The sequence below is a fragment of the Pseudomonas mangrovi genome (assembly GCF_003052585.1).
GTDB lineage: Bacteria > Pseudomonadota > Gammaproteobacteria > Pseudomonadales > Pseudomonadaceae > Aquipseudomonas > Aquipseudomonas mangrovi.
Window position 1 is genome coordinate 55406 of record NZ_QASN01000020.1, and the last position, 56475, is coordinate 111880.

General features: G+C 60.8%; 58 protein-coding genes and 1 tRNA gene (2 of these 59 only partly in view). 53 read left to right on the forward strand and 6 right to left on the reverse strand.

The annotated features are described in order from the left end of the window. Positions 1-638, forward strand: the 3' portion of a protein-coding gene (locus DBO85_RS12880) for a sodium ion-translocating decarboxylase subunit beta (protein ID WP_108107686.1). 499 nt of this gene lie to the left of the window's left edge; 638 of the gene's 1137 nt are visible here — the last part of the coding sequence; the start codon falls outside the window, past its left edge; it ends in the stop codon at positions 636-638. 104 nt (positions 639-742) lie between these two features. Here DBO85_RS12880 and DBO85_RS12885 read toward each other — a convergent pair whose 3' ends face one another. Continuing rightward, positions 743-1066, reverse strand: a complete 324-nt coding sequence (locus DBO85_RS12885) for an Arc family DNA-binding protein (RefSeq protein WP_108107687.1) — start codon at positions 1064-1066, stop codon at positions 743-745. 242 nt (positions 1067-1308) lie between these two features. Beyond that, positions 1309-1491, reverse strand: a complete 183-nt coding sequence (locus DBO85_RS19730; protein WP_407681471.1) for a PA3371 family protein — start codon at positions 1489-1491, stop codon at positions 1309-1311. A 493-nt stretch (positions 1492-1984) separates the two neighbouring features. Here DBO85_RS19730 and DBO85_RS12890 point away from each other — a divergent pair. Next, positions 1985-2061, forward strand: a tRNA-Arg gene (locus DBO85_RS12890). 27 nt (positions 2062-2088) lie between these two features. Here the strand turns inward: DBO85_RS12890 and DBO85_RS12895 are convergent. The 4 genes from DBO85_RS12895 to flgA form a co-directional block, all read right to left on the reverse strand. Beyond that, positions 2089-2823, reverse strand: coding sequence for a flagellar brake protein (locus tag DBO85_RS12895; RefSeq protein ID WP_108107688.1), 735 nt, complete (start codon positions 2821-2823; stop codon positions 2089-2091). 66 nt (positions 2824-2889) lie between these two features. Beyond that, positions 2890-3357, reverse strand: a complete 468-nt coding sequence (locus tag DBO85_RS12900) for a flagella synthesis protein FlgN (protein ID WP_108107689.1) — start codon at positions 3355-3357, stop codon at positions 2890-2892. A 49-nt stretch (positions 3358-3406) separates the two neighbouring features. Next, a complete protein-coding gene (gene flgM / locus DBO85_RS12905) occupies positions 3407-3736 on the reverse strand; it encodes a flagellar biosynthesis anti-sigma factor FlgM (protein WP_108107690.1) in 330 nt (109 codons plus the stop codon). Between the two features lie 131 nt (positions 3737-3867). Next, positions 3868-4635, reverse strand: coding sequence for a flagellar basal body P-ring formation chaperone FlgA (flgA, locus tag DBO85_RS12910; protein WP_108107691.1), 768 nt, complete (start codon positions 4633-4635; stop codon positions 3868-3870). A 74-nt stretch (positions 4636-4709) separates the two neighbouring features. Between flgA and DBO85_RS12915 the strand changes: the two genes are divergently transcribed. From DBO85_RS12915 to flhB, 51 genes are all read left to right on the forward strand, one after another. After that, a complete protein-coding gene (locus DBO85_RS12915) occupies positions 4710-5642 on the forward strand; it encodes a chemotaxis protein CheV (RefSeq protein WP_108107692.1) in 933 nt (310 codons plus the stop codon). A gap of 43 nt (positions 5643-5685) precedes the next feature. Further along, positions 5686-6513: a protein-glutamate O-methyltransferase CheR gene (gene cheR / locus DBO85_RS12920; protein ID WP_108108316.1), complete on the forward strand. Its 828-nt coding sequence runs from the start codon at positions 5686-5688 to the stop codon at positions 6511-6513. 239 nt (positions 6514-6752) lie between these two features. Continuing rightward, positions 6753-7163, forward strand: coding sequence for a flagellar basal body rod protein FlgB (gene flgB, locus DBO85_RS12925; RefSeq protein WP_108107693.1), 411 nt, complete (start codon positions 6753-6755; stop codon positions 7161-7163). Between the two features lie 14 nt (positions 7164-7177). Beyond that, complete coding sequence (flgC, locus tag DBO85_RS12930) at positions 7178-7621, forward strand: flagellar basal body rod protein FlgC (protein WP_108107694.1); 444 nt, start codon at positions 7178-7180, stop codon at positions 7619-7621. Between the two features lie 21 nt (positions 7622-7642). Continuing rightward, positions 7643-8314 (forward strand): flagellar hook assembly protein FlgD, encoded by a 672-nt coding sequence (gene flgD / locus DBO85_RS12935; protein ID WP_108107695.1) that lies wholly within the window; start codon positions 7643-7645, stop codon positions 8312-8314. Between the two features lie 41 nt (positions 8315-8355). Next, positions 8356-9705: a flagellar hook protein FlgE gene (gene flgE, locus DBO85_RS12940; protein WP_108107696.1), complete on the forward strand. Its 1350-nt coding sequence runs from the start codon at positions 8356-8358 to the stop codon at positions 9703-9705. Between the two features lie 183 nt (positions 9706-9888). Further along, positions 9889-10632, forward strand: a complete 744-nt coding sequence (locus tag DBO85_RS12945; RefSeq protein ID WP_108107697.1) for a flagellar basal body rod protein FlgF — start codon at positions 9889-9891, stop codon at positions 10630-10632. A 45-nt stretch (positions 10633-10677) separates the two neighbouring features. After that, on the forward strand, positions 10678-11463 hold the full coding sequence (flgG, locus tag DBO85_RS12950; RefSeq protein WP_108107698.1) for a flagellar basal-body rod protein FlgG: 786 nt from the start codon (positions 10678-10680) through the stop codon (positions 11461-11463). A gap of 38 nt (positions 11464-11501) precedes the next feature. Then, positions 11502-12218: a flagellar basal body L-ring protein FlgH gene (gene flgH / locus DBO85_RS12955; protein ID WP_407681472.1), complete on the forward strand. Its 717-nt coding sequence runs from the start codon at positions 11502-11504 to the stop codon at positions 12216-12218. An 11-nt stretch (positions 12219-12229) separates the two neighbouring features. Next, complete coding sequence (locus tag DBO85_RS12960) at positions 12230-13333, forward strand: flagellar basal body P-ring protein FlgI (RefSeq protein WP_177429774.1); 1104 nt, start codon at positions 12230-12232, stop codon at positions 13331-13333. Between the two features lie 13 nt (positions 13334-13346). Further along, positions 13347-14504 (forward strand): flagellar assembly peptidoglycan hydrolase FlgJ, encoded by a 1158-nt coding sequence (gene flgJ / locus DBO85_RS12965; RefSeq protein ID WP_108108320.1) that lies wholly within the window; start codon positions 13347-13349, stop codon positions 14502-14504. Between the two features lie 9 nt (positions 14505-14513). Beyond that, positions 14514-16556 carry a flagellar hook-associated protein FlgK gene (flgK, locus tag DBO85_RS12970; RefSeq protein WP_108107700.1) on the forward strand — a complete coding sequence of 681 codons (2043 nt, stop codon included), beginning with the start codon at positions 14514-14516 and terminating at the stop codon, positions 16554-16556. A gap of 14 nt (positions 16557-16570) precedes the next feature. Further along, positions 16571-18247 (forward strand): flagellar hook-associated protein 3, encoded by a 1677-nt coding sequence (locus DBO85_RS12975; protein ID WP_108107701.1) that lies wholly within the window; start codon positions 16571-16573, stop codon positions 18245-18247. A 135-nt stretch (positions 18248-18382) separates the two neighbouring features. Continuing rightward, complete coding sequence (locus DBO85_RS12980; protein ID WP_158268898.1) at positions 18383-19198, forward strand: NTP transferase domain-containing protein; 816 nt, start codon at positions 18383-18385, stop codon at positions 19196-19198. Continuing rightward, on the forward strand, positions 19195-19593 hold the full coding sequence (locus DBO85_RS12985; RefSeq protein ID WP_108107703.1) for a ParB N-terminal domain-containing protein: 399 nt from the start codon (positions 19195-19197) through the stop codon (positions 19591-19593). Before DBO85_RS12980 ends, DBO85_RS12985 begins: the two co-directional genes overlap by 4 nt. Next, complete coding sequence (locus tag DBO85_RS12990) at positions 19590-20258, forward strand: phosphocholine cytidylyltransferase family protein (RefSeq protein ID WP_108107704.1); 669 nt, start codon at positions 19590-19592, stop codon at positions 20256-20258. The genes DBO85_RS12985 and DBO85_RS12990 overlap by 4 nt, the downstream gene beginning before the upstream one ends. Then, entirely contained in the window at positions 20255-21508 is a 1254-nt protein-coding gene (locus tag DBO85_RS12995) for a DUF711 family protein (RefSeq protein WP_108107705.1), read from the forward strand. The genes DBO85_RS12990 and DBO85_RS12995 overlap by 4 nt, the downstream gene beginning before the upstream one ends. After that, entirely contained in the window at positions 21505-22206 is a 702-nt protein-coding gene (locus DBO85_RS13000; protein WP_158268899.1) for a class I SAM-dependent methyltransferase, read from the forward strand. Before DBO85_RS12995 ends, DBO85_RS13000 begins: the two co-directional genes overlap by 4 nt. Then, positions 22206-22958, forward strand: coding sequence for an aspartate/glutamate racemase family protein (locus DBO85_RS13005; protein ID WP_108107707.1), 753 nt, complete (start codon positions 22206-22208; stop codon positions 22956-22958). Before DBO85_RS13000 ends, DBO85_RS13005 begins: the two co-directional genes overlap by 1 nt. Positions 22959-23090: 132 nt before the next feature. Next, a complete protein-coding gene (locus tag DBO85_RS13010; protein WP_108107708.1) occupies positions 23091-24887 on the forward strand; it encodes a methyltransferase domain-containing protein in 1797 nt (598 codons plus the stop codon). After that, positions 24884-25348, forward strand: coding sequence for an acyltransferase (locus DBO85_RS13015; protein ID WP_108107709.1), 465 nt, complete (start codon positions 24884-24886; stop codon positions 25346-25348). The genes DBO85_RS13010 and DBO85_RS13015 overlap by 4 nt, the downstream gene beginning before the upstream one ends. A 1-nt stretch (position 25349) precedes the next feature. Then, on the forward strand, positions 25350-26459 hold the full coding sequence (locus tag DBO85_RS13020) for a DegT/DnrJ/EryC1/StrS family aminotransferase (RefSeq protein ID WP_108107710.1): 1110 nt from the start codon (positions 25350-25352) through the stop codon (positions 26457-26459). A 143-nt stretch (positions 26460-26602) separates the two neighbouring features. Continuing rightward, positions 26603-27013, forward strand: coding sequence for a sugar 3,4-ketoisomerase (locus DBO85_RS13025; RefSeq protein ID WP_108107711.1), 411 nt, complete (start codon positions 26603-26605; stop codon positions 27011-27013). A 67-nt stretch (positions 27014-27080) separates the two neighbouring features. Further along, positions 27081-32102: a glycosyltransferase gene (locus DBO85_RS19465; RefSeq protein WP_233356606.1), complete on the forward strand. Its 5022-nt coding sequence runs from the start codon at positions 27081-27083 to the stop codon at positions 32100-32102. Positions 32103-32369: 267 nt separating this feature from the next. Continuing rightward, a complete protein-coding gene (locus DBO85_RS19735) occupies positions 32370-33848 on the forward strand; it encodes a flagellin (RefSeq protein ID WP_108107712.1) in 1479 nt (492 codons plus the stop codon). Between the two features lie 72 nt (positions 33849-33920). Continuing rightward, on the forward strand, positions 33921-34310 hold the full coding sequence (locus tag DBO85_RS13045; RefSeq protein ID WP_108107713.1) for a flagellar protein FlaG: 390 nt from the start codon (positions 33921-33923) through the stop codon (positions 34308-34310). Positions 34311-34380: 70 nt separating this feature from the next. Next, positions 34381-35886: a flagellar filament capping protein FliD gene (gene fliD, locus DBO85_RS13050; RefSeq protein ID WP_108107714.1), complete on the forward strand. Its 1506-nt coding sequence runs from the start codon at positions 34381-34383 to the stop codon at positions 35884-35886. Further along, complete coding sequence (fliS, locus tag DBO85_RS13055; RefSeq protein ID WP_108107715.1) at positions 35883-36263, forward strand: flagellar export chaperone FliS; 381 nt, start codon at positions 35883-35885, stop codon at positions 36261-36263. The genes fliD and fliS (DBO85_RS13055) overlap by 4 nt, the downstream gene beginning before the upstream one ends. Positions 36264-36341: 78 nt before the next feature. Further along, a complete protein-coding gene (gene fliS / locus DBO85_RS13060) occupies positions 36342-36722 on the forward strand; it encodes a flagellar export chaperone FliS (protein WP_108107716.1) in 381 nt (126 codons plus the stop codon). A gap of 26 nt (positions 36723-36748) precedes the next feature. Further along, positions 36749-37045, forward strand: a complete 297-nt coding sequence (locus DBO85_RS13065; RefSeq protein WP_108107717.1) for a flagellar protein FliT — start codon at positions 36749-36751, stop codon at positions 37043-37045. Positions 37046-37248: 203 nt separating this feature from the next. After that, positions 37249-38730, forward strand: a complete 1482-nt coding sequence (locus tag DBO85_RS13070; protein ID WP_108107718.1) for a sigma-54 dependent transcriptional regulator — start codon at positions 37249-37251, stop codon at positions 38728-38730. 121 nt (positions 38731-38851) lie between these two features. Next, positions 38852-40030, forward strand: a complete 1179-nt coding sequence (locus DBO85_RS13075; RefSeq protein WP_108107719.1) for a sensor histidine kinase — start codon at positions 38852-38854, stop codon at positions 40028-40030. Between the two features lie 2 nt (positions 40031-40032). Next, positions 40033-41424, forward strand: coding sequence for a sigma-54-dependent transcriptional regulator (locus DBO85_RS13080; RefSeq protein ID WP_108107720.1), 1392 nt, complete (start codon positions 40033-40035; stop codon positions 41422-41424). A gap of 251 nt (positions 41425-41675) precedes the next feature. Then, the gene (gene fliE / locus DBO85_RS13085; RefSeq protein WP_108107721.1) at positions 41676-42011 is read left to right on the forward strand and encodes a flagellar hook-basal body complex protein FliE; all 336 of its coding nucleotides are present in this window, start codon (positions 41676-41678) and stop codon (positions 42009-42011) included. Between the two features lie 14 nt (positions 42012-42025). Further along, positions 42026-43819 carry a flagellar basal-body MS-ring/collar protein FliF gene (gene fliF, locus DBO85_RS13090; protein WP_108107722.1) on the forward strand — a complete coding sequence of 598 codons (1794 nt, stop codon included), beginning with the start codon at positions 42026-42028 and terminating at the stop codon, positions 43817-43819. Continuing rightward, complete coding sequence (fliG, locus tag DBO85_RS13095; RefSeq protein WP_108107723.1) at positions 43812-44828, forward strand: flagellar motor switch protein FliG; 1017 nt, start codon at positions 43812-43814, stop codon at positions 44826-44828. Before fliF ends, fliG begins: the two co-directional genes overlap by 8 nt. Before the next feature lie 13 nt (positions 44829-44841). After that, complete coding sequence (gene fliH / locus DBO85_RS13100; protein ID WP_108107724.1) at positions 44842-45624, forward strand: flagellar assembly protein FliH; 783 nt, start codon at positions 44842-44844, stop codon at positions 45622-45624. Further along, positions 45614-46969, forward strand: a complete 1356-nt coding sequence (gene fliI, locus DBO85_RS13105) for a flagellar protein export ATPase FliI (protein ID WP_108107725.1) — start codon at positions 45614-45616, stop codon at positions 46967-46969. Before fliH ends, fliI begins: the two co-directional genes overlap by 11 nt. Positions 46970-46972: 3 nt before the next feature. Beyond that, entirely contained in the window at positions 46973-47419 is a 447-nt protein-coding gene (fliJ, locus tag DBO85_RS13110; RefSeq protein WP_108107726.1) for a flagellar export protein FliJ, read from the forward strand. A 106-nt stretch (positions 47420-47525) separates the two neighbouring features. Next, positions 47526-47831 (forward strand): STAS domain-containing protein, encoded by a 306-nt coding sequence (locus DBO85_RS13115; protein ID WP_108107727.1) that lies wholly within the window; start codon positions 47526-47528, stop codon positions 47829-47831. Next, positions 47824-49539: an ATP-binding SpoIIE family protein phosphatase gene (locus DBO85_RS13120; protein WP_267895615.1), complete on the forward strand. Its 1716-nt coding sequence runs from the start codon at positions 47824-47826 to the stop codon at positions 49537-49539. The genes DBO85_RS13115 and DBO85_RS13120 overlap by 8 nt, the downstream gene beginning before the upstream one ends. 75 nt (positions 49540-49614) lie before the next feature. Then, a complete protein-coding gene (locus DBO85_RS13125; protein WP_108108324.1) occupies positions 49615-49926 on the forward strand; it encodes an Hpt domain-containing protein in 312 nt (103 codons plus the stop codon). A gap of 57 nt (positions 49927-49983) precedes the next feature. Beyond that, on the forward strand, positions 49984-51243 hold the full coding sequence (locus tag DBO85_RS13130; protein WP_108107729.1) for a flagellar hook-length control protein FliK: 1260 nt from the start codon (positions 49984-49986) through the stop codon (positions 51241-51243). A gap of 179 nt (positions 51244-51422) precedes the next feature. Then, positions 51423-51950 carry a flagellar basal body-associated protein FliL gene (gene fliL, locus DBO85_RS13135; RefSeq protein ID WP_108107730.1) on the forward strand — a complete coding sequence of 176 codons (528 nt, stop codon included), beginning with the start codon at positions 51423-51425 and terminating at the stop codon, positions 51948-51950. A gap of 15 nt (positions 51951-51965) precedes the next feature. Beyond that, a complete protein-coding gene (gene fliM / locus DBO85_RS13140; protein ID WP_108107731.1) occupies positions 51966-52937 on the forward strand; it encodes a flagellar motor switch protein FliM in 972 nt (323 codons plus the stop codon). 42 nt (positions 52938-52979) lie between these two features. Next, positions 52980-53447 carry a flagellar motor switch protein FliN gene (gene fliN, locus DBO85_RS13145; protein ID WP_108107732.1) on the forward strand — a complete coding sequence of 156 codons (468 nt, stop codon included), beginning with the start codon at positions 52980-52982 and terminating at the stop codon, positions 53445-53447. A 66-nt stretch (positions 53448-53513) separates the two neighbouring features. Continuing rightward, positions 53514-53945, forward strand: a complete 432-nt coding sequence (gene fliO, locus DBO85_RS13150; protein WP_108107733.1) for a flagellar biosynthetic protein FliO — start codon at positions 53514-53516, stop codon at positions 53943-53945. A gap of 1 nt (position 53946) precedes the next feature. Continuing rightward, positions 53947-54702: a flagellar type III secretion system pore protein FliP gene (gene fliP, locus DBO85_RS13155; RefSeq protein ID WP_108107734.1), complete on the forward strand. Its 756-nt coding sequence runs from the start codon at positions 53947-53949 to the stop codon at positions 54700-54702. A 10-nt stretch (positions 54703-54712) separates the two neighbouring features. Beyond that, a complete protein-coding gene (gene fliQ, locus DBO85_RS13160; protein WP_108107735.1) occupies positions 54713-54982 on the forward strand; it encodes a flagellar biosynthesis protein FliQ in 270 nt (89 codons plus the stop codon). Between the two features lie 4 nt (positions 54983-54986). Then, positions 54987-55763 carry a flagellar biosynthetic protein FliR gene (gene fliR / locus DBO85_RS13165; RefSeq protein ID WP_108107736.1) on the forward strand — a complete coding sequence of 259 codons (777 nt, stop codon included), beginning with the start codon at positions 54987-54989 and terminating at the stop codon, positions 55761-55763. Between the two features lie 23 nt (positions 55764-55786). Then, positions 55787-56475, forward strand: partial view of a flagellar biosynthesis protein FlhB gene (gene flhB / locus DBO85_RS13170; protein WP_108107737.1) — the 5' portion only. Its footprint extends 448 nt past the window's final position; 689 of the gene's 1137 nt are visible here — the first part of the coding sequence; it begins with the start codon at positions 55787-55789; its stop codon lies beyond the right edge, outside the window.

Sequence of the window (56475 nt, forward strand, 5' to 3'; positions counted from 1 at the left end):
GTCCAATCGCCGTAGCGGCTTATGCCTATATGGCACTGGTTCCGTTGTTGCAGCCGCCGATCATGCGAGCTCTGACCACCAAGGCAGAGCGCGGCATAGTCATGCAGCAGCTGCGTCCCGTAGGGCAGACCGAAAAAATCATCTTCCCGATAGTGCTATGCGTCCTGATCGGCATGCTGTTGCCTGATGCAGCGCCGCTGATAGGCATGTTCGCGCTTGGCAATCTGCTGCGCGAAAGCGGCGTGGTAGAGCGACTGGCGGATACCTCGCGCAACGCGTTGATCAATATCGTGACCATCTTCCTGGGGCTGACTGTGGGCTCCAAGCTTTCCGCGGACGCGTTCTTGCAGCTTAAGACGCTGGGTATCCTGGCGCTGGGGATGGTTGCCTTCTGTGTCGGTACAGCAGCGGGTGTGCTGATGGCCAAGCTGATGAATGTCTTCAGCAGCAACAAGGTCAACCCGCTCATCGGTTCGGCTGGTGTGTCGGCAGTGCCGATGGCTGCGCGAGTCTCTAACAAGGTCGGGCTGGAGGCCAATCCGCAGAACTTCCTGCTCATGCATGCCATGGGGCCGAACGTGGCCGGGGTCATAGGTTCGGCGGTTGCGGCGGGGGTGCTGCTCAGTTTTGTGGGTTGAAGTTCTGCCCCGTCGATGAAGAAGCTACATCATCGACGGGGAATCAAAACAAGAAAGCCCGGTCGCGTTCTGCGAGCCGGGCTTTCTTGTTTCTGGACTTGGGTTTATTGCGCTTCTGCAAGCTCAGCATCGTGTGCAATTAAAGCCACGAGGGCATTTTGCTGGCGTCTGGTCAACTGGCGAAAGCGTTGAAGAAGCTCTCTCTCGTGTGCGGAGAGGTCCGGGCTATCCATGCGCAGCGAAAGTTCATCACCCAGAGCGCCTTCCTGAATCAGGCTTTGCTCGAGGCGGGCGATGATCTCGGAATTCATACTGCGATGATGGTTTCTGGCGACGTCGGCAATACGCTCGCGCATGCCATCGGGCAGACGAACAACGAACTTGTCAGCCGTTCGGCTGGAGTAGAGTGCCTGTTTCATAGGACGCATATCTTAAACCGGTTGATTCGGGAAGCGAAGCGCACGAGTGCGAAGCGATTCAAGTTGGACAGCGCACAGCTTACGGCGTTCGGTCGTAAAGACAAATTGGCAAGAGTGATGTCAATTTGACGCCAAATATGCGGCGTATTGTGGCCCTAATTTTTCGCCTTTTCCAGTCGAAATTGGCGAAAACTAGATGCGGTGCGCTTTTTGGTGCTGGAACAGGAGTCGTAAGGCCTGTTTGGGTGGGATCAGTCGGGAAGGAGGGGGTCAAACTTTATTCTTCGTCCTACTGCAAGGCTGGCTAGCAGGGATATTCCAGAGACTCCAAGAGCTATCTTGGAGGCGAGCTCAAAAACGCCGCCCGGCGAAAGAACGCACGTCACGCTGCTGGCAACTAGAAGAACGAGGCTGTACCACGCTGCTCTGCTCATCGATGGCTACTCATTCGTGCTTAAAAGATCCAGCGCTGGGTTGCGCCCTGGTGAATTTGACCAGTCTCTCTCGCCGGGGCGCTCAAAAGTCTTAAGTCGTGCTGCTGATATCTTCCTTCGAAGCTGTTTGGCAGGTGAGGTGGGGAGGACTCGCTTTTGTCAGCAGGTTCGATTGCCCCGGCCAGGCCAAGGCTGATGCAGCCCGCAAAAATCGAAGCGCTTATGCCTAGCGTTGCAAGTCTCATCCTGATAATCCTCCCCTGTATAACCGCTGCTCAGTCGTACTTGAGGCGATCTACTGCATCTTGCATGCCAGCAGGATGGATGTGAAAAAATCCTTTTATATCAATTGCTTGGAATTTATCGGGGTGGCGGGCTTGATGCAATATGCAATGTGTTCATGCAGGCGTGTTGCATTTTGCAAGGTGCGCTTTGGTGCTCTAGGGGGGAATGACAAGGCGGCTGGAGATGGATAGTATGCGTGCCCTGCGAGGACTCTGTAGCTCAATTGGATAGAGCATCCCCCTCCTAAGGGGAAGGTTGCCAGTTCGAACCTGGCCAGGGTCGCCAGTTTTTTTGGAGTGCTGGTTGAGTGAGCTAGTCCGTGCGCCGGGCTTCTCTTTGCAACTGGTAGACGAAGCGCTCTATCTGTCGCTGATCCAGGCCGCTTAAGCGATGGAACCGTATTCCTACGTAGGTTATGTCCAGCTTTTCGTCATACTGGATATGACGTGCTTCGATTGCTGTCGTGATCGTCCCGAAGGGAAGGCTCAGCCGGAACAGCTCGTATACCTCCCCACTATGCAGGCGCTCGCTGATGTTTCCTTGGAACCGTAGCCTGCAACCTGTTGCCGATATATCTAACAATTGACCTTTCAGGGAGCTGTTGAGCTTTTTCCCTGCGAGTTCGACCGGTATCAGCTCGCCCTGTTTCAGCGGCACGCGAAACGCATTGCGCCGCTGATGATAAATCATCTCCGCTGGTAGCCAGCTCCAGTAGCAGCGAGCTCCTTCCAGTTCGCTGGCGGTTACTTTCTCCGAGCAGTCCCAGGCCATTCGTACGCCATCGTGAAATGCTTCGATATGGAAGGGTTCTCCGTTGAGGAGGATGCGCTCTCCTTCGGCCGGAATGAGCTCATCAAGAGCGACAAGGTTGCGTTCGCGGTCAATGGCTACGATGTAGCTCTGAAATCGATGCGATCGTTCGGGGAATCGGATGGTAAGGGGGGTGTGCCCCTGCTGGAGCAGCTTGAGGTTGGCAGCGATTTCTATGGGTGTTCGAAGCACCTGTGGAGGCTGGGGGCCTTCGTCCTCTAGAAAAGGGTTGGACACGGTCCTTGAATCTCCAGTCGATCTTGTCGGGGCCTTGCGGTTGCCGCGCGCCTTTGCTCAGGTGCGTCAGGCTTGGCTAAGTGGCTTCTGCTGGGCGATTCTAGCGGTACTGCCTTTGCTGTCATAGAGATCGGGGACATCTGTGCCACGCAAAATCCCCAAGGCACCCGCAAGGCCCGCCTGGTTGGCGCGAATCACGCGACCGTTGCGCTGGTTTTTTCCCTGAAGTTGCTCAAGGATTTGTCCTAGCTGATCGGCTTTTTCCAGCAGAGAAGCGCCGCTTTCAGAGTTTCCGGCCAGGGCGTTCAAGCCTTCGCGGTTCGCAGGTAGGCCCAGCCTGCTTAGTAGAAGGCTGCGCTCGGAGGCGTGCTGAGCAAGGAGGGTAAGGCTTGGCTGCTTTTCTCCGAGGATCTCCTGGAGTTTGGCGATATCGCGCTCACGAAGCGCATCGAATTCGGCGTCAAGCAGCTCAAGTAGCTGCAAGGTGATGCCGATATCGGTTTCAAACAGTGCGGTCAGCGTTTTTTCGTGCATGGCGGGCTCGGGAAATCAGGCGTCCACTTTCCCCAGCGCGACCAGGTGATCAGCGCTGGGCTTCGAATTCGAGAAGCTTGCTTGCTACACGGGCGCTGTCGATCTTGTAGCTGCCCTCAGCAACCGCTTGCTTCAGTCGGGCGACGCGTTCGCTATCGACTGCCGGCATGTCGCGCATCTTGTCTGAGGCGGCTTTCAATTGCTGCGCTTCAGGGCTAAGGCGAACCGAGCTCTCATCAACGTCCGTCTTTTGCGCCGGGGTTTGCTGCGTCGTACCGCTGGCCTTGCTCTGCTCGCCAGCAGGGGCCTGCGGCCCGCTCGTGCGGCCGTTTCCAGCGGTGGATGCGGAGCCGTTGAGGCGGTTAAAGTCGATGACCATGGTGGGTAAAACCTCTGACAGTTGTGGACGCTTGCCAGGCTTATCGGCTTCTGTGGGACAAACTTTAATCGTGTTTTGTTGCGTCTGGTCACGGTTTGCAACCTTAACTCAAGGCGCTTCATTCGTCATTCCTACATCTGCACCTCTACCGCGCCGGGTCCGATAACTCTGCCTCGAACGATTCTCTGGGAGCGCGTATTTCGTACCCTTATCTGTTCGCCCGCGCCGCCGTCACTCAGTGCCTCGCCGGGCATTTTGACGGAGATGCCTCCGCTGCGCGCGCTGATGACTACTTGATCGCCCTTGCGGATGACCTCGGCCATGACCATGTGCGTAGTAGCAAGGACCTGATCGGTCTGCACGCTGCGGGTGAGCTTTTTGCCGGCTACCTGTGACAGGTTGGTCATATAGCCCTGGGTGAGCTGTCCGACATCCCGCTCAGCGAGAATCACATCACCTGGCTGGATAGGTGCATTTCTACTCAGTGGACGAGTCGCCACAAGTACCTGTCGGTAGAGGCGGACCTGTGCGGGTACGAAGACGGTCCAAGGCGAGCTGCCCTCGCAGCGCACTCGACAGGTTACTCGACCAACTGGCTGAGCCGGGCTCTCGAGCGATACGTTCAGTGGTGTATCGCAGCCAGCCAAGCGTAAGCGTGGATCAAGAGAATTGACTTGAATCTCGTGACGTCCGTGGATTTCGCTACGCTGCAAGTATTCAGTCACGCTCTGCTCAAGAAAGTGTTCAGTGGCGCCGATAAGGTCGGAGGGCAGGGTGGCGGCAAATGCGCTGCTCAAGCAGACTTCCAGTGCGCATAACAGTGGCAGATACTGCAGGCGAACAGGCTTCCTTTTCGGGAACGAGGGGAGAAGCCAGGAAAATGTCGTTTTGAGGTTCATGCAGACCTCAAAGCAAATGCTGTGCCGTCTGCGGGGCGTAGAGGGCTGGCTGCTCTTCAGCGAGGAGGAAACATATGGCTGGCTTGATGGATTCGGTCAACCAGAGAACGCAACTGGTCGGGCAGAACAGGCTTGAGCTGCTGCTATTTCGCCTGGAAGGTCCGCAGCTCTACGGCATCAACGTGTTCAAGGTCAAAGAAGTCCTGCAGTGTCCAAAGCTGACGATCATGCCCAAGGCCAGTCGTGTTGTTCGGGGCGTTGCCAATATTCGTGGCGGAACTATCCCCATTCTGGATCTCTCTCTGGCGACCGGGCGTGCCGCGCTAAGCGACCTGCAGAACAGCTTCGTCATCATCACCGAATACAACACCAAGATTCAGGGATTCCTGGTCCGCTCAGTCGAACGCATTGTCAACATGAACTGGGAGGGCATTCATCCGCCTCCCAAGGGTACCGGTCGTGATCATTACCTGACGGCAGTGACTCGTCTGGATGAACAGCTGGTTGAAATCATCGATGTGGAAAAGATCCTGGCCGAGGTGGCGCCAACCTCGGAGGTCATCTCTGCCGGTGTAATCGATGAGCAGACCCAGAGCAAGGCGGTTTCGCTCAGGGTGTTGATCTGTGATGACTCCTCGGTCGCTCGCAAGCAGGTCATTCGTTGCCTGCAGGCCGTGGGCGTTGAGGTTATTGCGCTCAATGATGGCAGGCAGACACTCGATTATCTGAAGGCGATGGTGGCGGAGGGGCGGCGTCCGGAAGACGAGCTGCTGATGCTGATTTCGGATATTGAGATGCCGGAAATGGACGGCTACACGCTGACGGCGGAAATTCGTTCGGATCCACGTCTGCAGAAATTGCATATCCTTCTGCATACGTCTCTTTCCGGCGTCTTCAACAACGCAATGATCAAGAAAGTCGGGGCTGACGATTTCCTGGCCAAGTTTCGTCCGGATGACCTAGCCGCTCGTGTAGTGGAGCGGGTCAAGGCGATGGATGTGAGCTGAGGAGTCGCTCTTGTCATTTCTCTCAACAGGCGAGGCCGCGCGAGTGTCTTCAGGTAACGTGGATTTTGAGCAGTTCCGGATTTTTCTGGAAAAGGCCTGTGGCATCTTGCTGGGGAGCAACAAGCAGTACCTGGTTTCCAGTCGCTTGAGCAAGTTGATGGAGCAGAACGGCATCAAGACGCTGGGCGAGCTTGTCCAGCGCATGCAGTCCCAGCCTCGCAGTGGCCTGCGTGAACAGGTGGTCGATGCCATGACGACCAACGAAACGCTCTGGTTTCGCGATGCCTATCCTTTTGAAGTGCTCAAGAATCGAGTGCTTCCGGAACTGATTAAGGCCTATCCGGCGCAGCGCCTGAGAATCTGGTCGGCCGCATGTTCGTCCGGGCAGGAGCCCTACTCGCTATCGATGACGATTGATGAGTTCGAGCGCAGCAACCTGGGCCAGCTGAAGGCGGGCGTACAGATAGTTGCGACCGATCTTTCGCCTTCGATGCTGAGCAATTGCAAATCTGGAGAATATGACAGTCTGGCTATGGGTAGGGGACTGTCACAGGAGCGTCTGCAGCGGTTCTTTGACGCGAAGGGAGGAGGCCGGTTTGCGGTCAAGCTGCCGATTCGCAGTCGCGTAGAGTTCCGTCCCCTCAATCTGCTCGACAGCTACGCCAGTCTGGGCAAGTTCGATATTGTTTTCTGCCGCAACGTACTCATCTACTTCTCTGCCGAGGTCAAGCGGGAGATCCTTTTGCGCATTCATGCGACTCTGAAACCGGGGGGCTATCTGTTCCTGGGGGCCTCAGAGGCCTTGAATGGGTTGCCGGATCACTATCAGATGGTTCAGTGCAGCCCTGGCATCATTTACAAAGCCAAATAAGCGCCTGAATTCTGACGGGGGGCCGGACGGCCTCCCGTTCTGTTGTCAATCTTCTTCTCCTCCGCATGTTCCTTCATACGAATCCTTGCCACCCGGCGCAGCCGCTGGCGGTAAGGTTTTGCCGCTTCTCCCGCTCCATCCTGTGAAAGCCCCCAGATTTACGGCCTCAGTTCTTTGGCACGCCCCTTGCTATCCGGCTTGTAAGTCAAGCGATGCGCCATCGGCGAAGGTTTGGGGATATGACTATCAATTTCGACAAGGCCTTGGGCATTCACGAGAAGGCTCTGAATTTCCGTGCTCAGCGCGCCGAGGTGCTGGCGAACAATATCGCCAATGCCGATACGCCGAACTTCAAGGCGCGCGATCTCGATTTCGCTTCGGTACTGGCTGCGCAAGGCAACAAGGGCGGTGCAAGCACGCCGGTCGCGTTGGCGCGTACCGACAGCCTGCATATCAGTGCCGAGGGCCTTTCCCTGGCTGATCCCGGCCTGCTGTATCGCACGCCCAGCCATCCCTCGATAGATCAGAACACCGTCGACATGCAGGTTGAGCAGGCCAAGTACGCGGAGAACGCGGTGAACTTCCAGGCCAGCTTTACCTTCCTCAACAGCAAATTCAAAGGCCTTGTCAGCGCTTTGCGCGGCGAGTGATCGGGAGAACCGTCATGTCCCTTGCCAACGTTTTCAATATTGCCGGTACTGGCATGAGCGCCCAGAGCACTCGACTCAATACCATCTCCAGCAACATCGCCAATGCCGAGACAGTGTCTTCGAGCATCGATCAGACCTACCGCGCGCGGCACCCGGTGTTCGCAACGGTGTTTCAGCAGTCAGTCCAGGGCGATCGTGGCTCGCTGTTTGCCGATCAGGATCGTGCCGGCGCAGGTGTCGAGGTGCTTGGCATCATCGAGAGCCAAAGCGAGCTGACGCCGCGCTACGAGCCGGATCACCCCGCGGCCAACGCCGACGGATACGTCTTCTACCCCAACGTCAACGTGGTTGAGGAGATGGCTGACATGATCTCCGCCAGCCGCGCCTTTCAGACCAACGTCGAGATGATGAACACCGCCAAGCAGATGCTGCAGCGTGTGCTCACGCTCGGTCAGTAAGCCGTTACGAAGGAGTAGGGCATGAGTAGCGTTGATGGCGTCGGTTCCGCGCTGGATCAATATCAGATCAAGCAGGAGAACACCCAGAACAAGGACCTCGGCAAAAACGAGTTTCTTAACCTGCTGGTCGCGCAGTTGAACAACCAGAACCCTCTGGAGCCGCAGGGCAATGGTGAGTTCATTGCGCAGCTGGCGCAGTTCAGCACGGTCGAGGGGGTGGAAAAGCTCAACACCAGCATGGAGTCGCTGCTGTCCGGCTACCAGTCTTCGCAAGCGCTGCAAGCTTCGTCGCTGGTGGGCCGCAAGGTGATCGTTCCGAGTGAGAAAGCGGTGGTCGATACCAGTGAGACCTTCAAGGCTAGTGCGGTGCTGCCGGTCAGTAGCAGCAACGTCTACGTGAATGTGTATGACAGCTCAGGGGCCAGTGTTAACCGGATCAACCTCGGCCAACAGAGTGCTGGAAGCGTCAGCTTCATGTGGGACGGAAAGGATGCGAGCGGCAACCTCATGCCGCCGGGAACCTATCGCTTCGAGGCGCAGGCGACCTACGAGGGTGAAACCAAGGGGCTCTACACACTTCTGCCGGCCAACGTCGATAGCGTGACGCTGGGTCAGAACGGTAGCGGCCTCATGCTCAATCTTGCAGGTCTGGGCAGCGTACCGCTTTCCCAGGTTCAGATGATCGGTCAATAACCAGATTCGCATTGCCGTTTGTAGCGGCAGAGGAGTAGTCCATGTCTTTCAATATCGGTCTTAGCGGTCTGCGTGCGGCAACCAGTGATTTGAACATCACCGGCAACAACATCGCCAACGCCGGCACCGCCGGCTTCAAGCAGTCGCGCGCCGAGTTCGCCGACGTCTATGCAGCGTCGGTTCTGGGCACCGGGTCCAATCCCCAGGGCAGTGGTGTGCTGCTGGCGGGAGTGTCCCAGCTATTCAATCAGGGCAACATCAACTACACCCAGAACGCGCTGGACCTGGCCATCAACGGCAATGGTTTCTTCGTTACCAGCAACAATGGCGAGGTCAGCTATACCCGTGCCGGCTACTTCGGTACCGACCGCGAAGGCAACATGGTCAACAACTTCGGTTATCGTCTGCAGGGCTATGCGGTCGATGCGAACGGCAACCTGCAGAACGGTGTCGTCAGTGATATCCGTATCCAGACCGCCAGCCAGGCGCCGCGGGCAACCTCGACCATGAGTCAGGTGTTCAACCTGAACTCTACCAATCTGGTTCCCACGACGACGCCTTTCGATCCGGCCGATCCGACCACCTACAATTCCTCGACCTCGACCAATATCTATGACACCCAGGGCAACTCCCATGTCTTGACGCAGTACTTCGTCAAGACCGGACCAAACTCCTGGGACATGAATGTACTGATCGACGGCCGCAACCCCGCCACCCCTGAGTCGGTGCTGGTTGCGCCGGGGCCGCCCCCGGTCTACGACAACACCGCCGGCACGACGCCGTTCACGGCAGCGCTGACCTTCAGCGAAGCGGGGCAACTGATCTCCAGTACGTCCACGGATTTCACCGTCAATCCTGATGGAACCATTGCTTTGACCAACTGGAATCCGGCTGCACCGGATAGCTCGGTTCCTCCGGTCTGGGGTGACAACGGTGCCGACGCAAGTCCGGAAAACCTCACCATCGACCTGCGTCGTTCGACCCAGTTTGCCAGTGCCTTTGCCGTGAGCAGTGTCAGCCAGAACGGCTACACGACAGGTCAGCTGTCGGGTCTCGAGATCGATGACACCGGCGTGATCTTCGCGCGCTATACCAATGGTCAGTCGCTGATTCAGGGCCAGGTGATCCTGGCCAACTTCGCCAACGTGCAGGGGCTGACTCCGGTCGGCAAGACAGCCTGGGTGCAGTCGTTCCAGTCTGGCGAGCCCGTTATCGGCACCCCTCGTACGGGCACCCTTGGGGCTCTGCAGGCCGGCGCTCTGGAGGACTCCAACGTCGAGCTGTCTGATCAGTTGGTCAATCTGATCGTCGCTCAGCGCAACTATCAGGCCAACGCCAAGACCATCGAAACCGAGAGCGCCATCACTCAGACCATCATCAATCTGCGTTGATTTCGCCGCTCGATGGAGTGGCGCGCCGGCAATCCGTCGCCGCCTCTTGAAAAGCCCCTCTTTCGAGGGGCTTTTTCATTTATATCAATGGCTTGAGGTGATTTTTTGACAGTGGCACGGGTTTTGCTGAGTTGGTGTTGACTAACTGCTGGGCGTCAATCGCCCAACTTCGGAGTGACCGCTATGGACAAACTGCTCTACGTCTCCATGACCGGAGCCAGCCAGAACACCCTGGCCCAGCGCGCCCATGCCAACAATCTGGCGAATATTTCCACCAGCGGTTTTCGCCGCGATTTCGAGCAGGCCCGCTCCATGCCGGTATTTGGCGAGACGCTGCCGGCACGGGTCTTCGCCCTGAGCGAACGGCCCGGCACAGATTTCCGCCCGGGAACCCTACAGGAAACCGGGCGTGACCTGGATCTTGCCGTCGGTGGCCAGGGCTGGATCGCGGTCCAGGCAGCCGATGGCAGTGAGGCGTATGTACGCACCGCCAGCCTCAACGTCGATGCGCTCGGCATCCTGCGCACCGGCAATGGTCTGCCGGTAATGGGCAATGCCGGGCCGATCGCCGTGCCGCCGGAGCAGAAGATCGAGATCGGTCAGGACGGCACCATCAGTATCCGCGCGCTGGGCGAGGCTCCCAACGTGCTCGCCGAGGTTGACCGTATCAAGCTGGTCAATCCGGACCAGAAGCTGCTGGAAAAGGGGCCTGACGGTTTGGTCCGCCAGCGCGACGGCATCCCGTTGGAGCCTGATGCCAATGTGCGAGTGACGTCCGGCTTCCTTGAGTCGAGCAACGTGAATGCCGTCGAGGAAATGACCGCGATGCTGTCGCTGTCCCGTCAGTTCGAGCTGCAAGTAAAGATGATGCGTACCGCCGAAGAGAATTCGGCAGCCGTGGCGCGTGTCTTGCAAATGAGCTCATAACCAACACATTCGGCGTCGTGAAACCGGCGCGAGAGGAGAGCCAAGATGCTTCCATCACTCTGGGTCAGCAAGACCGGTCTGGCCGCTCAGGACATGAACCTGACGACCATCTCCAACAACCTGGCCAACGTCTCCACCACCGGCTTCAAGCGCGATCGTGCCGAGTTCGAGGATTTGCTGTATCAGATCCGTCGTCAACCGGGTGGTCAGTCGAGCCAGGACAGTCAACTGCCCTCCGGCCTGCAGTTGGGCACCGGTGTGCGGGTGGTCGGCACCCAGAAGATCTTTACCGCCGGCAGCCTGCAGACCACCGAACAGCCGCTGGACATGGCCATCAATGGTCGTGGCTTCTTTCAGGTGCTGTTGCCTGACGGCACCGTGTCCTACAGCCGCGATGGCAGCTTTCACCTCAACTCCGACGGCCAGGTGGTGACCTCCCAGGGCTTCGCACTGGAACCGGCCATCGTGCTGCCGAACGAGGTGAAGACCTTCACCGTGGGCGAGGACGGTACCGTTTCGGTTACCACCACCGGCAACCCGCAGCCGCAGATTCTTGGCAACCTGCAGATCGCCGACTTCATCAACCCGGCGGGACTGGAAGCGATCGGCAACAACCTGTTCCTGGAGACCGCTTCCAGCGGCGCCCCCCAGGTCGGTACGCCTGGCCTCAATGGCCTAGGCACGACCCTGCAGAACACCCTGGAAAATTCCAACGTCAGCGTGGTTGAAGAGCTGGTGAACATGATCACCACCCAGCGCGCCTACGAGATGAACTCCAAGGTGATCTCCACCGCCGACCAGATGCTGTCCTTCATTACCCAGCAACTCTAATCAGGTCAGGACGGCCGCCGTAGTTTGAGGTAGAGATCATGCGCTCGAAGATCATCCTGTCACTGCTTACCAGTCTGTCGCTGGTCGGATGCGTGGCGCCGGCGCCCAAGCCGAACGACCCGTACTACTCGCCGGTGCTGCCGCGCACCCCGCTGCCGACCGCGCAGAACAACGGTTCGATCTATCAGGCGGGCTTCGAGACCAATCTCTATGACGATCGCAAGGCGTATCGTGTTGGCGACATCATCACGGTGACCCTGAACGAGCGGACCCAGGCGAGCAAGAATGCCAACTCGCAGGTGCAGAAGAACAGCAACACCGAAATCGGTGTGCCGACCATCCTCGGCATGACGGTGGCACCGCAGAACCCCCTCAGCGGTATCAGCGCGTTGGGCATGGGCGCAGAGAATCTCGGCCTGAACTCCAGCCTCGAGGCCAATCGACAGAGCCAGGGCGCGGCCCAGGCAGGGCAGAGCAACAGCCTCAGTGGCTCGATCACGGTGACGGTTGCCGAAGTGCTGCCCAACGGCATCCTGGCCGTTCGCGGCGAGAAGTGGATGACGCTCAATACCGGTGACGAGCTGGTGCGTATTGCCGGTCTGATCCGCGCCGACGATATCGCCACCGACAACACCGTGCCCTCGACCCGCATCGCCGATGCACGCATTACCTACTCCGGTACCGGCTCCTTTGCCGATGCCAGTCAGCCTGGCTGGCTGGATCGCTTCTTCGTCAGCCCGCTGTGGCCGTTCTGAGGCAGATGAACATGAGCATTCGAAAATCCATTCTGCTGCTGGGCGCGCTGTTGCTGAGCGCGGCTGCACAGGCCGAGCGACTCAAGGACCTGGCCAGCATCCAGGGCGTGCGTAGCAACCAGCTGATCGGCTACGGTCTGGTGGTAGGCCTGAACGGGACGGGCGACCAGACTACCCAGACGCCGTTTACCGTGCAGACCTTCAACAACATGATGGCGCAGTTCGGCATCAAGGTCCCGCAGGGGGGCAACGTGCAGCTGAAAAACGTTGCAGCTGTGTCGATCCATGCCGACCTGCCCGCCTTCGCCAAGCCCGGCCAGACCATCGACGTGACCATCTCCTCGATCGGCAACGCCAAGAGCCTGCGCGGTGGCAGCCTGCTGATGAGTCCGCTCAAGGGTATCGATGGCAACGTCTACGCCATCGCCCAGGGCAACCTGGTGGTCGGCGGTTTCGATGCCGGGGGTGCGGACGGTTCTCGCATCACCGTCAACGTACCTTCTGCCGGGCGGATCCCCAATGGTGCGACGGTCGAGCGGCCGGTGCCGAGTGGTTTCGAGCAGGGCAACTACCTCACCCTGAATCTCAATCGGCCGGACTTCACTACCGCCAAGAACATCGTCGACAAGCTCAACGAGCTGCTTGGCCCTGGCGTTGCCCAGGCGCTCGATGGCGGCTCGGTACGGGTCGCGGCACCTGCCGATGCCGGACAGCGCGTGGACTATCTGTCGATCATCGAGAACCTCGAAGTGGACGCCGGCCAGGCGGTCGCCAAGATCATCATCAACTCGCGTACCGGGACCATCGTTATCGGCCAGAACGTGCGGGTTCAGCCGGCTGCGGTGACCCACGGCAGCCTGACGGTGACCATCACCGAAGACCCTATCGTCAGTCAGCCGGAACCGTTCTCCCAGGGGCAGACCGCAGTGGTGCCGCGCTCGCGCGTCAACGCCGAGGAGGAGGCCAAGCCGATGTTCAAGTTCGCGCCCGGTACAACGCTGGACGAGATCGTGCGCGCGGTGAATCAGGTCGGTGCATCGCCTTCGGATCTGATGGCAATACTCGAAGCGCTGAAGCAGGCCGGTGCGCTTCAGGCCGACCTGATCGTCATCTGAGGACTCAGCCATGATCGATTCCCGATTGTCCGCAGGGCTTGGCCATCAGGCCGACAGCGGCGCCTTCACCGATCTGAACCGGTTGAACCAGTTCAAGGTCGGCGCGGATCGCGACAGCGAGGGCAATATCCGTAAGGTCGCGCAGGAATTCGAGTCGTTGTTTCTCAACCAGATGATGCAGGCCATGCGTAAGGCCAACGAGGTGTTCGCCGAAGGCAATTTCCTCAACAGCAACGAGAGCAAGACCTACCAGGACATGCACGACCAGCAGCTGTCGCTGACCCTGTCGAAGAATCAGGGCATCGGCCTGGCCGATGTGCTCAGCCGGCAGCTGTCCAAGACCAACCAGCCGCGCGCCCGCAGCAACCCGTTCGCCCAGATCGAAGCGCCGGTTGCTCAAGTGGCTTCCGCCGTTGCACCGATCGATGGCTTCAAGCGTGACGATGCGCAGCTAATCAATCAGCGCCGCCTGTCACTGCCGGCGCGACTGAGCGACAGGCTTTCGGCGGGCATTCTGCCCTCGGGCAACGAAGGCACGCCACTGTCCGGACAGGATTGGGTGCCGGCACAGGCCTACGCCGCTCCCGCGGACAAGCAGCTGAGCACCGGCGACGAGACGAGCAGCCGCAGCGAACGACTGGCGGGCAGCAAGAGCAACGGTCGCAAGGCCTTCACCTCGCCGAGCGAGTTCGTTGCCACCATGCTGCCGATGGCCGAGTCTGCTGCCAAGAAGATCGGCGTCGATCCGCACTATCTGGTCGCCCAGGCGGCGCTGGAGACCGGCTGGGGCAAGTCAATCATCCGTCAGCACGATGGTTCGAGCAGCCACAACCTGTTCGGCATCAAGTCCCATGGCAGCTGGCAGGGTGAGTCCGCCAAGGTGCTGACCACCGAGTACCGGCAGGGTCAGGCAGTCAAGGAAGCCGCCTCGTTTCGCTCCTATGACTCCTATCAGCAGAGCTTCGAGGATTTCGTCAGCTTCCTGCAGAGCAACGGGCGCTATGAAAAGGCCTTGAGTTCGACGGCCGATGCCGATCAGTTCGCCCGCGAGCTGCAGAAGGCCGGCTACGCTACCGACCCCAATTACGCGCGCAAGATCAGCCAGATCGCCCGCAAGCTGCAGACCTACCAGATGGTTGCCGCCGCCGATGGCGGCGTGACCCGGACCTGAGACTGAATCATGGCTGATCTTCTGAACATAGGCCTGTCGGGCCTTTCGGCGAACAAGACCGCGCTGGCGGTAACCGGGCACAACATCACTAACGTGAACACGCCCGGCTTTACCCGTCAGGACTCGATCCAGGCAACCCGTATTCCGCAATTCAGCGGCGCCGGCTACATCGGTTCAGGCACCACGCTGGTGGACGTGCGCCGCATCTACAACGAGTTCCTGACCACCCAGGTACGCAGCAGCACGGCGCTGAACAGCGATGTGAAGTCCTATCTGAGTCAGATCAACCAGCTCGACTCGCTGCTGGCCGGCAGTACCACCGGTATCACGCCGGGTATGCAGCGCCTGTTTGCATCCCTGCAGACCGCCGCCGAAGACCCTGCGAACATTCCGGCCCGGCAGTTGGTGCTGTCCGAGGCCGAGGGTCTGGCCAAGCGCTTCAACACTGTCTATGACCGGCTTTACGAGCAGAACCAGTTCATCAACAAGCAGCTTTCGGCGGTCACCGAACAGGTCAACCAACTGGCGACGTCGATAGCCGGATACAACGATGCGATTGCTGTCGCGGCGGCCAACGGCAAGGCGCCCAACGATCTTCTCGATGCCCGGGAAGAGGCGGTGCGCAAGCTGTCCGAGTTCATTGGCGTCACCGTGGTTGCGCAGGATGACAATACCTACAACCTGTTCATCGGCTCGGGTCAGCCGCTGGTGGTGGGACCGAAGGCGGCGCGCCTGGACGTGGTCCCCGGTCAGTCCGATCCGCTGCGCAGCGAAGTACAGTTCGTCAGCGGCAATGCCCGTCAGGGCATCACCTCGCTGATTACCGGCGGCGAGATGGGCGGCCTGATTCGCTACCGCGAGGATGTACTCGACAGCACACTCAACTCGGTGGGGCGGCTGGCTCTGGTGCTGGCCGATCAGGTCAATTCCCAGCTCGGCCAGGGGCTTGATCTGAAAGGCAACTTCGGTCAGCCGCTGTTCCGCGATATCAATGACATCAACTTCGTTCAGCAGCGCAGTCTCGCCCGCCTGGGCAACAGCGATCCGACGGCCAATCTGACCACCCGGATCGAGAACGCCGGACAGCTGACCACCAGCGACTATCAGGTCGAGTTTCTCAACGGCACCGATTACCAGATTCGTCGGGTGTCCGATGGCCAACTGATGACCTGGGATGACGACAACGATCCGCTGACTGCCCCCGTCAGTACCTTTGCAATTGGCGCTGCGCCTGGGCCGACCATTGACGGCTTCTCGCTGAGTATCGCCTCCGGTACCTTCGCCGCTGGCGATCGCTTCCTCATCACGCCGACGCGCAACGCCGGCAGCACCATGCAGAGCACGCTGAAACAGGCGGAAGAGCTCGCTTTCGCGCTGCCGCTGAAGTCGGATACCAGCCCGGCGAACATTGGTACCGGCAGCATCACTCAGCCGACCCTGACTACGCGCATCGACATCTACGACCCGGCCGCACAGGCTGCGTTGCAGACCAGCCTGCGGGATACTCCGCCGCTGCGGATCGTCTTCACCAGCGAGACGGACTACGAGGTCTACGACATCGGCGGTGCGCTGGTCGGCAGCAACACCATAGTGCCGGGACAGAACAACACCCAGCAGGTGACCGCCGGTACGCCACCGTTCACCTTCGAGTTCACGCTCAGCGGTCGGCCTACCACTGGCGACAACTTCACCATCGCCTTCAATACCGCCGGCGTCTCCGATAACCGCAATGCCTTGCAGCTGGTCGGTTTGCAGAGCCGCGCGACGGTCGGCATCGATCCCAACTTCCCTGGCACCACCGGTGCCAACTTCACCGATGCCTACGGCGATCTGGTGGAGCGGGTCGGTACCCTGACCAGCCAGGCGCGGGTTGACCAGGAGGCAACCGGTGCCATTCTCAAACAGGCGACCGACAACCGCGACTCGGTGTCGGCAGTCAGCCTCGATGAAGAGGCCGCCAAGCTCATCCAGTTCGAACAGTATTACCAGGCGTCGGCACAGATCATTCAAGTCGCGCGTAATCTGTTCGATACCCTGATCAACTCCTTCTGACGGCGGGCAGCCTCATGGTCATGCGCATATCCTCGATCCAGGCCTTCAACAACGGCGTCAATGGAGTCGGGCGCAACTATGCCAACGTGATTCGCACCCAGGAGCAGATCAGCAGTGGCAACCGCATTCTCACCCCGGCGGACGATCCGGTGGCCTCGGTGCGCCTGCTTCAGCTGGAGCAGCAGCAGGCCCTGCTCGGCCAGTACAAGGACAACCTGACGGCGGCCAAGAACAGCCTCAATCAGGAAGAAGCGACGCTCAACTCGGTGAACGTGGTTCTGCAGCGAATCCGCGAGCTGGCGGTGCAGGCCGGCGGCGGTGCGCTGTCCGCGGAGGACCGCAAGTCCATCGCCAAGGAACTGAGCGAACGTGAAAACGAGCTGCTCAACCTGATGAACAGCCGTAACGCCCGTGGCGAGTACCTGTTCTCGGGCAATCTGGGCAAGACCGAGCCGTTCATTCGCAATCCCGACGGCACCTACTCCTACTACGGCGATGAAGGCCAGCGCAGTCTGCAGGTGGCAGGCTCGAGCACTGTGGCCATCAACGATAACGGCAGGCGGCTGTTCGAGAACGTGACCAACGCCAACCGGGTGGTGAATGCCGGAGGGGTCAACAACCCGGCGCTGGCGGGGCAGGTTCCCCCCTTGCCCGGTACCACCATCGCGCCGGTGGCCGCAGCCGATCAGCGGGTCTTCATGTCGGCCGGGCTGGTCGAGGACAACAACGCCTTCAATTCCAGCTTCCGCGGGGGCGAGCCCTATTCACTGGTGTTCGTCAGCGGCAACGAGTTCCGCATGTACGACGGCGCCGGCGCCGATGTGACATCGGAGATTCCTGGTAGCGGACGCATCGATCCGCTGGCCAGTGGCGGCAATACCATCAACTTCCGCGGCATGCGCTTTCAGTTGGACGTGATCCTCAAGGATGGCGACAACGCCCTCGATCTGGACAACCTGCTGGCCAATACGGCAACTCCGGGTACGCCGGGAGCGGGTACCCACAGTTTCACCCTGCAGGCCACGCCTACCGAATTCGCCGTCACCCGTTCCTCGACCAACGCGTCCACCGCGGTCGTCGGCAATGGCAGCGTCACGACGCCTGCGACTTTCAACGCTCAGTTCCCCACCTCGGGGGTGGTGCTGCGCTTCAACGGCACCGACTTCGAAGCCTTTGCTCAGCCCTATCGCGCGGGCAATCCGGTACTGGCGACGGCGCCGATCACCGCAGGCCCTCCGGATACGGTCAGCCTGTTCGGTGCCTCCCTGCAGGTAAGCGGAACACCGGTTGCGGGTGACGAATTCAACGTCCAGCCGCAGTTCCAGGAACAGCGCAGCATCCTCAATTCGGTGGCACGTCTGCGTCAGGCGCTGGAATCCTCGCCTACCTCGCAGAACGGCAATCTGGCCGTGCGCGACGAGGTCGCCATTGCGCTGAAGAACTTCGACAACAGCATCGGCCAGGTGCTGGAAGTGCAGACCGAGATCGGTGCCCGGTTGAATCTGATCGATACCACCGAAACCGACAACGAGTCGGTCACGCTGGTCAACAAGGGAGTCCAGGCCGAACTGCGCGAGCTGGATTATGCCGAGGCGTTATCGCGCCTCTCGTTCCAGACCATCGTGCTGGAGGCGGCGCAGCAGAGCTATGTGAAGATCGCCGGCCTCAACCTGTTCAATCAGCTGCGTTAGGGCCTCCTGTAGCTTTCTGGCCAGTTTCTTGCTCTGGTCGGCTACAGTGTTCGAAGTGTCAGAAAACTGACCCGGATGCCGCCCGGCGCGGCGTGGCTCAGTGGAGCACTTCGGCGAACATGGCGAGGCTCATTGATGATGGCGAAATCCGATATCGCGCCACCTGGCGTCATCCTGCTGTCTGCGGGACGTGGCAGCCGCATGCTGCCACTGACTGAAGGCATCCCGAAAAGCCTGCTGCCGGTCGGTGACCGACTGGTGCTGGACTGGCTGATCGAAGCGGTTATCGAGCGTACGACCGGGGAAGTCGTGGTGGTGACCGGCTATGCGGCCGAGAAAGTGGTAGTGCACCTGTCTTCACGTTTCGGTTCACGCGTAGCCACCGTCCACAACGAACGTTACGTCGACGACGTCAACATCCTCTCGGTCGAGCTTGGCGTCGCAGCTCTGAAATACCCGGAACGCGGTTATCTCATCGTCGAAACCGATCTCTTGCTGGACCGGTGTGCCTGGGACCAGGTGTTCAGTGTCGTGAACGATGCTGCGCCGCTTTCCTGCTGGGTGTGCGATGGCTTTTACAATCCGCAGCTGACCGGCGGCATCGTTCACGCCGACCCCAATGGGCGGATAGATGCCGTGGCCTATCAGCCTGTTTATGATCCCGCCTTTGACGGTTGGCCGAAAATGGTTGGCCTGTTGCTGGTCGGGCCGAAACAGGTCGAGGAGGATCGACGTCTGCGTCGTGCTGCAATCGAGCAGAGCATTGCCCAGTATTACCTGATGCCATGGCGTGAGGGGATTGCCTGCTTGCCCAGCCGGGTACTACAACTGCAGGGTGGCTTCGCCCGCTCGTTCAATACCGAAAATGACTTTTACCGGGCGCGCGCCGATTTTCTTGCGCAGAGCCATAGCAGCACCCCGAATAACAAAGAGAAGGTGACCAGCGCGTGAGTGGTGTAGCGGAGATAGTTCGAGTGCCCGTGGAGAACCTGCGTCATATCGAGGGCTTCAGCGCCAAGCGCGTCGACTGGCTGGTTCGCAAGATTCAGAGTGAAGGTGTCTGGAGCAAGCCGTTGGCGCTGGACGACGAGCATGGTCTGGTACTGGATGGCCAGCACCGGATGGAGGCGGCCAAGCGCCTAGGGCTGAAATGGGTGCCGGCGGTGCGCTATCACTACGCGGACGTCGACGTCTGGAGCCTGCGCCCTAATCATAGTTTCGACTGGCAACTGGTGACCAACCGCGCCCTGGCCGGCACGCCCTATCCCTACAAGACGGTGAAACACCGTTTTCCCGGCGAGGGCCTGCCTGCCTGCAGTTTTCAGCTTGCTGAGCTGATGCAATGAGCACTGTGTCCCGGGCCATCATTCTGGCGGCAGGAAAGAGTCTGCAGCTGGACGGTGAGAGCAAGGCGCTGATTCGCCATCCGGTTACCGGCAGGACCATTCTCGACTATGCGATAGAGGCGTTCGCGGGCAAACGCATCACCGTGGTGGTTGGCTTCCGCGCGATCCAGATCATGCAGGCCTATCCGCAACTGGACTTCGTGCACAATCCCGAGTGGGCGTTGACCAACAATGCCATGAGCCTGGGTCTGGCACTGAATGACGAGCCGAGTTACGTGGTCTCCGGAGACATCTTTCTCGATCCGGCGCTGATTCGCCGGCTGGATGCAGAGGCGGACGATCTGGTACTCACCTCCGATCGGGAGAAACGCAGCCTTTCCGCCATTCACTGTGTGCTGGGTGATGCAGGGGAGGTGGTGGAGGCCTATCAGGGCCCGATTCGCAGCATGCTGCATCCCGAATCCGTGGGTCTGTTCAAGATCTCCTCGCCCGAGCTGCTGCGGCAATGGCGCAGGCGTTGCGTCGAGCACGCCAACCTGTTCGCCGGTCAGCTACTGCCGTGCGATAGCGCTGCGATCAAGGCGGTGCCTCTGCTTGACGAGCTGTATTACGAAGTCAACACGCCCACCGACTACCTCGAGCTGATCGAGGCTACACGCCCATGATTCGTTCGCTGACCATTGGTGTGCCGATCTTTGATCGGGCCAAGCCCGAACTGGTCCAGCAGCTGAGCCGGTTGCGCGTCGAGTCGGAAGCGCTGAGTGCCGAGCTGGGTATCGAGCTGCGCACGGTGAGGTTGACGCTGCCACCGCCCCAGGTGGATGCGGAGGCCGCTCCGGGAGTCTTGCGTTCGATAGTCGAGATGGTCCGCGAGCTGGCGGATGTTGCTGGCGCGCGCTGGTACTGCATGCCGATCGACCTGTTTGCCAGCCGCGGGCGTCAGGCGTTGCTGGACGAAGCGCAGGCCCTTGTCGTGCGCGACAACAAGCTGTTCCTCAATCTCATCGTGGCCACGCCGGAGGCGATCTCGATGGACGGTGCGGAGGCGGCCAGCCGGTTCGTGCTCGGCCTGGCCCGGCGCAGCAACAACGGCATCGACAACTTTCGCGTGGGGGTCTCGGCCGCCTGCCCGCCGGCAACACCGTTCTTCCCGTTTTCCCGCCACGAGGGCGATCAACTGGCGTTCAGCATTGCCATGGAAACCACTGCGGTCGCCCTGGCGCTGGCCGAGGAGGCCCGTCGTCAGCGGCTGTCTCTGGCGGAGTTTCAGAACCGGCTGATCGAGGGACTGGCATGCGAGATGGGCAGGGTGGACGCCTACGGTCGTGAACTGGAAAGCCGTTCCGGTATCGCCTACCGAGGGCTGGACGGCTCGCTGGCGCCTTTCCCCGACGGCGTTACCTCAGTGGCTCGCCTGGTCGAGCTGCTCGGCCCCACGCCGGTCGGCAGTCTGGGCAGCATCTTCATCACCAGCGTCCTGACCGATGCGCTCAAGCAGGCCGCGCAGCGCGCCGGAGCGCGCACGGTCGGTTTCAACGGCGTGATGTACTCGGTGCTCGAGGACAATGGCCTGACCGAAGCCAACAACCTGCGCGCCCTGAGCCTGGAAAAGCTTGCCGCGCTGTCGACTGTCTGCGGTTGCGGCATCGACATGGTGCCGGTTCCGGCAACCATGTTCGGTGAGGACCTGAGTGCCTTGATCCTGGATATTGCCGCGCTTGCCGTGCGCCTGCGCAAGCCTCTGGGGGTTCGGCTGCTGCCTATCCCCAACCGTGCGGTGAACGAGTACACCCAGCTGAATCTGGATTTTCTTTGCGACAGCCGTCTCATGGACCCGGGTATCAGCGCATCCAAACCCATCTTGTGCGAACCGGTATGGCGCTATGCCGCCGACCGGCAGAAGGAGCAGCAATGATAGATCCGGACAAGGTCAAGCGCTTCTGGCAGGGCAGGGCTGCGGTGGTCGGCAAGGTCGCCTTCGAGTCCGTGGCGAACCTGGAGCAGGATCAGCGCAATCTGCAGCTCAAGATCGACGATGAAACAGCGAAGGTCTTCGACTGGCTGCCGGACGTGGCCGGCCTGTCGGTGCTGGATCTGGGCGCGGGTGTCGGTCAGTGGACGTTTCGCTTTGCCGAGCGCGGGGCAAGTCGGGTACTGGCCGTGGAGTATGCGCAGGGGCTTGCGGAAGTCGGTGCGGCAGAGGCTGGCAGGCGGGGCTTGAGCCAGGTCGAGTTTCTGGTGTGTTCGGCGGAAGATTTCGATACACCCGAGACGTTCGATCTGGTCTACATCTCGGGGCTTTTCGTCTACCTGAACGATGATCAGGCGGAGCGCTTGCTGGATCGTGTCATCCGCTTCGTTCGGCCGGGCGGCTTGTTGATGGTTCGGGATGGAACCGGTGTGACAGTGCGTCACGAAATCGATGACCGTTTCTCCGAGCATCTTGGTGAGCACTATTCGGCAACCTACCGCACGCGCGACCACTATCTGGCTGCGGTGGAGGGGCGGGGCTTCGAACTGCTGCGTGACGAGAACATGTTCGAAGAGGGGCATCCGCTGAACAAGTATCCCGAGACGCGGCTGCGTCTTTTCCTGTTTCGGAAACCCGCCTGATGCCGCTGATTCTGCCGGTCGATGATGCTGTGAGCTGGCCTGTCGACGAGGGTGTGATCGGCGTCGTGGGCGTGGCTCCCTGGGCCACCATCGACTTTCTCCGGGCGCTCTACCTGCAGGTGGCTGCGGAAAAGGACTGGCATTACCCGCGGGTGCTCTGCGATATCAATACCAAGCTGCCCAGTCGTGGCCGCCATCTGCAGCTGGGCGAGCGTGATCCGTCACCCTTCATCGCCGAGACCATTGCCGAGCTGGCGCACCAGGGCGCGAGCCTGGTGGTCGTGCCCTGCAATACCGCGCACATTCTTTACCCGGCCTGGGCTGCCGACGCGCCTGTTGCCGTGCCGAGCATAGTGCAGGCGTCCGTGGCGGCCGTTGCCGGAGCTTCAGGGCAGGTGGCGGTATTCGCCTCCCGTTCGGTTTACCAGCATGGCCTTTATGAGAAGGCGTTGAGCGCGGCCGGGTTGAGCATGGCGGTCTTGAGCACACAACAGATTGCGCTTGTCGATGCGCTGATCGCTGCGGTAAAGGTCGCTGGTCATGTCCCGCTCGAGCTGTTGCCGCAGGTCGAGAGCCTGCTGGCGGGACTGGCGGAGCGGGGTGTGGGTGCGTTGATTCTCGGCTGTACCGAGCTTGCCGAGCTGGCACCGCTGGGTCGTCGTCATCTTTCCTGCGTGGTCGATTCGAATGCGGCGCTGGCCCGGGCGGCGTTGCTCGGGATAGGTATGCAGCCGTCCAGCGGCGATGCATGACGGATACCTGCGCTGCGGGAGATTGCGCGGCATGCTCGTAGGCGCTTCGAGTTCAGAACAACAGGCAGCCGGGTCGAGCCAGACGGCAGCGGTGAGCCAATCAACTATTGAGTGCCAGCTACAGGATTCGCTATGAGCAACGTTAAAGGTGAACTGTCCCATCGCTTCTGGCAGCAGGCATCGAACTCCAAGCTGGCTGCCCCCGAGATGTATGCCCTGCAGCATCAGATCCTGAATACCTATGTCCTGCCCCTGCTGCCTCAAGGTGGGCGTTTGCTTGACGTCGGCTGCGCCGATGGCGAATTCACCGAGGTGCTGGCGCGGGACTGCAGTGAGGCACTGGGCATAGATCTGTCAGCCAATCTTATCGAGCAGGCCCGGCAGCGGAGCGGCGCGAACCTGCGTTTCGAGGTGGGCGATATCACCAGCGCCGGCATCGACGGCCGCTACGAGCGGCTGGCAAGCATGGGTCTGTTCTCCTGCCTGGTGCGGCAGGAGGACTTTTCCCGGGTCGCGAAGATGATGGTGGATGCCTTGCAGCCAGGTGGGTACCTGGTGCTGAAGGATTCGCTGATGCTCGACGGCGAGCCCGAACGCTACTACTGCGACGACCATTACGAGGCGATCTATCGTGAGGAAGCGCGTTATCTGAACGAGTTTCTGGGTTACGGGTTGCGGCTGGTTCAGCGCTTCCCGCTGGCACGCGGCAGCCAGGCCGGGCAGGTAAGTGTGTTGTACGTTCTGCATGCTCCGCCGACCACGGCGATAACGGTGCCTTCTCAGGTGCAGGCCTCTGCTGAAAGCAGACTGAAGGTTGCGATTCTCCACCAGCTATCGGAATCATGGGGTAACGTCAGCAGCCTCTGGCGAGCGCTTGAGCAAGACGACTCGATAGATGCCCGCGTGATCCTGCTGCCGTTTCTACATGCCGACTACAACTGGAGCAGGCAAGCTTCGCAGCGCTATCTGGATCGCCTGGGTATTCCCTACGTGGTCTGGGATGAGCTCGATCATGAGTCGAGCTGTTTCGACGCGGTGTTCTTCACCTCGCCCTACGACATCACCCGTCCCTTGCCCTACCAGTTTTACTCGCTGCAGCAGCGTGTCCGCTTCACTGCCTACATCCCCTATGGTCTGGAGGTCGGGGGTGGGGACGAGAATCTGGTGCACCAGTATGGGCAGCCGGTCGCCATGCATGCTTCAGCAGTCTATGTGCGCTCTGACGGCGCCCGGGCGATGTACAGCCGGCATTGCCCGACGGGGGACGGGCATGTGGTGGTTTCCGGCCATCCGCGCATGGACGGGCTGGCGGATCTGGACAGTTTCCCGATAGATCCGGAGCTGCTTGAGCAGATCGGCTCGCGTCGTGCGGTGCTGTGGAATGCGCATTTTTCCTTCGACGCGGATCAGTGGTCGACTTTCGATCTGCTGGCGCTGGATATCTTCAACTCGTTTGCGGAGCGCCCCGATCTGGCGCTGCTGTTCCGACCCCATCCGCTGCTGTGGCAGCGGCTGGTCAATCTGGGATTGCTGGATGCGGCCGGCATCGCCTCTTTGCGGCAGGAGCTGGGTGAAAGGGGCGTGATCATCGACGAGCGTCCGGATCATCGTCACGCATTCGCTGCCAGCTGCGCGATGATGAGCGATACCGGCTCCTTTCTGATGGAGTATCTCGTCACTGGCAAACCCGTGCTGTACCTGGTCAATCCGCACGGGCTCGGTTTGAACGAGGAGGGCGAAGCCGTCGTGCGCTACTACGATCAAGCCGAGGATGCGAAGGGCGTGGCCGCGTTCCTGGATGGACTGGATGGGCGGCCCGAGGATGACATGCAGCGCCGCAAGGCCGTGATACCGGAGTTCTTTGCCGGGTTCGACGGGCAGGCGGGGCAGCGTATCGTCGCTCACATGAAGAAGGTGCTTGGCGCATGACCATGATTCACCCCCTGGCCGATGTGCAGTCTGTCGCGATTGGCGACGGGACTCGCATCTGGCAGTTCGTGATTGTTCTGGCGGGTGCTCGCATTGGCGCGGAGTGCAACATCAACGCCCATTGCTTCATCGAAAACGATGTCGTGCTTGGTGATCGGGTAACCGTTAAGTGCGGTGTGTATCTGTGGGATGGGCTGCGCGTGGCGGACGATGTGTTCATCGGTCCGAACGCGACGTTTACCAATGACCGCCTGCCGCGCTCCAAGCGCTACCCCGAGCACTTTCCGCAGACCGTGATCGAGCGCGGGGCTTCGATCGGTGCCGCTGCCGTCGTACTACCTGGTCTGACCATAGGCGCTGGCGCCATGGTGGGCGCCGGTGCGGTTGTCACTCGCGACGTGCCTGCCCGAGCCCTGGTGGTGGGCAATCCTGCACGTATCGTGCGTTATCTGGATGAATGACATGTTTCCTTTCCTCGATCTGGCTGGTCTCAATCGGCGCGATGAAAGCGCCCTGACCGAAGCCTTTCAACGGGTGCTGCGCTCCGGCTGGTACGTACTGGGCGCCGAGGTCTCCGCTTTCGAAAGCGAATACGCCAACGCCTGCGGCGTCCGCCATGCGGTCGGAGTAGGCAACGGTCTGGATGCCCTGACCCTGATGCTGCGCGGCTACCTGCAGCTGGGCCGCCTGGAGGAAGGGGACGAGGTGATCCTGCCGGACAACAGCTTCATCGCTACCGCCCTGGCCGTCAGTGAGGCGGGGCTGGTGCCCATCCTGGTGGAGCCAGATGCGAACACCTTCAACATCGACCCGATCGCCGTCGAATCGGCAATCGGCCCGCGGACTCGCGCGATCATTGCCGTCCACCTGTACGGGTGTCTCGCCGACATGGGCCGTCTGCGGAGTCTGGCCGATCAGCATGGCCTTCTGTTGCTTGAGGACGCTGCGCAGGCCCATGGCGCTCGGGATGAAGACGGCAGCGTTGCGGGTGCGCTCGGCGACGCCGCGGGTTTCAGCTTCTTTCCAGTGAAGAATCTGGGAGCGCTGGGGGATGCCGGCGCGCTGACCACTCAGGACGATGCCTTGGCCGAACAGGTGCGCAAGTTGCGCAACTACGGTTCCAGCCGCAAGTACATCCACGAGGTCCAGGGCGTCAATTCACGTCTTGACGAGCTGCAAGCTGCGCTGCTGCGCGTGAAGCTCGTAAGAATGGACCAGGACGCACAGGCGCGCCGTTATCTGGCGCGCCGTTATCTGGAAGGCATCGACAACCCGTTGCTGCGTCTGCCGCAGATGCCGGCGGTGACGGCCAGCCATGTCTGGCACCAGTTCGTCGTGCGCAGCCAACAGCGTGCAGCGCTGCAGGATCATCTGGAGCGCAACGGTGTGCCGAGTCTCATCCACTATCCCGTTCCGATCCATCTTCAGCAGGCCTATCGTCAGTACGCCGGGCTGGACCTGCCGGTCTCCACTCGCCTGGCGGATGAAGTGCTCAGTTTGCCTATGTACCCAGGCATGCCCGACGGCTGGGTCGAGAAAACCATCGAAGCGTGCAATTCCTTCCGCGGATGATGGCAAGCTGGTGCAAGTTTTGCTGGGAAGGCAAAAAAGCCGTACCACCCCCCCATTTTCCTGACGCGATGGCTGCCAGGCTCGACACCTGAGGGTGTGCGAGGCACGGCGGGATCGGGTTAAAAGCGTATTTGGAGCGCGACATGTCTCTTCAGCACTGCAAGCTCATTGATCTGCCCATCGTCGAGGATCGCCGCGGCAATCTGACCTTCATCGAAGGGGGCAAGCACATCCCCTTCGACATTCAGCGCGTCTATTACCTCTACGATGTCCCTGGGGGATCTCACCGGGGCGGTCATGCGCACAAGGGGCTTCACCAGCTCTTGATCGCGATGTCTGGAAGTTTCGACATCCTGCTGGATGATGGCCGCACCAAGTTCAAGTACCACCTGAACCGGTCCTACTATGGTCTTTACATTCCGCCAATGATCTGGCGCGAAATCGACAATTTTTCCAGTGGCTCGGTATGCATGGTGCTGGCGTCCGAGCACTACAGCGAGGACGACTACTACCGCGACTACGACCAGTTTTGCCAGGCTGCGCTCGGCCGGTAGCTGGCTGGGGCAGGAGCCCCTGAGTGCCTTCGCCATTCTTTAATTGTTCCAGACCGGAGCTTTCTGCATGCCCCAGGAAAGTCACCTGCAAGATGTGCTTGTCAACGCGCGGATCGTTCCGGCCCGCGCAGCCAAAGGCTGCGTGGAGCTGACTGAGCTGGCCGCTGCGTCAGCCTGGTCGCCGGCGCCGCTGGAGATGGTCGGGTTCTCCCTGCCGGACGGTGTGCGTCAGGCCGGACAGACCACGTTGCCGCAGTTGCGTGCGCGCTTCCACGACGTCCGGCTGGTGGCCGGAATGGCTGGTATCGGCGATGTGACCAATGCCGAATATGTCTGCGATAGCGTCCATGACAACCTGGGGCGAGTGAACAACGCCTGGTATGAGAAATATGGGCTGCTGTTCGACGATGCGGGGAACTGCAAGTTCTACTGTGGCAAGAACGAGCCTCTTCGAGTAGCCAATGCCATCAGTTTCTTCGGCTGGGAGAACCGGAACTACGCGCATTGGCTGAGCGAAAAACTGGGTCGCTTCTACTGGATCTCTCAGGCGGATCTGCCGGCCGACACAGTGCTCCTGGTGGAGGCGGGGCTACCTGCTTCGATCATGGACTCGCTGGCCATCTTCTGGCCGCGTGAGCGCACTCTCTGCGTTCAGCAGTGGCAAGCCTGCGATGTCGATGTCCTGCACCACTTCTCCGACACTGCAGACATCTGGGAGCCGCGCGAAGGCTATGTCTACCAGGGCGACGAATACCACCTGTACCCGACCGCCATTTCCTGGATGGCCGACCACGTCAAGAAGCACTGCAAGGCCGAGGAAGGCCATGGCAAGGCTTACCTGATCCGCCCGCCGGGAGGCAACGGCCGAGCCATCGTCAATCAGCAGGAGCTGGTCGTGCAACTGGGTGCCCAGGGCTTCCAGGCATTTCAACCGGAGTTGCTTGACCTTGCTTCGCAAGTGCGTGCCCTGGCGGCCTGTGAGCTCGCGATGCTCGGCTCTGGCGCCGCTGCGGCGAACCTGTTGTGGATGCCTAGGCAGGCGACGATGGTTGTCCTGATCCAGGACAACCCGCAGATGTGGTACTGGTTCTTTCACGCGCTTGCCGCAGCAGCGGGTGTGCGACTGGTCTACTACCCGGTGAGGGGGCTGCCTGGCACCCATGGCGTTATCTTTCATCGGGACGTCGAGGTGCCAGTGGGGCCTCTGCTTCGGTGGCTGGTCCGGGACGCCGAGCGAATTGCGCAGGGCAGTCTTGCGAATGTTCAGGACGGGTTGGCGCACGATGCGCAAGGCAATGTTCCGACTGCAACGGCGCTGGAGCGTCTGGGGGCTGGCCTTGCAAAGTTGCGCAGGGAGAAGGCGGCGCTGCGTGCCACGCCGCTGGTGAGTGTGTGTATTGCCGCCTACAACCACGAGGCATACATCGGCGAGGCGCTGGAGTCGGTTCTTGCCCAGAGCTACTCGAATATCGAGATTCTGGTTGTTGATGATGCCTCTGCGGACGGCAGCGCCGCTGTCATAGAGGGCTACGCAAGGCGTTATCCCGATCGCATCCGCGCTCTGGTGCTGAGCGAAAACGAGGGGCCTTCCCGTGCCGCGAATCGGCTTTTTGCCATGGCCCGGGGTGCCTTCGTCGCGCTGCTGGGCTCAGACGATCGCATGCTGCCGCAGCGCATCGAGCGCCAGGTTGCCCATCTTCTTGCGAACCTCGACTGCGTGGGCGTATTTACCGACATCGCGGTAATCGACGCACAAGGGCAGCGTCCCGGCGAGTCCTCCGGCGGGGAGGGGCTGTTCAATCAGCCGATCACCCACCTGCGTCGCCAGCTGTTGACCGGCAACTTCCTCAATGCCCCGTCGGCAATGGTGCGCCGCAGCGATCTGCTGGCTGCCGGTGGTTACGATCCGCTGCTGCGCTACGTGCAGGACTACGATCTGTGGGGGCGTCTGTTGCTGCGCGGCGAACTGGCCCGGCTACCGGAGTGCCTGACCGAATACCGAGTGCATGGCGCCAATCTGAGCATCTTCGGCCAGGACGGCCCAAACTTTGCGGCGCGCTGCGAGACGGTGGAAACGATAGTGCGCTTCGTGCGCAGCTGGCCGCTCGAAGCGATTTTGCCAGGCGTACCTGGCTCCGACGAGGAGCGCGCGCGCGGCCTGCTCGAACTGGCTGGCGTTCTGGAACTGGTGGACCGCAATTTCTTCGGCAAGCCGTCGCTGGGTTGTGCCCATGCCTATCAACTGATCCTCGAAGCTGGTCAGTTGCTGCCGCACCTGGCCTTGTCGGCCAAGCGGCATCTGGAGCGCTGCCTCGACGAGGGTTTCCATTCGCAGTGGCGGCCGTTTGCCTGGTTCGATGGTGCTGTGCCGGCCTGGTTCGCCGAGCACGGCCGCTACCTGGGCGCACCATCCGGCTCGAGCGAGCTCACCCGCTGGCTGGAGGCGCGGGTACCCACCGCCGAGCAGAGCCGGCTTATCGAGGGGTATCTGCAGGCGAATGCCGGCGGGCCGATGATTGCCGTGGTGATCCTCGATCTCGAGGGTGATACCAAGGCTCTGGCCCAGACCATCCGCAGTCTGAGCATCGAACAGGGCTGGTATGCCTCTGTGCGGATGCTGGCGCTGTCCACCGAGCCGGTGCCGGTTACCCGACGGGGCGGCAAGCTGCACATGTTGCAGGTCGATGCCGACAGCCATGTCGAGACCCTCAACGCCGAGCTGCGGCAAATGGATTTCAACTGGGTGATGCTGGTGCGGGCTGGGGAGACCTTTACTCCCAGTGGCTTGCTGATGACGGTGCTGGAGTTGATTGGCGCGCCGGACTGTCGTGCGGTGTACGCCGATGAGCTGCATCGGCTCCCCGGTGGACAGATGGGCGCAGCGTTCCGCCCGGGATTCAATCTCGACATGTTGTTGAGCTTTCCGGCGGGCATGGCGCGGCACTGGCTGTTCCAGCGCGAGGTGTTGCTGGAGACCGGTGGTTTCGATGCGCGCTATCCGGGCGCGCTGGAGTTCGATCTGCTGTTGCGCCTGATCGAGGCACAGGGCATGCAGGGACTCGGGCATATCGACGAGCCGTTGTTGGTCGCGCAGGCGCCGCAGCTACAGGACAACGCGGACGAGCAGGCCACACTGCAGCGCCACCTGGCTGTACGCGGCTATGCCAACGCCCGGTTGGTGCCGCATCTGCCGGGACGTTATCGCATCGACTACGGACACGGCTTGCAGCCGCTGATCTCGATCATCGTGCCGACCAAGGATCAACTGCCGATCCTGCAGCGCTGCGTCGAAAGCCTGCTGGAAAAGACCCGTTATCCCAACTACGAACTGCTTATCGTCGACAACGACAGCCAGACCGCCGAGGCGCAGGCCTGGCTGAACAGCGTCGAGGGCTGGGGCGAGGATCGGGTCCGCGTGCTGCGCTATCCGCATCCGTTCAACTATTCGGCGATCAACAACATGGCGGCCAGTGTCGCGCGCGGCGAGTATCTGGTGCTGCTCAACAACGACACCGCGATCCTGCGGGACGACTGGCTGGACGCGATGCTCAACCATGCCTTGCGTCCGGAGGTCGGGGTGGTCGGCGCCAAGCTTCTCTACCCCGATGGCCGCATCCAGCACGCGGGAGTGTTGCTTGGGCTTCGTGGCCCGGCCAACCATCCGTTCACCGATGAGGCTATGGATGCGCCTGGCTACATGCAGCGTTTACAGGTCGATCAGAACTACAGCGCAGTCACTGCTGCCTGTTTGATGATTCGCAAATCGCTGTATGAAGAGGTTGGAGGGCTCGACGAGGAAAACTTCAGGGTTTCTTACAACGATGTCGACCTCTGTCTCAAGACGCGGCAGGCCGGTTACCTGACCGTCTGGACGCCGCATGCAGTGGTGATGCACGAGGGCAGCGTCAGCCAGAAGAAGGTTGATGTGGCCGTGTTCGAGGCCAAGCGCAAACGCTTTCTCGCCGAGCAGGATGCGATGTACGAAAAGTGGCTGCCTTTGCTGGCGGCCGACCCTGCCTACAATCGCAACCTCTCGCGCGCCGGCAACGGCTTCGAGCTGGAAGGCGACACAGCGCTGACCTGGCGCCCGCTGACCTGGCGCCCGCTGCCGGTTGTGCTTGCCCATCCCGCCGATCCCTGGGGTTGCGGCAACTATCGGGTGATCAAGCCATTCGAGGCGCTGCGTGATGCTGGAATGGTGGACGGGATGCTGTCCCCAGGGCTGCTGCAAGTCGTCGACCTGGAGCGGTTCGATCCGGATGTGATCATCCTGCAGCGCCAGTTGGGCGATGAAAGGCTTGATGCGATGCGCCGGCTCAAGGCGTTCTCGCGGGCGTTCAAGGTCTACGAGCTGGATGACTATCTACCCAACCTGCCGCTCAAGAACCTGCACCGCGAGCAGATGCCCAAGGACCTGCTCAAGTCGCTGCGCAAGGGACTGAGCTTCGTCGACCGATTCGTGGTTTCCACCCAGCCCCTTGCCGAGGCTTTCGCCGGCCTGCACGAGGATATTCGCGTGGTCGAGAATCGCCTTCCTCTGGATTGGTGGCAGAACCTGCACGGGCAGCGACGTCGGGGTCGCAAGCCTCGCGTCGGCTGGGCCGGCGGTGTCAGTCATACCGGCGATCTCGAGCTGATCGTCGATGTCGTGCGAGAACTGGCGGATGAGGTCGAGTGGGTCTTCATGGGCATGTGTCCCGAGCAGATCCGACCCTATGTCCACGAAGCCCATGCCGGCGTCGACATTGAGGCCTACCCGGCGGCACTCGCCGCGCTGGATCTGGACCTTGCCCTGGCACCGGTGGAGCAGAATCTGTTCAACGAGTGCAAGAGCAATCTGCGCCTGCTCGAATATGGCGCCTGCGGGTTTCCGGTGATCTGCAGCGATATCCGCTGCTATCAGGGCGATCTGCCGGTGACGCGGGTGAAGAACCGTTTCAAGGACTGGGTGGAGGCGATCCGCATGCACCTGGCCGACCTGGATGCAACGGCCCGGCAGGGGGATGAGCTGCGCAACCGGGTGTTGAGGGACTGGATGCTCGAGGGAACGAACCTTGAGGCATGGAAATCCGCCTGGAGCGAGCGCTGACTCGGCCGATAAGCCTGGCTAAGCGCATCAGTGGCAGCCAAATGCCGTCAGGTATTTGGCGATCCCTCTAGGCGAGACGGTAAACCTGACTTATCTCTTTGTTTTGGATGAATAAAAAAAATCAAGAGAAAGTTGGAAAAAGCCGCTAAAGGATACCGCCGGAGCGCCGATACAAATCTCGAATGCGAACTAAGTGGCGTCTGAGCAAGCAGGCCCTAGCTCGCAAGCTCAGACAAATCGGTTCTTAGGTCATCTGGAGGCAATACCATGGCCCTTACAGTCAACACCAACGTTGCGTCCCTCAACACCCAACGCAACCTGAACACCTCGTCGAAGGGCCTGGATACTTCCCTCCAGCGCCTGTCCACCGGCTTCCGCATCAACAGTGCAAAAGACGACGCCGCAGGTCTGCAGATCTCCAACCGTCTGACCAGTCAGATCAACGGTCTGAACGTTGCGACCCGCAACTCCAACGACGGTATCTCCCTGGCGCAAACCGCTGAAGGCGCGCTGCAGCAGTCCACCGGCATTCTGCAGCGTATGCGGGATCTGGCGCTGCAGTCTGCCAACGGCTCCAACGGCGCTACTGAACGTGCAGCTCTGCAGGGCGAAGTTGCCCAGCTGCAGCAGGAGCTGAACCGTATTGCCGATACCACCAGCTTCGGCGGTCGCAAGATCCTCGACGGCAGCTTCGGTTCGCAGAGCTTCCAGGTCGGTGCCAACGCCTACGAAACCATCAACGTTTCCATTGGCTCGGCTGCAACTGACCGCATCGGTGTAAACCGTGTGACCACCTCCGGTGCTGCTGCTGCGGCGACTGCGAGCGGTGCGACCTTCAGTGCCACCTCGGGCAGCGCCTACACCTCCACCAGCTTCAACATCACCTCGAAACTGTCGGATGGTGCTGAGGCCGTCAGCCTGACCGCCAGCGGTTCGGCAAGCGAAGTGGCCAAGGCCATCAACTCGAAGAGCGACACCACCGGCGTCACTGCCAACGCGCGCACCGTGGCTACCCTGGGTGGCTTCACCGCCAGCGGCACCATCTCTTTCTCGCTCTATGGCGCTACCAGCAAGAGCGTGGACAGCGACAAGTCCTCGGTCTCCGCGGTGGTAACCGACACCACCGATCTGTCGGCCCTGGCCGATGCGATCAACAAGGAAACCGGCAAAACCGGTATCTCGGCGGTGTCCAAAGGCTCCACCATCGAGCTGGTCAGCGATCGCGGCGACGCCATCGTGATCCGTGAGTCCTCGCAGGCTGCTTCGCTGACCGCGCGTGACTTCAAGGGTGAGAACGATGTGGGTACCGCAGCGACCATCGCTGCAGGTGGTGGTGCGCGGGTTGACGGTCAGGTCCAGCTCGAAGCGGCGGATGCCTTCCAGATCACTGGTGCAACTGGTGGCCTGGGTGCTGACACCTTCAGTAGCCTCGACTCGGTTCGTGACATCGACATCAGCACCGCGACCGGCGCTCAGGATGCTCTGGGTATCATCAGCGGCGCAATCTCCAACATCGACAGCCAACGCGCTCAACTCGGTGCTGTACAGAACCGCTTCGAGAACACCATCTCGAACCTGCAGAACATCTCCGAGAACTCGTCGGCTGCTCGTAGTCGAATTCAGGACACCGACTTTGCAGCTGAAACTGCGAACCTGACCAAGAATCAGATTCTGCAACAGGCAGGCACTGCAATCCTGGCTCAGGCCAACCAGCTGCCGCAGGCTGTCCTCAGTCTGCTCGGCTAAGGTCGATAGGCGTAAACTACGGGGGGTAGGGCTTGGCTCTGCTCCCCGTTTCCTCATTGCGAGGTCGAAATCATGGATATCGGCGCAGTTAGCAAACCGCTTGGCCAGAATGTCGCATCCACCGCTCCGGCTGGAGCCTCGGTGGCTCAGGATCGGAACTCATCGGCACTAGCCGGTGCGCCGGAAACTGAAGAAGGGGCGCGAGCGGCTGCGGCAGGTGGTTCAGGCAAAGCAGCGGGTCGTGAGCAGATCGAGGATGCGGTCGCCAGCATCCAGGAGTTCGTGCAATCGGTGCAGCGCAGCATCAACTTTTCGGTGGAGGATGGTTCGGGACGGGTGGTGGTCAAGGTGACTGACGCCGAATCCGGAAGCGTAATCCGACAGATTCCATCCGAAGAAGCGTTGAGGCTGGCAGAAAATCTTTCAGAGGTTCGCAGTTTGCTGTTCGAGGCAGAAGCCTGAAAGATTGGCATGACCTTTGACTGTTCTACGGATCGAAGCGTAGACAGTCATATTTCTGACGAGGTGCACAATGGCCGGCATAACAGGGGTAGGTTCAGGGCTCCCGATCGATACCATCATCAAGGCGATGGTGGATGCCGAAAGGGCTCCCAAGACCAAACAACTGGATAACCTGAATACCAAGACTGAAAATCAGTTTTCGGCAATAGGTACGCTCCGTTCCGCAACCAGCACCTTTCAGACCGCCTTGGCCAATTTGAACAAGGCATCTCTTTATCAGTCGCGGACCGCATCGTTTTCCACGAGCGGCTTCATGACTGCCTCCACGGCCACCACAGCGCCTGCCGGCAAGTATTCTTTGCAGGTCCAGCAACTGGCGGTTGGCAGCAAGGTGGCGCTCAAGTCTTTTGTCGAGCCCGTCGCTACCGAGGGTGGTCCTGCAGTTACGCCCAATACTTTCAGTGCCGGCAAATTGACTCTGTATGCGGGCGATCCGGCGGACACTGGCACTCGTCGCCTGGAGCTGAACATCGATGCAACCAACAACACCCAGGCCGGCATCCGTGACGCGATCAATGAGCAGGGTGCCAGTCTGGGCTTTTCTGCAAGCCTCGTTACGGATGCCTCTGGTACGCGCCTGGTAGTCAGCTCGTCCAACATGGGTGATGGCAAGGACCTGCGGATGCAGGTAAGCGACCAGGCTGCGGTAGGCGTGGGTGAGGTGGATCTTTCCGATCTCGCCTTCAGTCCGGTGCCGACCGATCCGCTTGATCCAGCAGCCGGATTCGTAGCGCCAGACTCCAGCGCCTCTGGTGGTGCGGCCGGCGTGATTTCTCAGGCCAGGTCCGCGCGACTCACTGTTGACGGCCTGCAGGTGGTTCGTGACTCGAACTCCATCGACAAGGTGATCGAAGGGGTGACGCTGAATCTGACCAAGGCGGACGCAACCCAGACGATTGATCTTACCGTAGGGACCGACAAGTCCAGTGTTCGTACCAGCCTGCAGCAGTTCGTATCGGCGTACAACGCGATGACGACGGCCATGGGCAGCCTTTCTGCAGTGGTGCCGATTGGTGAGGGCGTGAAGCCATCCACGGGCCCTCTGGTGGGTGATGCGGCGGTCCGCGCGCTGCAGTCGGGTATCCGTGGCGAGATTTCCAAGATGCAGTCCGGGGGTGGCATTGCTGCTTTGGCGCAATTGGGCATCACTACCCAGAAGGACGGCAGCCTGGCCCTTGATACGACCAAGCTGGATGCAGCGTTGAACGGGAACTTCGACGGCGTAGCGGAGTATCTTGTAGGCGACACTGGGCTGATGAAGCGCCTGGATAATGTGGTTGCCGGCTATACCAAGACGGGCGGCGTGTTCGATCAGCGTCAGGCAGGTTTGCGTACGACTCTCAACTCCATCGTTGATCAGCGCAAGTCGTTGGATGAGCGCATTCTCAAGCTTGAAGATCGTTTGGTGGCGCAGTACACGGCAATGGATATGCTGGTTTCCAAGCTCAACAGTACGAGCAGCTGGCTTAGCGGTCAGTTGGCGAATCTCCCCGGCGTGGTGACGAATAAAAAATGAGTAAGCCAATCGATACATACAAGCAGGTAAAGACCAGTCAGGACGTTTCCCAGTATCGGGCCGTACAGATGCTGCTGGATGGTGCCATCGAGCGTGTTCGTCTTGCGCGTCAGGCTCAGGTCGAGGGCAACAGTGAGATTCGAGGCATGGCGGTGGGCAACACCATCAGCATTCTGGGTGTACTGCAGGCTAGCCTGGATCGTGAGCTGGGCGGCGAGATCGCCGACAATCTCGATGCGTTGTACGACTACATGACGCGTCGTCTGGCCGGTGTATCCATCGAGCGTGAGGCTTCCAGCTTGGACGAAGTTGAGCAACTGCTGCTGCAGTTGAGCGAAGCCTGGGCCGGGATCGAGGGAGAGTCCGAGGCGTCTTGAGCGTTCTTCGCTGCTAAAGCTTTGTGAGCGCAAGCCGATATCTTGAGCATCGGCAATGCACGCAAGGCGAGGGCGAAAATGAATGCGATGACGGCGATGCGACAGTACCAATCGGTCAATAATCAGGCTCAGATAATCGACGCTAGCCCTCATCGACTGATACAGATGCTGATGGAAGGCGGGCTGTCGCGGATGGCTCAGGCCAAGGGTGCTCTGGAGCGGGGGCAGACTGCTCTCAAAGGTGAGCTCATTGGCAAGGCCATCGCCATCGTTGGTGGTCTGCGAGAGGCTCTGAACGCGGAGAAGGGCGAGGAACTCGCTGTTAAACTCGATGCGTTGTATGAATACATGATGGTTCGCTTGAGCGAAGCGAATCTGAAGAATGACACCGCAGCTCTGGAAGAAGTAATGGGGCTGCTGCGCGAAGTTAAAACGGGATGGGATGCCATCGCGCAGTGAAGTGAATGATCCGGGGAGTCAGTCAAATGAGTGCATCAGTTCAGCTTCTGGAGTCTACCGGTAGCGCCTTGCGTGAAGCCTTGAAGCGTCACGATTGGACGGTAATCGGAGAGCTGGATCATCAGTGCCGACAGGCCGTTGAGGCCGCCATGGTCGAGGCCTCCCGGGATGAGAGTCAGCTGCGAGAAAATTTGCAGACGTTGCTCGATCTGTACCGCGAGTTGGTGCAGGTCTGCCAGGAGGAGCAGCAAAAGCTTGCCGCGGAGCTGATCCAAACCCACAACGCGCGCCAGGGTGCGCAGGTTTATCAGTTGTTCTCTTGAAGTCGCAGGTTCCTGCCAAAACGTTTTTCGCATGACGCGGTCCGCATCTGGAGCGTCTTCCCCTCGCGATAGCTCCTTTGTAGCGGATATGCGAAAAAACTACGCCATAAAATTGACTGTGCGCCATTTTTTTACTTTACTGCTGGCTAAATGCTGGCCTGCCGGCGTCTTTTCTCCTTTCAAGCCCGAGAAGCAGAAGTCCGATGTGGCGTGAAACCAAGATCCTGTTGATTGATGACGATTCCGAACGCCGTCGCGAAATGGCGGTGATTCTGAATTTCCTCGGCGAAGAGCACCTCTGCTGCACCAGCACCGCCTGGCAGTCTGAAGTCGAGAAGCTGGGAGCCGGCAAGTCGCTGCTCTGCGTGTTGTTGGGCGATGTTCAGGCCAAGGGTGGTGTTCTGGAGTTGCTCAAGTTGCTCGACAAGTGGGACGAGCTTCTACCGGTGCTTCTGCTTGGCGAAGGCATTCCTGCCGAATGGGGTGAAGAACTCCGCCAGCGAGTTCTGGCTAGCCTGGAGATGCCACCCAGCTACAACAAGCTGCTCGATTCCCTGCACCGAGCTCAGGTGTATCGGGAAATGTACGATCAGGCGCGTAGCCGTGGTCGCCACCGTGAGCCGAATCTCTTCCGCAGCCTGGTTGGCACCAGTCGAGCCATTCAGGGTGTGCGGCAGATGATGCAGCAGGTCGCGGACACCGAGGCCAGTGTGCTGATTCTTGGCGAATCGGGCACCGGAAAGGAGGTGGTGGCGCGCAATCTGCACTACAACTCCAAGCGTCGCGAGGGTCCTTTTGTGCCGGTCAACTGCGGCGCCATCCCAGCGGAGCTGCTCGAAAGCGAGCTGTTTGGCCACGAGAAAGGGGCGTTCACAGGTGCGATCAGCAGTCGTGCAGGTCGCTTCGAGCTGGCGCAGGGTGGCACGCTGTTTCTCGATGAAATCGGCGACATGCCGTTGCCTATGCAGGTCAAGCTCTTGCGGGTGCTGCAGGAGCGTACATTCGAGCGCGTCGGCAGCAACAAGACTCAATCTGCAGATGTGCGGATCATCGCGGCTACTCACAAGGATCTGGAACAGATGATCGAGGCGGGCCTGTTCCGCGAGGATCTCTACTACCGTCTGAATGTGTTCCCGATCGAGATGGCTCCATTGCGCGAGCGAGTGGAGGATATTCCGCTACTGCTCAACGAGCTGATCTCGAGGATGGAGCACGAGAAGCGTGGCTCGATTCGATTCAATTCCGCAGCAATCATGTCGCTGTGTCAGCACGACTGGGCCGGGAACGTTCGTGAGTTGGCCAACCTGGTTGAGCGTATGGCGATCATGCATCCCTACGGCGTCATTGGCGTGGCCGAGCTGCCGAAGAAGTTTCGCCATGTCGATGACGAGGACGAGCAGTTGGCGATCAGTCTGCGCGAGGATCTGGACGAGCGCGCAATGATTGCCTCCAATGCCGTTGTTAGCAGCTATTCCTCCACGTTGCTGCCTCCCGAAGGCCTGGATCTGAAAGACTACCTGGGCAACCTGGAGCAGAGCCTGATCCAGCAGGCGCTGGACGACGCCGGAGGGGTAGTCGCACGAGCCGCAGAGCGCCTGCGCATTCGCCGTACCACGCTGGTGGAGAAGATGCGCAAGTACGGTATGAGCCGCAAAGACGATGAGGATGATCTGTCTGAAGATTGACGCGCTCTTCCTGCTCTGACAGCAACCGACTGTTTTAGAAAGTAATTTTTTTGCGGCACGCGCTTTGCTTGCGCTCTTGGTACCGGGTCGGTTTTTCGACTCCCTGAGTCCCGAGAGCGCCATGCTGCCAAGACCAGACGATCTCCCTTCCTCTGCCCCTCAGGCGGGCTCACCGCTTGATTTGCTCGAGCGGGTTTCCAGCCAGCTGGGCGACTCCCGTACCTTCCTTGAAGAGCGCGTAGCGGAGCTCAGTGGTCAACTGGCCCTGGCCGGAGCGCAGCGTCTCGAACAGCTGGCCGAGAAGGAGCGTCTTGCGCTGCGCTTGCAGAGCCTGCTCGATCTCCTGCCTGGCGGTGTGGTGGTAATTGATGGGCAGGGGGTGGTACGCGATGCCAATCCGGTGGCCTGCGCGCTTCTGGGTGGTCCGCTGACGGGCCGTTTGTGGCGCGACGTCATCGCCAGCGAATTCGCTCCGCGCGAGGATGATGGACACGAAGTATCCCTGCGTGATGGGCGCAGGTTGTCGATTGCCACTCGCTCCCTGCAGGGTGAGCCTGGGCAACTTATCCTGCTCAATGATCTGACCGAGACTCGGCTCCTGCAGGAGCAACTGGCGCGTCATCAACGTCTTTCCGAGCTCGGACGCATGGTCGCATCCCTGGCGCATCAGATCAGAACGCCGCTTTCGGCGGCATTGCTCTATGCCAGTCATCTGAGCGAACAGGCGCTGCCACTTGAGCAGCAGATGCGCTTTGCCGGACGCCTCAAGGAGCGCCTGCACGAGCTCGAACACCAGGTGCGCGACATGCTGGTCTTCGCCCGCGGCGAGTTGCCGCTGCCGGATCGTATTCCGGCAGAACATCTCTTCGCCGCGCTGAAGGATGCTGCTGATTCACTTGTGGAGGGTTTCCATGTGCGCTGGCAGTGCGATGTGCGCGGCGGTGTGCTGCTGTGCAATCGCGACACACTGGTCGGCGCGATCCTCAATCTGATCGAGAACGCGCTGCAGGCGGGCGGTCCGGCCGTTGGGGTAAAGATCCATCTGTTCAAGCGCGTTGATCGCTTGTACCTGAGCGTCAGCGATAACGGCCCGGGAATGGACCGGGCGACTCTGGCACGGCTTGGCGAAGCATTTTTTACCTCTCGGACCACAGGAACCGGCTTGGGGCTGGCGGTGGTCAAGGCGGTGACGCGTGCGCACCGTGGTGAATTGAGAATTCGTTCCAGGCTCGGTCGCGGCACGACTGCCTGTGTTGTCCTGCCCTGGACCGAACGTATCCCCTGCGCGGAGGAGCGATAACCATGTCCGTGAAAATTCTGCTGGTCGAGGACGATCGGATCTTGCGTGAAGCGCTGGTCGATACCCTGTTGCTGGGCGGCTACCAGTGTCGGTCGGTGGACTGCGCCGAGGCGGCGTTGGTTGCATTGGCCGAGGAGCCCTTCAGTTTGGTTCTCAGCGATGTGAACATGCCGGGTATGGACGGGCATGCCCTGCTGCGGTCGGTACGCGAGCGTCACCCCCAGGTACCGATTTTGCTGATGACCGCGTTCGCGGCGGTGGAGCGGGCTGTCGATGCGATGCGCCAGGGCGCGGTCGACTACCTGGTAAAGCCCTTTGAGCCCCGTACCCTGCTTGCCCTGATCGCAGAGCATGCGCTTGGCCGTCTTCTGGATCCGGAAGGAGAGCAGGCGCCCATTGCCGAGGCGGCGTCCAGTCGTCAGTTGCTGGAGCTGGCGGCGCGGGTGGCTGGCAGTGATTCCACTGTGCTGATTTCTGGTGAATCCGGTACCGGTAAGGAAGTCCTGGCACGCTACATTCACCAGCACTCGCCACGCCGAGCTAAACCCTTCGTGGCAATCAATTGCGCGGCGATTCCGGACAATATGCTCGAGGCTACTCTGTTCGGCCACGAGAAGGGTGCCTTCACCGGCGCAATCGCCTCCCAGCCGGGCAAGTTCGAGATGGCCGAGGGCGGGACGCTGCTGCTGGACGAGATTTCCGAAATGCCGCTTGGGCTCCAGGCGAAACTCTTGCGCGTGTTGCAGGAGCGCGAAGTCGAGCGGGTCGGCGGGCGCCGGCCGATTGCGCTGGACATCCGTATCCTTGCGACGACCAACCGGGATCTTTCCGCCGAGGTTCTGGCGGGACGTTTTCGTGAGGATCTGTATTACCGACTCTCGGTCTTTCCGCTGGCCTGGCCCGCCTTGCGCGAACGCCCGGCGGATATAGTTCCACTGGCCGAGCGCTTGCTCACCCGGCACGCGCAGAAGATGCGACAGCCGCTGGTGCGCCTGTCGGCTGCGGCTCGCTCAGTGCTGCTTGCGCACTCGTGGCCGGGCAATGTCCGTGAGCTGGACAATGCCTTGCAGCGTGCGCTGATTCTGCATCGAGGTAGCGTCATAGAACCGGCGGACCTTTGCCTGGGCAGCCATTCGCCCCTCGGACTTCAGTCGGTTTCTACCGGGGTTGTGACACCACCGCCAATAGCTTCGCCGCAGGGTGATGCCGGTGGGCTGGGTTCCGACCTGCGCCGACACGAGTTTCAGATGATCATCGAGACGCTCAAGTCCGAACGCGGCCGGCGCAAGGAGGCTGCCGATCGTCTGGGCATCAGTCCGCGGACCTTGCGTTACAAGCTGGCGCAGATGCGCGACGCGGGAATGGATGTGGAGGCGTTCCTCTACGCCAGCTGAGAGCGAGGCTCGTGCTCCCATCGCCTGCACGGTAAAGCTGTTTCTCTGTTTGCTGCGGCGGGGATGAGTCGTGCCGGAAAGGCTCGCCCGTGCTACTCCTCACCCGCTCGCCCCATGCCGCAACGGCATCGCCTTGAGAATACGACGCCGGTCTTCCGCGGCGCTTCAGCATTGGCACCCTTGTTGCTAAGTCTTCCTCATCGAATCCACGCAGCGTCAAAAAAGCGTGGTCCGCGGAGGAGTCAGCCAAAATGAGCCAAGGTATCGAATTCAACCGTCTGATGCTGGAGATGCGTTCCCTCCAGGCGGACGCCATGGCACGTTCCCGGCCGGTTGCGGAAAGCAAGCCGGCGGAGCCTGGCGCACCAAGCTTCTCCGAGTTGCTTGGTCAGGCGGTTGGCAAGGTCAGCGCTACCCAGCAAGCCTCCAATCAACTGGCCACCGCTTTCGAGATGGGCGTGGGGGGTGTCGACCTGAGCGACGTGATGATCGCTTCGCAGAAGGCCAGTGTGTCCTTCCAGGCGGTTACCCAGGTCCGCAACAAGCTGGTCCAGGCGTACCAAGACATCATGCAGATGCCGGTTTGAGGGCGGACTGAATCATGGCTGAAGCTGTTATGAGCAACGTGCCGGCGCGTACCGGTGGTGATGAGCCGAAGAAGCCGCTGTTCGGGCTGACCTTTCTCGAGAATCTCTCGGAGATGTCGATGCTGCGGCAGATCGGCCTGTTGGTTGGTCTGGCCGCCAGCGTGGCGGTCGGCTTCGCCGTCGTGCTCTGGTCCCAGCAGCCTGACTACCGCCCGCTGTACAACAACCTCGGCGGCATGGACGCCAACCAGGTCATCGAGGCACTGACGGCTGCGGATATCGCCTACACCATCGAGCCCAACTCCGGCGCGCTGCTGGTCCGTTCCGAAGATGTGGCGCGCGCGCGGATCAAGCTCGCGGGCGCCGGTATCGAGCAGAGCGACGGCAACTTCGGCTTCGAGATTCTCGACAAGGAACAGGGCCTGGGTACCAGTCAGTTCATGGAGGCCGCGCGCTATCGTCGGAGTCTGGAGGGCGAGCTGGCGCGTACCGTTTCCAGCCTCAACAACGTCAAGGCGGCGCGGGTACATCTGGCCATTCCGAAGAGCTCGGTGTTCGTACGTGACGAGCGCAAGCCCAGTGCGTCTGTGCTGGTCGAGCTGTATCCAGGGCGAGCGCTGGAACCCAGCCAGGTCATGGCGATCGTCAATCTGGTGGCTACCAGCGTACCCGAGCTGAACAAGGCGCAGGTCACGGTGGTGGATCAGAAGGGCAACCTGCTTTCTGACCAGCATGAGCTCTCCGAGCTGTCCATGGCCGGTAAGCAGTTCGACTACAGCCGCCGACTGGAAGGGGTCTACACCCAGCGTGTGCACAACATCCTGCTGCCGGCCCTGGGCAATGGCCGCTACAAGGCCGAGGTCTCTGCGGATGTTGATTTCAGCGCAGTGGAATCCACTTCGGAAACCTTCAATCCCGATCAGCCAGCGCTGCGCAGTGAGCAGCAGGTCAATGAACAGCGCACCAGCAGCCAGGGACCGCAGGGCGTGCCGGGCGCGCTGAGCAATCAACCTCCTGGCCCCGCTACCGCTCCCGAAGTGGCGGGTGGTGCTGCGGTTGCCGGTGCAATCGCGCCGGGGCAGCCGCTGCTGGACGCCAATGGCCAGCAGGTGATGGATCCGGCTACCGGTCTGCCGATGCTGGCGCCCTATCCGAGCGACAAGCGCGAGCAGTCGACCCGCAACTTCGAACTGGATCGTTCAGTGAGCTACACCAAGCAGCAGCAGGGACGCTTGCGTCGGCTTTCTGTCGCGGTAGTGGTGGATGACCAGGTTCGCGTCAATCCAGAGACCGGTGAGGTCACTCGCCTGCCATGGAATACCGATGAACTGGCCCGCTTCACGCGTCTGGTGCAGGATGCAGTTGGCTTCGATGCAGCACGGGGTGACAGCGTTAGCGTCATCAATGCGCCGTTCATCGCTGACGGCGGCGAGCAGATCGCCGAGCTGTCCTTCTGGGAGCAGCCCTGGTTCTGGAGTCTGCTGGGTGGTCTCAAGCAGTTCCTGCTGCCGCTGCTGATCATCGCGCTCATGTGGTTCGTGCTGCGCCCTGCGCTGGTGAATATCACTTCGGCAGGCAAGGGCGTTGCCGAGAAAGGCGAGGCGGGTGACGTCGAGCTTGGCGACATGGATGGGCTCGAAGGTGAGCTGTCCGCCGATCGCGTCAGCCTGCGCGGACCGCAGACCATCATGTTGCCCAACCCCAGTGAGGGCTATGATGCGCAACTGAATGCGATCAAGAGTCTGGTTGCCGATGATCCGGGTCGGGTAGCACAAGTCGTCAAAGAGTGGATCAACGCAGATGAATGAGAATCGCGCCGCCACCAAGCTGAACAAGGTCGAGAAGGCCGCCATCCTGCTTCTGTCGCTCGGCGAAACCGACGCCGCGCAGGTGCTGCGTCATCTCGGTCCGAAGGAAGTGCAGAAAGTCGGCGTGGCCATGGCGCAGATGCGCAATGTGCAGCGCGAGCAGGTCGAGCGGGTAATAGGCGAGTTCGTCGAGGTTGTCGGCGATCAGACCAGCGTCGGTGTTGGCGCTGATTCCTACATCCGCAAGATGCTGACCCAGGCACTGGGCGAGGACAAGGCCGGCAGCCTTATTGACCGCATCCTGCTGGGTGGCAGCACCAGCGGCCTGGATAGCCTGAAGTGGATGGAGCCGCGTGCCGTCGCCGACGTGATTCGCTACGAGCATCCGCAGATCCAGGCCATCGTGGTGGCATATCTGGATCCGGATCAGGCCGGCGAAGTCCTCAGCCATTTCGACCACAAGGTACGACTGGACATCATCCTGCGGGTCTCTTCACTGAATACCGTGCAACCGGCTGCGCTCAAGGAGCTCAACCAGATTCTCGAGAAGCAGTTCTCCGGCAGCGCCAGCACTACCCGCGCTGCGCTGGGCGGCGTCAAGCGCGCGGCAGACATCATGAACTTCCTCGACAGCTCGGTTGAGGGCCAGCTGATGGATTCGATTCGCCAGGTCGACGAGGATCTGTCGAGCCAGATCGAGGATCTGATGTTCGTCTTCGACAACCTCGCCGATGTCGACGACCGTGGCATCCAGGCGCTGCTGCGTGAGGTTTCCTCCGAGGTCCTGGTGCTGGCGCTCAAGGGCGCCGACGACGCGATCAAGGAAAAGGTGTTCAAGAACATGTCCAAACGGGCTGCCGAACTGCTACGCGACGACCTCGACGCCAAGGGTCCGGTGCGAGTCAGCGAGGTGGAAACCGCGCAGAAGGAAATCCTCACCATCGCCCGGCGCATGGCCGAAGCGGGCGAGATCGTGCTGGGTGGTGCGGGTGGCGAGGCGATGATCTGATGAGGATGTCCTGATGTCGGCAAAGGATGCTCCCAGCGAGCTGATTCGCGCCAAGGATGTCAGCGCCTTCGACCGCTGGTCGTTGCCCAGTTTCGACCCCGAGGGGCCCGTCCAGGAGCAGCCGGCTCAGCCCGAGCCGGCGGCGGTAGCTGAGCCTGAGCCTATGCCGGCGCAGGAGATTCCCCCGGAGGCGGTCAAGCCGTTCACCCTCGACGAGCTGGAGGCAATCCGCCAGGAGGCCTACAACGAGGGCTTTGCCACCGGCGAGAAGGATGGCTTTCACGCTGGGCAGCTCAAGGCACGCCAGGAGGCGGACGCGGCGTTGGGCGAGCGCGTACAGCGCCTGGAAAAACTCATGCAGCATCTGCTGGAGCCGATCGCCGAGCAGGACAAGCAGCTTGAGCATGGCCTGGTTACCCTCGTCAGTCATATGGTGCAGCAAGTGATTCGCCGCGAGATGGCCACCGATTCGTCCCAGGTTCGTCTGGTATTGCGTGAGGCACTCAAGCTGCTGCCAATGGGCGCGCAGAACATACGTATTCACGTCAATCCGCAGGACTTCGAGATGATCAAGGCGCTGCGCGAGCGCCATGAGGAGAACTGGCGACTACTCGAAGACGAAGCTTTGCTGCCCGGCGGTTGCCGGGTGGAGAGCGAAAGCAGTCGCATCGATGCCAGCGTCGAGACGCGCATGGCGCAGGCGTTGAAACTGCTTTTCGAGCATCAGCGCTCGCAGGCCACCAGTCCTCTGGCGGCCGATATCAGTGTCGACCTGGATGCGACCGATGAAGCTTGAGCGGGTCAGCTTCGAGCGTCGTCTGGCTGGTTACGACGCTGCCGTGCAGCTGCCGGACCAGCCGGTGGTCGAGGGGCGGCTGTTGCGGATGGTCGGTCTGACGCTCGAGGCCGAGGGGCTGCGCGCGGCCATAGGCAACCGTTGCCTGGTGATCAACGACGACAGCTACCACCCGATCCAGGTCGAGGCCGAGGTGATGGGTTTTGCCAATGGCAAGATCTACCTGATGCCGGTCGGCAGTCTCGCGGGCATCGCGCCTGGCGCGCGAGTCGTGCCCCTGCCCGATACCGGACGCCTGCCGATGGGCATGTCGATGCTCGGGCGGGTACTGGATGGCGCCGGCCGCGCACTGGACAACAAAGGCGGAATGAAAGCCGAGGACTGGGTGCCGATGGACGGGCCGACCATCAATCCGCTCAACCGACACCCGATCAGCGAGCCGCTGGATGTCGGCATTCGCAGCATCAATGGCTTGCTGACCGTCGGTCGCGGGCAGCGTCTGGGGCTGTTTGCCGGCACCGGTGTGGGCAAGTCGGTGCTGCTTGGCATGATGACGCGCTTCACCGAAGCCGAGATCATCGTGGTCGGCCTGATCGGCGAGCGCGGCCGGGAGGTGAAGGAGTTCATCGACGAGATCCTCGGTGAAGAGGGCATCAAACGCTCTGTGGTGGTCGCTTCGCCCGCTGACGAGGCGCCGTTGATGCGCCTGCGCGCCGCGCAGTACTGCACGCGGATCGCCGAGTATTTTCGCGACAAGGGCAAGAATGTCCTGCTGCTGATGGACTCGCTGACGCGCTATGCCCAGGCTCAGCGTGAGATCGCCCTCGCGATCGGCGAACCGCCGGCGACCAAAGGCTATCCGCCGTCGGTATTCGCCAAGTTGCCCAAGTTGGTGGAGCGTGCTGGCAATGCCGAGGCGGGCGGTGGTTCGATTACGGCCTTCTATACCGTGCTGTCCGAGGGGGATGATCAGCAGGATCCGATTGCCGATGCTGCGCGCGGCGTTCTGGATGGGCACTTCGTGCTCTCCCGGCGGCTGGCCGAGGAAGGGCACTATCCGGCCATCGACATCGAAGCCTCGATCAGCCGGGTGATGCCGGCGGTCGTCAGCCCGGAATATCTGCGCCACGCCCAGCGCTTCAAACAACTGTGGTCGCGCTACCAGCAGAGCCGCGACCTGATCAGCGTCGGTGCCTATGTGCCAGGCGGCGACCCTGAGACGGATCAGGCGATCGCACGTTACCCCTTGATGGTCGGCTATCTGCGCCAGGGTCTGCAGGAAAGCGAGAGCCTGGCGGCCAGCCATGAAGCGCTCGCCGCAGTGCTCAGTGCGCCGGTGTCCTGATGAATGAGTGAGAGAGCCCGGAGGCTGGCGCCGGTGGTCGAGATGGCCGAGCGCGCCGAGCGTGATGCCGCGCGCAAGCTCGGTCATTGTCAGGGGCTGGTGAGCCAGGCCGAGGTTAAGCTTGGCGAGCTGGAGCGCTACCGTGGCGACTATCAGCAGCAATGGATCAGCGAAGGGCAGCAGGGCGTTTCAGGTCAGTGGCTGATGAACTATCAGCGCTTTCTGACCCAGTTGGAAACGGCGATCGGACAGCAGAACAGCAGTCTGCAATGGCATCGGGAAAACCTGGCACGTGCCCGTGAGCTCTGGCAGCAGCGCTACGCGCGGCTCGAGGGGTTGCGCAAGCTGGTACAACGCTACCTCGACGAAGCCCGCGCGGCACAGGACAAGCGCGAGCAGAAGCTGCTCGACGAACTCTCCCAGCGACTGAATGCCCGGCGCGACGACTGATCCGGGTTGCCGGCCGTCCGGGGCGGTGCTAAACCTGTGGTAAGTCTCACGGCAGCGTTCCTCACAGCTGCCGCATCGTGTTCGTCCCCAGTTCAAGGAGTTTGCCATGACCATCAGCGCCCAGCTTTCGGCGGATGGACAGGAATTGATCATCAGCGTCGAAGGGCGTTTTGATTTCTCGGCACATCAGGATTTTCGCAACGCCTATGAGCGGGTCGATGCTTCACCGAAGCGCTATCGAGTGGATCTGAGCAACGCCAACTACCTGGACAGCTCGGCGTTGGGCATGCTGCTGTTGCTGCGCGACCATGCGGGCGGGGACAACGCTCGAATCAGTCTGGTCAATTGTCGTCCGGACGTTCGCAAGATCCTCGCCATCTCCAATTTCGAACAGCTTTTCGAGATTGCCTGAGCTCAAGGGCGACAAGGGTTTCATCACCGTCCTGCTTGCCGAGGACGGCCCTGCCGATCGCATGCTGTTGGCAACCCTGGTCGCTCGTCTCGGTCATCGGGTGCTGACTGCCGCCAACGGCCTCGAAGCGGTGGCACTGTTCGAGCAGGAGCGTCCCCAGTTGGTCCTCATGGATGCCCTGATGCCGGTGATGGATGGCTTCGAGGCAGCCCGACGGATCAAGCGTCTGGCCGGGGAGGAGCTGGTTCCGATCATTTTTCTGACTTCGCTGAGCGAGGGCGAGGCGCTGGTACAGAGCATCGAGGCCGGCGGTGACGACTTTCTGTCCAAGCCTTACAACCCGCTGATACTCGAAGCCAAGATCAAGGCCATGAACCGCCTGCGTCGGCTGCAGGCCACCGTCCTTGAGCAACGCGATCTGATTGCCCGTCATAACGGACACCTGCTGACCGAGCAGCGGGTGGCAAAGGCGGTGTTCGACAAGATCACCCACTCGGGCTGCCTGGGAGCGGCGAACATCCGCTACCTGCAATCTCCCTATGCACTTTTCAATGGTGATCTGCTGCTGGCGGCGTACAAGCCCTCCGGCGAGATGCACGTGCTGCTAGGCGACTTCACCGGCCATGGTCTGCCTGCCGCCATAGGCGCGATGCCGGTTGCGGATGCCTTCTACAGCATGACTGCGAGAGGCTATTCGCCCAGCGAAATCCTTTGCGAACTGAATGCGAAGCTCAAGCGCATCCTGCCGGTGGGCATGTTCTGCTGTGCCACGCTGCTCAGCGTCGACACGCAGCGTCGCCTGCTCGAGGTCTGGAACGGCGGCTTGCCAGCCGGTTATCTGCGACGTGTCGCCGATGGGCACTATGTCGAGCTGGCCTCCCGGCATCTGCCGTTGGGCGTTCTGGAAAACGACGCCTTCGATACGTCCTGCGACGTCCATCCGCTGGCTGTGGGAGATCGGGTGCTGCTGCTCTCCGACGGTGTTCTGGAAGTCAGCAATGCGACAGGCGAGACGTTTGGCGAAGAGCGTTTGCGCACCCTGCTTCGCGAGTGTGACGAGCCCGCCCGGCTGTTTGCGCAGATTCAGAATGCGCTCGCAGACTTCCATGGCGAGGCCCATGACGATGCCAGCATGCTGGAGATACTGGTCAGCGATGAGCCAATTTCTGCGCTACCGATGCAGGAGTACGGCAAGAGCTGGCTGATCTCCTCGCAGGACTGGTCGGCCTCCTTCGAGTTCCGGGCTCAAACGCTGAAATCCTTCAATCCGTTGCCGTTCCTGTTGCAGTTGCTGATGGAGGTTCGCGGGCTGCGTCCGCGCAGCGGAGAGCTATACACGGTCCTCGCCGAGCTTTATTCGAACGCTCTCGAGCACGGTGTAATGGGCCTGAACTCCGCACTCAAGCAGGATGCCGCGGGTTTTTCCGAGTACTACCGCCAGCGCGATCAGCGTCTGTCCGAGCTGGATGCCGGGTTTGTCCGCTTCCATCTGCAGATTGTGCCGAACGGCGAGGGCGGACGCTTGCTACTGCGGGTCGAGGACAGCGGAGAAGGCTTTGCGGTGGCCGAAGAACTGGCTCGCCAGCAATCGCCGACTAGCCTCGGCGGGCGGGGTATGCGACTAATCTGTCGATTGGCCGACGAATGCACCTGGGACGAGGACGGAAGGGGTGTCAGCGTGGAGTTTTGCTGGAACGCTGGGGCATAATCCGGTCTCCGTTTGAGGAGCGTTCAGGTGTCAGAACATCTCGATTCGGCCATTCTCTCGAGCTTGCAGGAGATCATGGGTGAGGAGTATCCGGTCCTGCTGGACACCTTTCTCGCTGATTCCGAAGAGCGTGTGCGCCTGCTCCGTGAGGCGCTCGGGCAGAGCGATGCTCAGGCATTGCGGCAGGCTGCGCACAGTTTCAAGGGTAGTTGCAGCAACATGGGGGCACCGTTGCTCGCAGGCCTTTGCCGATCGCTGGAAGAGGCCGGGCGTCGCGGGCAGCTCGATGGTTGCGAAGCTCAGTTGGAGCATCTTGAGCGCGAGCTTGCGATCGTCCGGATCATGTTCCGCTCCGAGCGGCAGCGCTTCGTGATCGGGCGTAGCTGAGCTGGCCTGACATTTGCTTTGGGTGTTCCGTCATCCTATTTCTGACGGAGAGCCGGAATGTCCGTTGTCCCTGATCTGCTTCTCAAGCCGGCAGCCGCCGAGGCGAAACCCAAGGCGCCCAGCCAGGCCAGCGCCGCTGCAACGCAGCCTCGAAGCAAGGAGCCTTCCAGCTTTGCGAAGGTTTACGAGCGGGAGCGCCAGGCCAAGTCAAACGAGCCGGCGCCTACCCGTACCCAGTCGGAGCCTGGCCGCAAGTCGTCGACCGCCAAGGCTGATTCCGCCAACGAAATGTCACCAGCGGAGGCGACAGTGGTTGCCGCGGATGGCAATGTCTTGCCGGTGGAGGCGACCGAGGGTGCAGTAGATCCGCTTCTGCTTCTTGGCTTGGGTTTCAGCGAAGGTGAGGTTGAAGGCGATGCTGAAGCCGAGTCTGAGACTGAAGAGGCGGCCGCGCTGATGGGGGCACCGACAACCTCTTTCCTGGCTCCATCGACGACGGTGGATACTGCGCGCATCGACCCGGAAATGGAAAAACTCAGTAGCGCTGCGGCGGTCAAGCTTACGATTGAGCTTGATGCCTCTGCCAAGCGTCAGGCTGCGCAGAGCGACGGAGTTGAAGTCGCCGCGCTGACAGCGAATTCTGAAGGTGAGGGGGATGAGCAGGAGCTTGGCCTGGATTCCCTGTTGTCGGCCACGCCGGAGTCATCATCGGAAAGCGGCGAGAAACTCGAGGTTCTCGTCCGCTCGGCTGCGCCCGAGGTCACCAAGGACACGCCTGCAGAGTCGCGGGGTGAGGCATTTGCTGGGCGCCTCAGTGCGCTGGCGCAACAGATGAATCCCCAATTGCAGGCTTCCAGAGCAATGCCAATGGTGCCAGGGCAGCCGGTGCCAATGCAGCAGGGAGGTTGGAGCGAGGCGGTTGTCGATCGCGTGATGTGGCTGTCCAGTCAGAACCTGAAGTCTGCCGAGATCCAGCTCGACCCGGCAGAGCTGGGGCGGCTGGAGGTTCGCATCAGCATGAATCAGGACGTCGCGCAGGTTACCTTCGCCAGTGCCAATCCAAACGTGCGTGACGCACTGGAATCGCAGATGCATCGCTTGCGCGAGCTGTTTTCCCAGCAGGGGATGGGCCAGTTGGACGTGAACGTCTCGGATCAGTCGCTGGCGCGTGGGCAGAGTCAGGGCGATGATCCTCAGGCTCGCCGCTCATTCGTGGGTGGCGATGTTGCGGGCGACGACGAGCCGGGCATTTTCGGAGTTGAGACCAGCGTCAGCGAAATCCGCGCTGACAGGGGATTGGTCGACTACTACGCTTGATCGAGCGGTTCGGAACGTGCCTGTGCTGGTCGGCTGGCGCGCTGCCAGTTCGTTGCTGTGCATAATCGCTGCGCAAGTTCAGGACTCTGGGTTAGCATGCCCTTTCCGAGAAAGTGGCATAGCACTTGCTGCTAACCCTTTGACCCATTTACGCAACCAGTCAGCGACGGAAAATTGGCATGGCTAAGAACCAGGCGCCTTCGCCTCCCCCGGAACCCGGTGTAAAACCTGCGGGGAAGGGCAAACTAAAGTTGATTCTCCTGGTGGTGGTGGCCCTGCTTCTGGCCATCGGGCTTTCCGTGGGCGCTACCTGGTTTCTGCTCAGCAAAGGTGATTCCGGGCAAGACGAGGAGTCGGCTGCTCCCGTCGCTGCGGCACCGGTACGCCAGGCCGCGATCTACGAGCCGCTGGTGCCGGCCTTCGTGGTGAATTTCAATCATCAGGGGCGTCAGCGCTACATGCAGGTCAGCGTGACCCTGATGGGGCGTGATCAGGCTGCCCTCGATGCCCTCAAGGTTCACATGCCGCTGCTGCGCAACAATCTGGTGATGTTGCTCTCCAGTCAGGATTTCGCTCTGCTGGGCACGCCTGCTGGGATGGAGATGCTGCGTCAGCAGATTACTGCCAGCGTGCAGGAGCTGGGGCAGAAGGAGCTTGGCAAGCCAGTGATCGAACAGGCGCTCTTCACCAATTTCGTGTTGCAGTAGCAACGGGGTACGCGCATGGCCGTACAAGACCTGCTTTCCCAGGACGAGATCGATGCGCTCTTGCACGGTGTCGATGACGGACTGGTGGATACCGAGGATGCCGTCGAACCCGGCAGCGTCAAATCCTATGATCTGACCAGTCAGGATCGCATCGTCCGCGGGCGCATGCCGACCCTGGAAATGATCAACGAACGCTTTGCTCGTTACACCCGGATCAGCATGTTCAATCTGCTGCGTCGCTCTGCCGATGTGGCGGTGGGCGGGGTGCAGGTAATGAAGTTCGGCGAATATGTTCACTCGCTGTACGTGCCGACCAGCCTGAACCTGGTGAAGATGAAGCCGCTGCGCGGCACGGGCCTGTTCATCCTCGATGCCAAACTGGTGTTCAAGCTGGTGGACAACTTCTTCGGCGGCGACGGCCGTCACGCGAAGATCGAAGGCCGCGAATTCACGCCGACCGAACTGCGGGTTGTGCGCATGGTGCTGGACCAGGCTTTCATTGATCTGAAGGAAGCCTGGCATGCGGTGATGGATCTGCACTTCGAGTACATCAACTCGGAGGTCAATCCGGCGCTGGCGAATATCGTCAGCCCCAGCGAAGTAGTGGTGGTATCCACCTTCCATATCGAACTCGACGGCGGTGGTGGCGATCTGCACATCACTATGCCGTACTCGATGATCGAGCCGATTCGCGAAATGCTCGACGCCGGATTCCAGTCCGACCTGGATGATCAGGACGAGCGCTGGGTCAAGGCCCTGCGCGAGGACATTCTCGAGGTCAACGTACCGCTCGGCGCGACTGTCGCCCGCCGTCAGCTCAAGGTGCGCGACATCCTGCATATGCAGCCCGGTGACGTGATCCCGGTCGAGCTGCCGGAAGACATCATCCTGCGTGCCAACGGCGTGCCGACCTTCAAGGTCAAGCTGGGTGCCCACAAGGGCAACCTTGCATTGCAGGTGCTCGAGTCGATGGAGCGCCCGCGCTGATTGCGGGCCATCAGAAAATAGAATTCCAGGCGAGGATTGATGATGGCGGAAGAGAACGAACACACCTCCCCCGAGGAACAGGCTCTGGCTGACGAGTGGGCCGCCGCGTTGTCGGAGGCGGGAGATGCGAGTCAGGATGACATCGATGCGATGATGGCGCAGGGCGCGGCAAGCCCCCCGGACGCACACAAGGCACCGATGGAGGAGTTTGGCAGTGCGCCCAAGGTCAATCTGCCCGTCGGCCTGGAAGGCCCCAACCTGGATGTGATTCTGGATATTCCGGTATCCATCTCCATGGAAGTGGGCAACACCGAGATCAGCATCCGCAATCTGCTGCAACTGAATCAGGGCTCGGTCATCGAACTGGACCGGCTCGCCGGCGAGCCGCTGGATGTACTGGTCAATGGCACCCTGATCGCGCACGGCGAAGTAGTGGTGGTCAACGAGAAGTTCGGCATCCGCCTGACCGACGTGATCAGCCCCACCGAGCGGATCAAGAAGCTACGCTGACAGACGTTCCTCGGTCGTTATCGCGCTGGGTCGCTGGCGTACGCCGAGGCGAGGAGAGCCTTTTTCATGATCAGATGGATAACCGCCCTGGCCTGGGTACCCGCGCCGGTGCTGGCCGCGGAAGCTCAGACCGCGGCGTCCAGATTGCCGAGCACCGGTAATCTGCCGGGTCAGCTGGGGCAGCTGCTGGTGGGGTTGCTGCTGGTCATAGGACTGATCTTTCTGCTGGCCTGGGTGGTTCGGCGCATTCAGAACATCACCCCTCGTGGCGGTCAGGTGATCAAGCTAGTTGCGAGCCAGGCACTGGGGCCGCGCGACCGGCTGCTGCTGGTCCAGGTGGGCGGGGAACAGATCCTGCTGGGGCTCAGCTCCGGCCGCATCACCCCGCTGCACGTCCTCGCGGAACCAGTGCATCTTCCCGATGGTGAGCCTGCCTCGCCGGAATTCGCCCAGCGCCTGATGGAGCTGTTGGGCAAGGATCAGAAGGACAAATCCTGACATGAGCGCCTTGCGCCTGCTGCTGTTGTTCGTGGGCGTGCTCGCCACGCCTTTTGCGCTGGGTGCGGACAATCCGCTGTCGATTCCGGCGATCACGCTGTCCACCGATACCCAGGGTCAGCAGGAATACTCGGTAAGCCTGCAGATCCTGCTGATCATGACGGCGCTGAGCTTCATCCCTGCGTTCGTCATGCTGATGACCAGCTTCACCCGCATCATCATCGTCTTCTCCATTCTGCGCCAGGCACTGGGCCTGCAACAGACACCGTCCAACCAGATCCTGATCGGACTGGCGTTGTTCCTCACCATGTTCATCATGGCGCCGGTGTTCGACGAGATGAATCGTGACGCCCTGCAGCCCTATCTGAACGAGCAACTCTCGGCGCAGGAAGCGTTGACCCGAGCCGAAGTACCGCTGAAGGCCTTCATGCTGGCGCAGACCCGGGAAAGCGATCTGGAGCTGTTCATGCGTCTGTCGAAACGCACCGACATCGTCTCGCCCGAGCAGGCACCGCTGACGATTCTGATCCCGGCCTTTGTCACCTCGGAGCTGAAGACGGCGTTCCAGATCGGCTTCATGATCTTCATACCGTTCCTGATCATCGACATGGTGGTGGCGAGCATTCTGATGGCGATGGGGATGATGATGCTGTCGCCGCTGATTATTTCTCTGCCGTTCAAGATCATGCTGTTCGTCCTGGTGGACGGCTGGGCGCTGATCATGGGCACTCTGGCCGGCAGTTTCGGCACCTTGTAGCGAGGCTCTCATGACTCCCGAAGTGGCAATCGATCTGTTTCGCGGCGGGCTCTGGCTGACCGCAACCATCGTCGCCCTGATGGTGGTGCCCAGTCTGATCGTCGGCCTGATCGTGGCGATGTTCCAGGCGGCTACCCAGATCAACGAGCAGACCTTGAGTTTTCTACCCAGACTGCTGGTCATGCTGTTAACCCTGATCTGGGCGGGACCCTGGCTGACGCGCGAGTTGATGGATTACACCCGCACGCTGATCCAGAACATCCCGTACCTGATCGGCTAGCACGATGCTTGAGCTCAGCGAGGCGCAGATCGGCGGTTGGCTCGGTGCATTCATGCTGCCGCTGTTCCGCATCGCCGCGATGCTGATGGTGATGCCCATCATCGGCACTCAGCTGGTGCCGGTACGCGTACGTCTGTACATGGCGCTGGCGATATCGGTGGTGCTGGTGCCGACCCTGCCGCCGATGCCGGATGTCGATGCGCTGAGTCTGCCGATGATGCTGCTGATCGCCGAGCAGATCCTGGTCGGCGTGATGATGGGCTTCATGTTGCTGCTGATGTTTCACGTGTTCGCGGTGGCCGGGCAGATCATCGCCATGCAGATGGGGTTGGCCTTTGCCTCCATGGTCGATCCGGCCAACGGCGTGTCGGTGCCAGTGCTCGGTCAGTTTCTGCTGATGCTGTCGACTTTGCTTTTTCTGGCCATGAACGGTCATCTGGTGGTCTTCGAGGTGCTCGCCGAGAGTTTCGTTACGCTGCCGGTCGGCGAAGCCTTTCTTCTTGAGCGTTACTGGCTTCTCGCCGGCAAGCTCAGTTGGGTGCTTGGCGCCGGTGTGCTGCTGGCGCTGCCGGCGATCACCGCGCTGCTGGTGGTCAATATCGCCTTCGGCGTCATGACGCGCGCCGCGCCGCAGCTGAACATCTTCTCCATCGGCTTTCCCATGACACTGGTTCTGGGGATGCTGATTTTCTGGTTAAGCCTCGCCGACTTCCTCGCCCACTACCAACTGATTGCCAGCGATGCGTTGCAACAGCTGCGCGAACTGGCGGGCACCCCTTGACCTCTTTGATCGGAGCCTGAGCCATGGCAGAGAGCGAAAGCGGTCAGGATCGCAGTGAGGAACCCACACAGAAGCGGCTTGATGAGGCTCGCCGCAAGGGGCAGATTGCCCGCTCGCGCGAACTCAACACACTCGCTGTGACACTCGGGGGCGCCGGTGCGGCGCTGATGTTCGGCGGTCAGATAGCGCTCGATCTGATGGATGTGATGCGTGCCGGCTTTTCCTTCAGCCGCGAAGCGCTGATGGATGACGGCTCCATGGTCAAGCTGCTGCTCGCTTCCGGCACGCATGCCCTGGTTGCACTGATTCCGTTCATGGTCATTCTGTTGATTGCGTCGATTCTCGGTCCGATCTCGCTTGGCGGCTGGTTGATGTCCACGGAGGCCATGCAGCCAAAATTCAGCCGGATGAGCCCTCTGTCGGGGCTCAAACGCATGTTTTCGCCTCAGGCGCTGGCCGAGCTGGGCAAGGCATTAGCCAAGTTCGTGGTACTGCTGGGCGTGGCGCTGGTGGTGTTGTCGACGGTGGAGGACGATCTTCTTTCGATCGCTTACGAGCCCCTCGAAGCTGCCATCATGCACAGCGCAGTGCTGGTTGGCTGGAGTGCTTTATGGCTTTCCTGCGGGCTTATTCTGATTGCTGCTGTAGACGTTCCTTTCCAGCTCTGGAGCAGCAAGCAGAAGCTGAAGATGACCAAGCAGGAAGTCCGAGA

Coding starts and splice junctions, on each gene's coding strand:
- fliH (WP_108107724.1), top strand. CDS start 44,842: ATGTCGGCAAAGGATGCTCCCAGCGAGCTGATTCGCGCCAAGGATGTC.
- DBO85_RS13005 (WP_108107707.1), top strand. CDS start 22,206: ATGCCGCTGATTCTGCCGGTCGATGATGCTGTGAGCTGGCCTGTCGAC.
- fliE (WP_108107721.1), top strand. CDS start 41,676: ATGAGCCAAGGTATCGAATTCAACCGTCTGATGCTGGAGATGCGTTCC.
- DBO85_RS12975 (WP_108107701.1), top strand. CDS start 16,571: ATGGTCATGCGCATATCCTCGATCCAGGCCTTCAACAACGGCGTCAAT.
- DBO85_RS13010 (WP_108107708.1), top strand. CDS start 23,091: ATGAGCAACGTTAAAGGTGAACTGTCCCATCGCTTCTGGCAGCAGGCA.
- DBO85_RS13130 (WP_108107729.1), top strand. CDS start 49,984: ATGTCCGTTGTCCCTGATCTGCTTCTCAAGCCGGCAGCCGCCGAGGCG.
- DBO85_RS13065 (WP_108107717.1), top strand. CDS start 36,749: ATGAGTGCATCAGTTCAGCTTCTGGAGTCTACCGGTAGCGCCTTGCGT.
- fliQ (WP_108107735.1), top strand. CDS start 54,713: ATGACTCCCGAAGTGGCAATCGATCTGTTTCGCGGCGGGCTCTGGCTG.
- fliO (WP_108107733.1), top strand. CDS start 53,514: ATGATCAGATGGATAACCGCCCTGGCCTGGGTACCCGCGCCGGTGCTG.
- DBO85_RS12900 (WP_108107689.1), bottom strand. CDS start 3,357: ATGCACGAAAAAACGCTGACCGCACTGTTTGAAACCGATATCGGCATC.
- DBO85_RS13115 (WP_108107727.1), top strand. CDS start 47,526: ATGACCATCAGCGCCCAGCTTTCGGCGGATGGACAGGAATTGATCATC.
- flgD (WP_108107695.1), top strand. CDS start 7,643: ATGAGTAGCGTTGATGGCGTCGGTTCCGCGCTGGATCAATATCAGATC.
- flgA (WP_108107691.1), bottom strand. CDS start 4,635: ATGAACCTCAAAACGACATTTTCCTGGCTTCTCCCCTCGTTCCCGAAA.
- fliL (WP_108107730.1), top strand. CDS start 51,423: ATGGCTAAGAACCAGGCGCCTTCGCCTCCCCCGGAACCCGGTGTAAAA.
- DBO85_RS12915 (WP_108107692.1), top strand. CDS start 4,710: ATGGCTGGCTTGATGGATTCGGTCAACCAGAGAACGCAACTGGTCGGG.
- DBO85_RS19465 (WP_233356606.1), top strand. CDS start 27,081: ATGCCCCAGGAAAGTCACCTGCAAGATGTGCTTGTCAACGCGCGGATC.
- DBO85_RS13015 (WP_108107709.1), top strand. CDS start 24,884: ATGACCATGATTCACCCCCTGGCCGATGTGCAGTCTGTCGCGATTGGC.
- DBO85_RS13070 (WP_108107718.1), top strand. CDS start 37,249: ATGTGGCGTGAAACCAAGATCCTGTTGATTGATGACGATTCCGAACGC.
- flgC (WP_108107694.1), top strand. CDS start 7,178: ATGTCCCTTGCCAACGTTTTCAATATTGCCGGTACTGGCATGAGCGCC.
- flgM (WP_108107690.1), bottom strand. CDS start 3,736: ATGGTCATCGACTTTAACCGCCTCAACGGCTCCGCATCCACCGCTGGA.
- DBO85_RS12945 (WP_108107697.1), top strand. CDS start 9,889: ATGGACAAACTGCTCTACGTCTCCATGACCGGAGCCAGCCAGAACACC.
- DBO85_RS13125 (WP_108108324.1), top strand. CDS start 49,615: ATGGGTGAGGAGTATCCGGTCCTGCTGGACACCTTTCTCGCTGATTCC.
- DBO85_RS12960 (WP_177429774.1), top strand. CDS start 12,230: ATGAGCATTCGAAAATCCATTCTGCTGCTGGGCGCGCTGTTGCTGAGC.
- DBO85_RS13045 (WP_108107713.1), top strand. CDS start 33,921: ATGGATATCGGCGCAGTTAGCAAACCGCTTGGCCAGAATGTCGCATCC.
- fliP (WP_108107734.1), top strand. CDS start 53,947: ATGAGCGCCTTGCGCCTGCTGCTGTTGTTCGTGGGCGTGCTCGCCACG.
- DBO85_RS12990 (WP_108107704.1), top strand. CDS start 19,590: ATGAGCACTGTGTCCCGGGCCATCATTCTGGCGGCAGGAAAGAGTCTG.
- DBO85_RS12980 (WP_158268898.1), top strand. CDS start 18,383: ATGATGGCGAAATCCGATATCGCGCCACCTGGCGTCATCCTGCTGTCT.
- DBO85_RS19735 (WP_108107712.1), top strand. CDS start 32,370: ATGGCCCTTACAGTCAACACCAACGTTGCGTCCCTCAACACCCAACGC.
- fliN (WP_108107732.1), top strand. CDS start 52,980: ATGGCGGAAGAGAACGAACACACCTCCCCCGAGGAACAGGCTCTGGCT.
- fliD (WP_108107714.1), top strand. CDS start 34,381: ATGGCCGGCATAACAGGGGTAGGTTCAGGGCTCCCGATCGATACCATC.
- DBO85_RS19730 (WP_407681471.1), bottom strand. CDS start 1,491: ATGAGCAGAGCAGCGTGGTACAGCCTCGTTCTTCTAGTTGCCAGCAGC.
- DBO85_RS13000 (WP_158268899.1), top strand. CDS start 21,505: ATGATAGATCCGGACAAGGTCAAGCGCTTCTGGCAGGGCAGGGCTGCG.
- flgB (WP_108107693.1), top strand. CDS start 6,753: ATGACTATCAATTTCGACAAGGCCTTGGGCATTCACGAGAAGGCTCTG.
- fliJ (WP_108107726.1), top strand. CDS start 46,973: ATGAGTGAGAGAGCCCGGAGGCTGGCGCCGGTGGTCGAGATGGCCGAG.
- fliF (WP_108107722.1), top strand. CDS start 42,026: ATGGCTGAAGCTGTTATGAGCAACGTGCCGGCGCGTACCGGTGGTGAT.
- fliM (WP_108107731.1), top strand. CDS start 51,966: ATGGCCGTACAAGACCTGCTTTCCCAGGACGAGATCGATGCGCTCTTG.
- fliR (WP_108107736.1), top strand. CDS start 54,987: ATGCTTGAGCTCAGCGAGGCGCAGATCGGCGGTTGGCTCGGTGCATTC.
- fliS (WP_108107715.1), top strand. CDS start 35,883: ATGAGTAAGCCAATCGATACATACAAGCAGGTAAAGACCAGTCAGGAC.
- DBO85_RS13020 (WP_108107710.1), top strand. CDS start 25,350: ATGTTTCCTTTCCTCGATCTGGCTGGTCTCAATCGGCGCGATGAAAGC.
- DBO85_RS13025 (WP_108107711.1), top strand. CDS start 26,603: ATGTCTCTTCAGCACTGCAAGCTCATTGATCTGCCCATCGTCGAGGAT.
- DBO85_RS12995 (WP_108107705.1), top strand. CDS start 20,255: ATGATTCGTTCGCTGACCATTGGTGTGCCGATCTTTGATCGGGCCAAG.
- flgG (WP_108107698.1), top strand. CDS start 10,678: ATGCTTCCATCACTCTGGGTCAGCAAGACCGGTCTGGCCGCTCAGGAC.
- DBO85_RS12885 (WP_108107687.1), bottom strand. CDS start 1,066: ATGCGTCCTATGAAACAGGCACTCTACTCCAGCCGAACGGCTGACAAG.
- fliI (WP_108107725.1), top strand. CDS start 45,614: ATGAAGCTTGAGCGGGTCAGCTTCGAGCGTCGTCTGGCTGGTTACGAC.
- fliS (WP_108107716.1), top strand. CDS start 36,342: ATGAATGCGATGACGGCGATGCGACAGTACCAATCGGTCAATAATCAG.
- flgE (WP_108107696.1), top strand. CDS start 8,356: ATGTCTTTCAATATCGGTCTTAGCGGTCTGCGTGCGGCAACCAGTGAT.
- flgK (WP_108107700.1), top strand. CDS start 14,514: ATGGCTGATCTTCTGAACATAGGCCTGTCGGGCCTTTCGGCGAACAAG.
- fliG (WP_108107723.1), top strand. CDS start 43,812: ATGAATGAGAATCGCGCCGCCACCAAGCTGAACAAGGTCGAGAAGGCC.
- flgH (WP_407681472.1), top strand. CDS start 11,502: ATGCGCTCGAAGATCATCCTGTCACTGCTTACCAGTCTGTCGCTGGTC.
- DBO85_RS13080 (WP_108107720.1), top strand. CDS start 40,033: ATGTCCGTGAAAATTCTGCTGGTCGAGGACGATCGGATCTTGCGTGAA.
- DBO85_RS13075 (WP_108107719.1), top strand. CDS start 38,852: ATGCTGCCAAGACCAGACGATCTCCCTTCCTCTGCCCCTCAGGCGGGC.